The organism is Sphingopyxis sp. (assembly GCF_035998965.1).
Classification (GTDB): Bacteria; Pseudomonadota; Alphaproteobacteria; order Sphingomonadales; family Sphingomonadaceae; genus Sphingopyxis.
The window spans coordinates 1-46,238 of record NZ_DASYHE010000024.1 but is presented as its reverse complement, the minus strand read 5'-3'; the positions used below and the strand labels follow the sequence as shown (position 1 = coordinate 46,238).

Genomic DNA, 46,238 nt, shown 5'->3' with positions numbered 1-46,238 from the left:
GTGGTTCGGCGGCGACAATGGCGACCGTATGGACGTGATCGCCGAAAAGCCGCGCTACGCCGCGGGCGACACCGCCAGCTTCCAGGTCCGCATGCCGTTCCGCGAAGCGACCGCGCTGGTCACCGTCGAACGCGAAGGCGTACTCTCCAGCTTCGTCGTGCCGCTCAAGGGCACCAACCCTGTCGTCAAGGTCAAGCTGCCCGCGACCTATGCCCCCGACGTTTATGTCTCGGTGATGGCGGTGCGCGGCCGCGTGACCGGAGACGAAAGCTGGTTCCGCAAGATGAAGCGCGCGGTCGGTTTCAAGATCGAGAATAGCGAAGGCGCTCCCCCGACGGCGCTGGTCGACCTCGCCAAGCCCGCCTATCGCATGGGCATCGCGCGGATCAAGGTTGGCTGGGAAGGCCATCAACTCGGCGTCAAGGTGAAGGCCGACAAGGAAAAATATGCAGTCCGCGAAACCGCCAAGGTGAACATCGAGGTCAAGACCCCGGGCGGCAAGGCGCCGAAAAACGCCGACGTCGCCTTCGCCGCGGTCGACGAAGCCTTGCTCCAGCTCGCGCCCAACGAAAGCTGGGAAGTGATCGACGCGATGATGGGCGAACGCACCCTCGACGTGCTCACCTCGACCGCGCAGATGCAGGTTGTCGGCAAGCGGCATTATGGCCGCAAGGCGCTCGAACCCGGCGGCGGTGGCGGCGGCGACCTCTCGGGCCTGACCCGCGAGGATTTCCGCCCGGTCCTGCTGTGGAAGGGCAATGTCCCGCTCGATGCCAAGGGCCGCGCCACGGTCGACGTGCCGCTGTCGGACAATCTCTCGGGCTTCCGGCTCGTCGCGATCGCGACCGACGGATCGCAATTTTTCGGCACCGGCGAAACCAGCGTCCGCACCGTGCAGGATCTCGGCATCTTTGCCGGGATGCCCGAACTGGTGCGCACCGGCGACACCTATGACGCACGCTTCACGCTGCGCAACGGCACCGATCAGCCGATGGAGGTCACCGCGACCCCGACCTTGTCGCCCGCCGTCGCGACCGCGCCGCCGCTGACCGTCACCATTCCGGCGGGCGGCGCGGTGCCGATCAGCTGGTCGATGACCGCGCCCGAAGCGACCGGCCCGATCGAATGGACGGTCGAAGCGGTGGCAAAGGGCGGCAAACAGCGCGACCGGCTGGTCTTTGCGCAGCAGGTCGAACCCGCGGTACCGGTCGAAACCTGGGCCGCCAGCCTGTTCCGCGTCGGCCCCGGCACGACGCTGCCGATCGGCGTCCCCGCGGGCGCGCTACCCGGCGGCTATGTCGACGTTGCGCTGGCGGGCACGCTCGCACCGCCGCTGGCCGGGGTGCGCGATTATATGAGCGCCTATCCCTACACCTGCTTCGAACAGGAAACGTCGCGCGCGATCGCACTCGGCGATCTTGGCCGCTGGCAGACGCTGGCCGGGGCGCTCCCGACCTATCTCGATAACGACGGCCTGCTCCGCTACTGGCCCAACGAGCGGATGGAAGGCTCGATCGAGCTCACCGCCTATGTGCTCAGCATCAGCGCCGCCAACGGCTTTGCGATCCCCGAGGCGCCCAAGGCGCGGATGATCAAGGCGTTGCAGGCGGTGGTCGAGGGACGGCTGACCCGCAAGGGTTACGGCCCCTATGACATCCGCCCGGTCCGTATCGCGGCGCTCGCGGCGCTCGCGCGCAACAATGCGTCGAGCGCGCAACTGGTCGCCGCGAACGACGTCGCGCCGATCGACATGACCACTGGCACGCTCTCCGACTGGCTGGTGGCGATCGAGCACACGCCGGGGGTCCGCGGTGCGCCCGCGCTGCGCACCGCCGCCGAAGCCGAGCTGCGCGAGCGGCTTGTCTATGAAGGCACCCGCCTCGACCTCGTCGACGACGCCCGCGCCCCCTGGTGGATGATGACCAGCGGCGACGAAATGGCGATCAAGGCGCTCGAAGCCGTCCTCGGCCGCAAGGGTTGGGAGGATGACGCGGGCAAACTGATGGTCGGCGTCGCCCAGCGTCAGCGCAAGGGCCATTGGGACACCACCCCCGCCAACGCGTGGGGCGCGGTCACCGTCCGCCGCTTTGCCGAGCTGTATCCGGCGAGCGCGATCACTGGCGTCACCAACATCGGCCTTGCGGGCGCCACCGCCTCGCAAAGCTGGCCGCTGCCCGCCGAAGCGCCGTCGCCGCTCCGCGTCGCGCTCAACGCCGCGACGATGAGCCTCCAACATCAGGGTAGCGGCGCACCATGGGCAACGGTCAGCGTCAAGGCCGCCGTGCCCTTGAAGGAACCGCTCAACGCGGGTTACCGGATCAAGCGCTCGGTCAGCATCGTCAAGGCGGCTAACAAGGATCGTCTGACCCGCGGCGACGTGATCAAGATCCGGATCGAGGTCGTTGCGGCCGCGGGCCGCACCTGGGTCGTGATCAACGATCCGATCGCGCCGGGCGCGACGATCGTCGGCAACCTCGGCGGCCAGTCCGAAATGCTCGCCGACCAAGCGGGCGGATCGGGCGCGCAGCCGAGCTATGTCGAACGCGGCCGCGACAGCTGGCGCGGCTATTTCGGTTGGATGCCCGCGGGCACCCACGCGGTCGAATATGTCGTGCGTTTGAACGGCTCGGGCCGCTTCTCGCTCCCCCCGACGCGGGTCGAGGCGATGTACTCCCCCGCGATCCGCGGCCAGTGGCCGAACGGCACGCTGACCGTGGCGAGTGTGGGACAGTGACGCCCGCACGCCTTCCCTTTCTCCGTTCGTGTCGAGCGAAGTCGAGACACCCTGAAGGCATGCATGACCGATGGGCATCTCGACTTCGCTCGATGCGAACGGGAGAGAAGTACGGGGCATTTCGGCCATGAACACCTCTATCGGGATCGTCATCCCGGCGAAGGCCGGGATCTCGACGGCGCGCTTCAACGCCACGGTGAGATCCCGGCCTTCGCCGGGATGACGGAACGTGGATAGTCAAACTCCAGTGCGCCGCACTTGGCCCCACGCCCTCGCCTGGCTGGCCCTCGCCGCACTCATCCTCGCCACCGCCGCGCACCTCGCCACCAAACCGCCCCCCATGCCCACCTACGCCGCCGTCCGCGCCGACTGGCAGCCCAGCGAAGCCTGGCTCTACGACCGCGACGGCCAGTTGCTGGACAGCGAACGCGTCAATTTCGAACGCCGCCGCCTCGCGTGGGTGCCGCTGAAGGACATCAGCCCCGCGGTCCGCGATGCGGTGGTGCGAAGCGAAGACCAGCGTTTCTGGTCGCACGGCGGCGTCGACTGGCTCGCAGTCGCCAGTGCCGTCCGGGCGCGCTGGACGGGAGACCGCTCACGCGGCGCCTCGACGCTGCCGATGCAGCTCGCTGCCTTCCTCGACCCCAGCCTCGCCCAGCCGGGCAAGCGCGACTGGCGTACCAAGCTACGCCAGATGCGTGCCGCACAAGCGCTCGCCGCGCAATGGTCACACGCGCAGATGCTTGAAGCCTATTTTAACCTCGTCCCGCTGCGCGGCGAGGCGCAGGGCATCGGCGCCGGGTCGCGCGCGCTGTTCGGCAAGCGCCCCACCGACTTGACCCGCACCGACGCCGCCTTGTTCGCCGGCCTGCTCCCCAATCCCACCGCGGGCGCCGAGGCGCTCGGCCGCCGCGCCTGCCGCGTCGCCCAAACCCGCGACTGCACCGCGATCCGCGCCGCTGCCGCGACGCTCGTTTCAGGCGACCGCGCCGCACAGCTCGACCCTGCGCTCGCGCCGCATCTCGCCGTCCGCCTGCTCGACAAACCCGGCAAGCGCGTCACCACCACCATCGACCGCCGCATCCAGACCGCCGCGATCGTCGCGCTGCGCCGTCAGCTCGCCGGGCTCGGCTCCGACCGCGTTCGCGACGGCGCGGTCGTCGTGCTCGACAATGCGACCGGCGAAGTCCTCGCTTACGTCGGCGGCGTCGGCCTCAAATCGACCGCCGCGTCGGTCGATGGTGCCAATGCGCGGCGACAGGCGGGATCGACGTTGAAGCCGCATCTCTATGCGCAGGTCATCGAACATGGCTGGCTCACCGCCGCCTCAATCCTCGACGACAGCCCGGTCCAGCTCGACACCGCCTCGGGGCTCTATGTCCCCAAAAACTACGACCGCAGCTTCAAAGGCCCGGTCAGCGTCCGCAACGCGCTCGCCTCGTCGCTCAACGTCCCCGCCGTCCGCGCCCTCGTCATCGACGACGTCCAGCAATTCCGCGACCGCCTCTGGGCGCTCGGCTACCACGGCCTCGTCGAGGACGGCGAATACTACGGCTTCAGTCTGGCGCTCGGATCGGCCGAAGTTTCGCTGGTCGAACAAGCCAACGCCTTCAGAACATTCGCAAATTCCGGAAAGTGGTCGCCGGTCAGTTTCGACGCTGCGCAGCACCTTCGCCAACTTCCGCCCCGCCAGATCGTCAACCCCGCCGCCGCCTTCATCGTCGGCGACATCCTCGCCGACGCCGCCGCCCGCACCGACGCCTTCGGCGCCGACAGTGCGCTCCGTCTCCCGTTCTGGGCCGCCGCCAAGACCGGCACCTCGAAAGGCATGCGCGACAATTGGTGCATCGGCTGGTCCGATCGCTTCACCGTGGCGGTGTGGGTCGGCAATCTGGAGGGCGATTCGATGCGCGCCGTCTCAGGCACCTCGGGCGCCGCGCCCGTCTGGCGCGACGTGATGCTCGCGCTCCACGCCGGCAGCCCCGGCAAGCCCCCGGCGATGCCGGCGGGCATCGAAGCGCGCCAGATCGCGCTCCCCGGCACCCGCGAACCGCCACGCCGCGAATACTTCCTCCGCGGCACCGCGCAAACCGAAATGGTGGCCGCGCCGCAAGCCGCACGCCGCCCCCGCATCACCAGCCCGGTCAGCGGCAGCGTCTATGCGCTCGACCCCGACATCCCGATCGACCGCCAGCGGCTGGCGGTTACGGTCAGCGGCTCGGTCGCCGGATATCGCCTGATCCTCGACAAAAAACCATTGGGCGACGCCGATGCCGGCCAGCAGATCCTGCCGCGCCCGGGCAGCCATATGCTCGCGCTGGTCGATCCCGGCGGGCGCATGATCGATCGGGTCCGCTTTACGGTGCGGTAAGCCGTGGCCCCGGTCGGGAAATTAAGTTGCGCTGCCGCACGGAGCGGCTAGTCTGCGCAGCTTGGAGACGGACGGCATCAGCCGCCACAAGGGGACAATTTATGCTACTTGACCGGGTAAAACCGTTAGATGCCATTTTAGCGACAGCCCAAAAGAAATCGTTGCACCGAACCTTGGGCGCATTTCAGCTCACACTGTTCGGCATCGGCTGCGTCATCGGAACCGGCATTTTTGTGCTGACCGCGGCTGGCGCGCAAAAGGCGGGACCGGGCCTGATGCTGGCCTTTGCCATCGCTGGCTTGATCTGCATCGTCGCGGCACTCTGTTACGCCGAAATTGCCGCAATGATCCCCGTCGCCGGCTCTGCTTATACCTACACTTATGCGACGATGGGCGAAATTCTGGCTTGGACTGTCGGCTGGGCGCTCGTCCTTGAATATGCGGTGGCGGCGTCCGCCGTGTCGGTCGGCTGGTCGGGTTATCTCAACGGATTGCTGATGGAGTTTTTCGGCTTCCAGTTCCCGGCGTTCCTGTCCGGCGCACCGCTTGCGCTGGGCGGAGTCGAAGGCGGATTCATCAACCTCCCGGCCGTTGCCATTGCGTTGCTCATGACTTGGCTGTTGATGATCGGCACCACCGAAAGCGCGCGCGTCAACGCGGTGCTGGTCGCGATCAAGGTCTCCGCTCTCACTGCGTTTATCGCGTTGACCCTGCCAAGTGACCAGTTTTCGACCGAACAGTTCAATCCGTTCCTGCCCGCCGGGATTTTCGGCGGCTTTGGCTCAGGTATCGGCGCAGTCGGCGCAGCAGCGACGATCTTCTTCGCCTATGTCGGCTTCGACGCCGTTTCAACCGCCGCCGAAGAAACCAAGAACCCGCAGCGTAACGTCCCGATCGGCCTGATCGGTTCGCTGCTGTTCTGCACCGTTTTCTACATCCTCGTCGCAGCCGGTGCCGTCGGCACCGTCGGCGGTCAGCCGATCATGGGGCCGAACGGCATCCCCTTCCCCGCCGGGTCGGAAGAGCTGGCGCGCCAGTGCGCGACCTATGCCGCGAACGAACTGCCGCTGGTCTGCTCGAACGAAGCGCTCGCGCATGTGCTGCGCCAGATTGGCTGGTCGGGGGTCGGCAACATGCTCGGCATCGCCGCCTTCGTCGCGCTGCCTTCGGTCATCCTGATCCTGCTGTTCGGTCAGACCCGCGTCGCGTTCGTGATGAGCCGCGATGGCCTGCTCCCAGAATCGTGGAGCAAGGTGCATCCGAAGTGGAAAACCCCGCATGTGATCACCGCGATCACCGGCGTCGCCGTCGCCTTTGCGGCCGCTTTCCTGCCGGTCGGCAAGCTCGCCGACATCGCCAATGCCGGGACGCTTTATGCGTTCATGATGGTCGCCGTTGCGGTGATGATCCTGCGCAAGACTGCGCCCGATACACCGCGCGCATTCAAAACCCCTGCTTTGTGGCTGATCGGGCCGCTCACGATTGCAGGAACAATCTTCCTGTTCCTCAACCTGCCGTTCGAAGCGATGATCGTGCTTCCGGTGTGGGGCGCCGTCGGCCTCGTTTTCTATTTCCTCTATAGCCGCAGCCGCAGCCACCTCGGTCGCGGCATTGTCGAAGTGCATGAGGACGATCTGGAGCCGCACGCGCCGATCAACTGATCGTCAGGCGTCGGCGCCAATGAAACGGGCCGCCCCGGCATGACCGGGGCGGCCCTTTCGTTTGTCAGAACGGCGTTCTGGGCGCCGTCCCCGGCCGCGTGAACAGCATGCCGCGCTCGGCCCAGAATACAAGCACCAGCCCGACGACCGCGCTGATCAAAAAGGCGTAAGCGAGCGGCAGGGTCGTGCCGTCATATTGCTGCCCGATCAGCGCACCGACCACCGCCGCCAGCAGGGTCTTGGCAAAGCTCTGATACGAAGAAGCGACCCCGGCCATGTGGCCGAAATCTTCCATCGCGATCGAACCGAAATTGCTGCCGATAAAACCGATCAGCCCGACATTGACCATCATCAGGGCGGTGAACATCCACAGCGTCTCGGCGCCGCTCAGCGCCGCGATAATCTGCGCGATTGAGCTTGCCATGAAGGCGAACACCGCAGTCTGCGACACTCGCCGCGCGCCAAACCGCTCGACGATCGCAGCGTTCGAGAAATTGGCGATCGCAATGCCCACCGCGACGCAAGCAAAGATCAGCGGAAACCAACTCTGCGCGTTGAACACCTCGTCGATGATCTGTTCGCTGCTGTTGAGATAGCCATAGAGCGCGCCCTGCATCATGCCCGATGCGATCATATAACCCGCGGCGCGGCGATGCCGTGTCACGGTGGCCCAGCCGCTGACCATCGTCCGCCAGTCGAGCGGGCGGACGTCAGCGGGATCGAGCGTTTCGGGCAAGCGGCGGAGCCAAGCGATCATGACGAGGCCCATGACCGCGAGGACGATGAAGATCGCGCGCCAACCCGCCAGGGCCGCGACCCCGGCACCGATCGTGGGCGCGATGATCGGCACGATCATGAAGACGAGGAAAATCAGCGACAGCCGCTTTGCCATCGCATCGCCCGCGAACAGGTCGCGGATCACCGCGACGACAATCACGCCCAGCGCCGCGCTGACCAGCCCATGGCCAAAGCGCAGCGCGAGTAGCATCGGAAAGCTGGTCGCGAGTCCGCAGCCGATCGAAAAGGCAACATAGGCGAACAGCGCGGGGACAAGCACCCCTTTGCGCCCGAAACGGTCTGCAAGTGGGCCGTAGAGCAGCGAGCCGAACCCAATGCCGAGCAGATAGAGCGAAATGACATATTGGCGGTCGTTGGCGACGAGGACGCCGAGCCCTTTGCCGATCGCCGGCAGCGCGGGCAACATCGCGTCGATGGCGAGCGCGTTGAGCGCCATCACCATCGCCATCATGACCACCATTTCGCGTTCGCCCGGCAGGGTTCGCTTGGGGGGTGGGGCCGGGTTGTGCATCGCTGCAGCCTATGGTCCCAAGCCGGTGCTTTGACCACCCCCCAAGGCAACGAGCATTGCTATGCAACGCAAAAGGGCCGCTCCTCGCGGAACGGCCCTCAATGCATGTCGGTCGAGCCGCTTAGCCTTGCCGGGTGCCGGTCATCGCCATCGATCCGAACGCACCAGCCTTGATCGTACCGGTCAGCGCGTCGCCGTCGATCGTCGCTTCGCATTCGAGCGTCATCGGCATCGGCACCTTCATGTCCATGGTCCAGGTCAGCTTGTTGCCATCGACCTTGCCGTTCTGGACGTCGAGCGCACCCATTGCGCCGGCGTTCGAACCGGTGAAGCTGTCACCATCGCTCTTGACCGTGAACACCGACTTCTGATCGCCCATCGGCGATTTGGTAACGCAATCATAGCTGCCATCTACGGACATCGAAGCTCTCCTTACTGATATCAATGTTAGTTAATCGGTGTCGCTGTTTCCACCGGCAAACCCAATCCGTCAAGCTGTGGTTTGACCACCGCCGCATCGCCGACAACCACATAGACCAGATCGTCGGTGCTGAGCGCCTTGCGCGCCGCAGCGTCGATTTCGGCCGTCGTCATTGCTTCATAGGTGGCGGGCAGCGTTTCGTAATAATTGTCCGGGCGGCCGAATTTGACGATCTGCCGCAGTCCGGCCAGCACATCGGCCGACGTTTCAAAACTGCCGGGCAATTCGCGGACGCTGCCGTTGATGGTGCGCTCCAGCTCTTCCTTGGTCACACCCTTGTCGGCGAGGAAGCTTTTGAGGTCTTTCTGCAACTCCTTGATCGAATCGCCGGTACGGTCGGCCTGCACCGGCGCCACCGCCACCCAGCTCAGCCGGTCGGTCTCACCCGAAATCCGGCTGCGCACGCCATAGGACCAGCCTTTGGTTTCGCGTAAATTGGTGTTGAAGCGCGACAGGAAATTGCCTCCAAAAATGTCGTTGGCTGAGCGCAGCACCTCCAGATCGTCGCCGCCCTTGGCGTCGAGTACTTTGCCCGCGACGATCACCGATTGCGGCGATTTGGGGCGGTCGAACAGCACAATCCGCGGCTGCGGCGCCGGAATGGCGATATCGAAATTCTTGACCGGCTTGGCGGTTTTCGGCGCCTTCCAAGCCCCCAGCGTCGAATCGAGCTGCTTCTTCACCTCGGCCAGCGTCGTGTCGCCGACGACAAAGATCCGCGCATTGTCGGGGCGGATCCACGCGCTATGGAATGCTGCCAGCTGGTCACGCGTCGCCGTTTCGACCGCCTTGGCATCGCCCAGCCCCGACGGCGGAATGCCATAGGGATGATCGGCGCCATAGAGCATCGGCGCCATCAGGCGCGATGCGATCGCGTTGGGATTATTGAGTTCGGCCTTCAATCGGTTGAGCTGCTGCGCCCGAACCCGCTCCAGCTCCTTGGCATCGAACGCCGGGTTGCGAATATAGTCGGCGAGGAGCGATAGCGAGGCACCGAGATTGGGCTTCAGGGCAAACAGGCTGAACACCGTTTCGTCGGCGTTGGCGGTTGCATCAATCTGCGCACCAAGCCGTTCCTTAGCTTCGGCAAAGGCGATCGAATTGAGGTTGGTCGTGCCTTCGTCCATCAGGCTGAGCATCAGCGACTGGGTACCGAGCGCGCTGTGCGGATCGGCAGCATAGCCGGCGTCAAAGCTGACCGCGACATTGACCGTCGGCACCGTCGTGCGGCGGGCGAAGATGACCTCGACACCATTTTTGAGCTTGGTGCGTTCGATCGCCGGGAAATCGAGCGCGGTGAGATCGGCGACCGCGGGCAATTGCGAGCGGTCGGCGATCGATGCCGCCGCGCCGATGCCGGTGTCGGGTCCGACGTCGCCGAGCGCCGCATTCCAGTACCGATCGGGCGCCACGGCCTCGGTGATCTTGCCCGCCGTCACCGCGCCGCCGCGGTTCTCGCCGCCTTCGGTGCGCTCGCCGGGCGTGTAGGTGAGCGAAAAGGCCGGGCGCGACATCCATTTGCGCGCCACGGCGGCGACTTGTTCGGGCGTGGATTTCGCCATCCGGTCGAGTTCGACTTTGTAATAGGCCGGATCGTTCGAATAGAGCGCCCCCTCGGCCAGCGTTACCGCCTTGCCGCCAAAACCGCCGACCGACTCGAGCCCAGCGATGGTGCCACCGAGATAGCTTGCCGCGGCGCGTTGCAGCTCGTCAGCCGTCGGGCCGGTTGCAAGGAATTTCGCGATTTCGTCGTCGAGCTTCTTGCCGACCGCCGCAACATCGGTTCCCGGCTTCACATCGGCCTGGACGATCAGAATGCCCGCATCTTCAAACGACTGGGCAAATGCGGCAACGCTCACCGCGACCGGGTCGGTGCGGACCATCGCATTGTCGAGCCGCGACGACGACAGGCCGCCGAGTACGGCAGTTGCCATTTGCAGCGGCACGGCTTCGGCATCGTTGAGCCCGGGGATCGCCCACATGCGATAGATGCGCGGGGTCGGGATCAGGTCCTTGACCTCTTTCGCCAGCGGCGCGGGCAAGGTCGGCACGCTGGTTTGAGGTGCGGTAATTTCAGGACCACGCGGGATGTCCCCGAACCAGTTTTGTACCTTGGTCTTGGCGGTCGCGACATCGACGTCGCCCGCCAGCACCAGCACCGCATTGTTGGGACCATAATTGTCGGTGAACCACTTCTTCACATCGTCAAGGCTCGCCGAATTGAGGTCGGCCATCGAACCGATGGTGCTGTGGTGATAGGGATGGCCCTTCGGGAAGAGATTCTCGAAAATCTCGTAGCGCAGCAGGCCATAGGGATTGTTGTCGCCCTGGCGCTTTTCATTCTGGACGACGCCGCGCTGGTTATCGAGCTTTTCCTGCGTCACCGCGCCGAGCAAATGCCCCATGCGGTCGCTTTCGAGGAACAGCGCGCGGTCGAGGGCGCCGGTCGGCACGGTTTCAAAATAATTGGTGCGATCGACGTTCGTCGTCCCGTTGCTGTCGGTCGCGCCGACCTGTTGCAACGGTTCAAAGAAATCGCCGGGGGCGTTTTCCGACCCGTTGAACATCAGATGTTCGAACAGATGGGCAAAGCCCGTCTTGCCGTTGGGCTCATGCTTCGACCCGACCCGGTACCACACCGACACCGCGACGACGGGTGCTTTGCGATCCTCGTGCACGATCACGCGCAGGCCGTTGTCGAGCGTGAAGGCTTCGTAGGGAATGTCGACCGCCTTGACCAGGTCGGCGATTGGCGCCGGATCGGCGGCCTTGGCCTTGGCGAACGCAGGACCAGCAGCGACCAGCGAGGTGGTCACCGCAAGAGCAAGGGCAAAACGATGGAAACGGGGCATGGGCATCCTCTAGGATAATTGCGGCAGACGCGAGACGGCCTGCTTGCGACCGGGTGCCGGACGGCACTGTATCAACGGTCTAGGACAGGCTTTCGCCGCTTTCAAGGCCGATAGAAGCGCGCCCCGCTGGCTTTCAGCGCCGCCGGATCGAACAACACCGGTTTCAGCTGGTGGCGCACGAACAGCGGCGCCTGATCATTGTAATGCGGGCTTTCGGGACGCGTCGTGGCCGACCCGAAGGGCTGGATCGATTCCGAACGGACTCGGCCCTGCGCGTCCCAGGTCATGAACATGATGAAGCTGTCGCCGTGGCGCACCTTCAACCGCCCATCGGGTTCGGCATCCCACAAGGTCGAAGCCCGCACCGTGTCGTTGCCGCCGTCGAGCGGCAGGTCGATCCGCGACGCGCCTTCGCCATGGCGCAGCCGCAGCACCGTCCCGAGCCTGGGGTCGAGCCCGCCGAAATGCTGCTGTAAATGCGCCACTGTTTCGGCCAGCACGGTGCGCGGATCGGGACCGGCGCGGCGCTGATAATGGCTGCCGTTCGCGGGGCGCAGTACCATCAGCGCCAGCGCATCGCCCTTCCCCTTGCCGTCGAGGTTCCAGTCCCAGCGGCGGAGCAGGTTCTGCGCATCGATCAGCGCCGGATCGTCCTTGACGTTCAGCGCGAGCAGGCGGTCCATCCAAGCTTTGGCGTATCCTGATTTGGCATAAGCGGTGTCATATTTGATCGTCTTCAGCCGTGCTTCATCGATCTGGCCCGACGCTTCGAACAGGTCGATCAGCCGCGTCGCACGGTTGGTCATGTCGTCCTCGACCCCGAGCAGCGGCGAGAAGGCCGCGGCGTCGAGTTCGTCGCCCGGACCCGCCGCGACCCACGGGGTGTTGTTGGCGTTCATCACATAACCCGAGCGCGGATTGACCAGCGCCGGGGCGCGGTCGAACGGCAGTGTCTGCGTCCACAGCGCCGCCGATGTGTCCCCCGGCAAAACGCCGCGCCAGTTGAAGCCATCGGGCCGGTCGGGGAACATCGCGTTGTAGAACAGCGCGATATTGCCCTTGGCATCCGCGTAGATAAAATTGGTCGCGGGCACGCCCTGCCCCGCCATCGCAGCGCGCCATTCGGCAAAATCCTTCGCCTTGTTCAGCCGGTAATATTGGGTGACCATCGCCGACTGGTCGATCCCGGCATAGCGGATGGCAAAGGCACCCTTCGCATTCTTGACCACCGGACCATGGACCGAGCGATAGATGGTGCGTGGGATCGGCAATACGAACGGGCCAAATTTTACCTTCAGCCAGACGCGCTTTTCTTCGAGTGGCCGCCACGCGCCGTCGTAGCGATATTGGTCGCCATTCTCATTCAGCACCAGCTTGTACACATCGATCAGGTCGGGGCGATTGACCGTGTTGGTCCAGCCCAGATATTTGTTGTGGCCAAGAAAGGGATAGGGCGAGCCGGGGAAATTGGCGCCCGCGAAATCCCAGCCTTCCTCGCTATGGACCACCAGTTCGTACCAGGCGACGCCGCCGGTCCATGGCTGGTGCGAGTTCGACACCAGCCGCGTCGCGCCGTCGGTGGAGCGCGCAGGCGCCACCGCCATCGCGTTCGATCCGTTCGACGCCGGGTCGCTGCCCAGCGGCGTGTCGGCGCGCGGGACGATCTTGCCTGTCGCATCGAGCGCGGGGCCGCCCTCGCGGTTCAGCGGCTTGCCTTCGACCAGCGATCCCAGCACCGAATCGAGTCCGAAAAAGAAGGGCGAGCGCAGCACGAAGCCCGCAACGACATCTTCACCGGTTACCGGGAACAGTCCCGGCAGCCGCACTTCGCCGGGATGCTTGTCAGCGTAGCGGTTGAGTCCCGCCGCATAGGCCGTGAACAGTGCCTTCACATCGGCGGGCAGCTGGGGCCAATCGCGCGCCGTCGTCGCACGTACATCGAGCAGGGCAGCGGCATAATCGATCTTCGCACCATCCTCGCCGAGCATCGCCCCGGCACGCCCGCGCGTCATCGCCAGCACTTCCTGCAAGGTGGCAAAATCATCCTCGGCGTGCGCGTAAGCGACCCCATAAGCGACGTCGGCGTCGGTCTTGCCAAAGATATGCGGCACCCCGAACTTGTCGCGCGCGATGCGGACATCCTGCGGCTTGAACGTCGGCGCGGTCGGCGCTTCGGCGGTTAGTGGCTCCCACAGCGCCAACGAGGCGGCGGTGACGACCAGAAACAGCAGAAAACCCAGCAAAATCCGTCGCAGCATCTCTGGTCCTCTTCATGCGCCCGATCCGCGCCTGTCTGACCGTCATGTCGTCCGATGGCAAGCGCCTGTCGTTCGTCGAGCCGAATTTGCGATTGGGCGCCACTTGACTATGCAGGGTGCCATAACTTCAAACGGGGAATTTCCATGAATCACAAAAGCCTGCTTCTTGCCGCGTGCCTGTCGTTCGCGTTCGTTCCGCCCGCCTTTGCCCAGACGGTGACGGGATCGGGCGTCATTCCGGCGACCGCGACCAACAGCGCCGAACGCGCGATCGGCTTCGCCGCCAGCGCCCCGGCGAGCGGCGCGCTTGTCATTATGATGAGTGACGCGACGCTGCCGCCGCTTGATGGCATCGCGCTGAGTGCTGCGGAACGTCAGGCGGTCACCGCCGCGGCCGCGGCGGCGACATTCGAGGGCAAACCCGAATCGACGCTGTCGCTGCGCGGGATCGGGGCGTATTCGCGCATCCTGCTCGTCGGCACCGGTGGCACCCCGACCTCACTCGCCCTGGCCGAAGCGGGCGGCAAGGCCGCGCAGGAGCTGAAAAGCGAAGCGCAGCCGGTGACGATCGCAGGCGCTTTCGGCGATGCGTCGGCCGCCGACGTCGCTTATGGCTTCGCGCTCGGCCAGTATCGCTTCGACCGGTACAAGACTGCCGACAAAAAGGCACCGCCGACCGGCGCCGTGACCGTCGTCGGCGCCAACCCCGCGGCCGCCGAAGCGGCGTTCAACGGGCGCTGGAAACCGCTGGTCGATGGCGTCCGCCTGTCGCGCGACCTCGCCAATGAACCCGCCAACGTCATCTATCCCGAAAGCTTCGTCGCCCGGGTACGCGAGGCCTTCGCCGGAACCGCCGGGGTCAGCATCGAGGTGCTCGACGAAGCCGCGATGCGGAAACTCGGCATGGGGACGCTCGTCGGGGTCGGTCAGGGCAGCCCGCGGGGATCGCGGCTGATGCTCGTGCGCTATCGCGGCGCCAACGCCCCCGCCGCGCCGATGGCCTTTGTCGGCAAGGGCATCACCTTTGATTCGGGCGGCATTTCGCTGAAACCCGGCGCGGGCATGTGGGACATGAAGGGCGACATGTCGGGCGCCGCGTCGGTCATGGGCGCCGTCCTCTCGCTCGCCAAATCGCGTGCATCGGCGCATGTCGTCGGGGTCGCGGCGCTTGCCGAGAATATGCCCGACGGCAATGCCCAGCGCCCCGGCGACATCACCCGCACGATGTCGGGCAAGACGATCGAAATGCTCAACAGCGATGCCGAAGGCCGCCTCGTCCTCGCCGACGCCAATGAATATGTCGCGCAGGCGTACAAGCCGCGCGCGATCGTCAATATCGCGACGCTGACCGGGTCGATCGTCGGCGCGCTCGACGATCAATATGCCGGACTGTTCGCGCGCGATGAGACGCTGGCCGCCAACCTGCTCGCCGCCGGCAAGGTCAGCGGAGAGGAATTGTGGCGGATGCCGCTGCACAAAAATTACGCCGAAAAGATCAAATCGGACATCGCCGACATCCGCAACATCGCGCCCAGTCAAGGCCCGGGCGCCAGCATCGGAGCGCATGTCATCGGCTATTTCGTCGACGAAACGACCCCTTGGGCGCACTTGGACATCGCCGGGGTAAACCAAGCGGACAAGGCGACATCGCTGGTGCCGAAGGGCATGACGGGCTTTGGCGTCCGCTTGCTCGATCAACTGGCGCGCAGCGGGGAATAGCGACCTCCAACCCCGTTCGTGTCGACCGACGTCGAGACCGTGAAGTCGTACGCGGCCGATGGACATCTCGACGTCGCTCGACGCGAACGGGAACTGGTAACAACCCCTTGTGTTGCCAAATAGCAACACTATCTTGCAAGACAAGAAAGGGGCTTATTTCCCATGAACCTCGAAAAATTCACCGACCGCGCCAAGGGCTTTCTGCAGGCTGCGCAGACGATCGCCATCCGCATGAACCATCAGCGGATTTCGCCCGAGCATATCGCCAAAGCACTGCTCGAAGACAGCGAAGGCATGGCCGCAGGGTTGATCGCCAAGAGCGGCGGCGATGCGCCGCGCGCCGTAGCGGGGATCGACGCTTTGCTCGCCAAGGTGCCAGCGGTTTCGGGTTCGGGCGCGCAAGCCACTCCCGGACTCGATAACGACGCGGTGCGCCTGCTCGATCAGGCCGAACAGGTCGCGACTAAGGCGGGCGACGGCTATGTCACCGTCGAGCGGCTGTTACTGGCGATGGTGCTGTCGTCCGCGACCCCCGTCGGCAAGGCGTTTGCCGACGCGGGGCTCAAGGCCGACGCACTCAATGCCGCGATCAACGACCTGCGCGGCGGCCGCGCCGCCGATACCGCAACCTCCGAAGACCGTTACGAAGCACTCAAGAAATTCGCCCGCGACCTCACCGAAGTCGCGCGCGAGGGCAAGCTCGACCCGGTGATCGGTCGCGACGAAGAAATCCGCCGCACCATCCAGATCCTCGCGCGCCGGACCAAGAACAACCCGGTGCTGATCGGCGAACCCGGCGTCGGCAAGACCGCGATCGCCGAAGGGTTGGCGCTGCGCATCGTCAATGGCGACGTCCCCGACAGCCTGAAAGACCGCCGCCTGCTGTCGCTCGATATGGGGTCGCTGATCGCCGGGGCCAAATATCGCGGCGAGTTCGAGGAGCGGCTGAAGGGCGTGCTTGACGATGTGAAGGCCGCCGAGGGCGAGATCATCCTGTTCATCGACGAGATGCACACGCTGGTCGGCGCGGGCAAGGGCGAGGGCGCGATGGATGCGTCGAATCTGCTCAAGCCCGCGCTCGCGCGCGGCGAGCTCCATTGCATCGGCGCGACGACGCTCGACGAATATCGCAAACATGTCGAAAAAGACCCGGCGCTCCAGCGGCGCTTCCAGCCGGTGTTCGTCGGCGAGCCGACCGTAGAGGATTCGATCTCGATCCTGCGCGGGCTCAAGGAAAAATATGAGCTCCACCACGGCGTCCGCATCACCGACGGCGCAATTGTCGCCGCGGCGACCTTGTCGAACCGCTACATCTCGGACCGTTTCCTGCCCGACAAGGCGATCGATCTGATGGACGAGGCGGCGAGCCGTATCCGCATGGAGGTCGAATCGAAGCCGGAAGAGATCGAGACGCTCGACCGCCGGATCATCCAGATGAAGATCGAAGAAGCAGCACTCTCGAAGGAGAGCGACGAGGCCTCGAAGGACCGGCTCGCCGCTCTCCGCGCCGAGCTCGCAAACCTCGAACAGCAGTCGGCCGAACTGACGCAAAAGTGGCAGGCCGAAAAGGAAAAGATCCACGCCGAGGCGAAGATCAAGGAAGAGCTCGACGCCGCGCGCTCCGCGCTCGAACAGGCACAGCGCGCCGGCGACCTCGCGAAAGCGGGCGAGCTCAGCTATGGCACAATCCCCGCGCTCGAAAAGCAGCTCGAAGAGGCGCAAGCCGTTTCAAGCAACGCCATGCTGCGCGAGGAAGTCACCGCCGACGACATCGCCGCGGTGGTCAGCAAATGGACCGGCATCCCCGTCGACCGAATGCTCGCAGGCGAACGCGAAAAACTGCTCGCGATGGAAAACACCATCGCCAAGCAGGTGATCGGACAGGATCATGCCGTCCATGCCGTCGCAACCGCGGTGCGCCGCTCGCGCGCTGGGCTGCAAGACCCCAACCGCCCGCTCGGCAGCTTCCTCTTTCTCGGCCCCACCGGGGTCGGCAAGACCGAGTTGACCAAGGCGCTCGCGCGTTTTCTGTTCGACGACGACAATGCGATGGTCCGCATCGACATGTCCGAATTCATGGAAAAGCATAGCGTCGCCCGGCTCGTCGGCGCGCCTCCGGGGTATGTCGGTTATGAAGAGGGCGGCACGCTCACCGAAGCGGTGCGCCGTCGCCCCTATCAGGTCGTGTTGTTCGACGAGGTCGAAAAGGCACATCCCGACGTCTTCAACCTGCTGCTCCAGGTGCTCGACGACGGGCGGCTGACCGATGGGCAGGGGCGCACGGTCGACTTCACCAACACGTTGATCATCCTGACCTCGAACCTCGGTAGTCAGGCGATCGCCGCGCTGCCCGACGACGCGCCGGTCGAACAGGCCGAACCCGCGGTGATGGAAGTCGTGCGCGCGCATTTCCGGCCCGAATTCCTCAACCGGCTGGACGAAATCGTGCTCTTCAACCGCCTCGCGCAGCAGCATATGGGCGGCATCGTCGATATTCAGGTCGCGCGGGTGCAGAAATTGCTCACCGACCGCAAGGTCACGCTGGACCTGACCGATGCGGCACGCGCGTGGCTTGGCCGCGTCGGCTACGACCCCGTCTATGGCGCGCGGCCGCTGAAGCGTGCGGTGCAGAAATATCTGCAGGATCCGCTTGCCGATCTGATCCTGAAAGGCGAAGTGAAGGACGGCTCGACGATCCGGGTCGACGAAGGCGACGGCGCGCTGAAGCTCGTTGCTGCTTGATTCTAAAGGGCGGCCGTGGCGCCGCCCTTACAGCTCAAACAAGCTGCTGCGCTGCCAGCGCCGCAAGCCATTCCGGCTCCGGCTGATCAGCGTCGTAATATTCGAAGATCAGATGGATGCGCGGGGTACTACCGCGATTTTCCACGGCATGGACCCCCATATTGTTGACCTCGGCCGCCTCACCCTCAGGCAGATGATAGCTTTGGCCGTCGATGTGAAACACGACCTGATCGTTTGTCTGGATTGGCACGTGAATCTTGTGGGGCCATTTGGCGGCGGGATTGGCATCGCGATGTGGTTGGATCACCCCGCCTGCGGGCATTCGCGCCAGCATGACGCGAGGAAATACGCCGTTCGTATAGCCATAGTCCGCGGTCGCTGCGGCCAGCACTGGCGCAAGCAACGACTGCCATTCGTCCCACAACGGACGGGCATAGCCACTCCGCCAATCGCGCATGTTGGCGACAAAACGGAAAACGATATGCGCTGTCGCGTCCAGCGCTTCGAAGCGGTTGGGCTTATCGGCGTTTTCAGCCTGCCACAAACTTTCCGGAATGGCTGATACCGCCGCCTTCAAAGCCGCGATATCGACCACACCCAGCCGCCGGATGCTCGTTGTTTTGCGGGGATTGGGATACATGGTTCTGCCTCGACGAATTAGGTCAGTAATCATAGCCGAATAGTTCGAGATCGCGGGCATAGATTTTGGCGACGCCGTCGATCAGTTCCTGATCGTAATAGTCACGATAATCACCGCGCCGCGACCGATTGGCGTGATCGAGAGGCGACGTTGCAATGCCGATTTGCGCACATATTCCGTCATAATCTGCCTGCATCGTCTCGACCTTACCCAACCGGTCGGCGAGCAGACGCCCGTCTATATCCGTCAGGAACAGGTGCTGCGGCCGAAAAATGACGTGCTGAAGCGGGGGCGCTGTGAACAGAAAATGGCGCATGACCCGTTTTGGGTCGCGCGCAAAACTGCCTTCACGGCTCGTTGCGAAAGCGCAGTAGGAGACGAAACGGTCAAATGGATTACGGACGAAGGCGAATTTGAAATAATCACGGAACGTCTCTTCGCCTAAAAACGGTCGAATTTCGGCAAAACTGATGTGTCCGTGGCCCATCCGCGCGATTTCGGGGATCGGAAATTGCTTTTCAACGAACAGCCGCGCCTGCTCCATGTCCCGCTCGCCCAGATGATCGCGCAAGCCCTGGCGAACCGAATGCGTCCCGGTCTTCGGGATCGCGACAAAAATGAAACGGTGTTGATGCGAAACGATCATCGACGTCAGGTCGTTGCGCGGGCGGGCGAATTGCCGGGCGCGGCGACCATGAAAATCAGTTCGGCGAGCGCCCGGTCCAGAGGTACGTCATTGCCTTCCAGCAGAAGGCGTTGCGCCTCCAGCCGCTGCAAATCACGCTGGACCTGTTCAATCAGATGACGGTAGGCGGTCAGCCCTGCGACAGCGGTGCCATATTGAGCCCACAGCGCGCCCCACGCGTTTGCGAATTGCTCCATTCGCGCGGCGATCGCATCGCGCGCCGGCGTCGCGGCGCATTGTTGCAACAGATAATCGATGTGGCAGCGAATTTCCCATACCGACATGATCGTCGGCAGATTGACCTGTTCGTAGGCCAACGGTCGCTCGCCGACGGACCCTGGCGCAACGGTCTGGGCGGGTTGGCCATCGCGGCCGAAACGCTTCGCATCGGCGATCATCGCCCATAATTTTTCGCCGCCGACCGTATCGAGCACCAGATGCACCCGCTTGGCGTCGCCATCGTTGCGGACATTGTGGATACAAAAGCTGTCGAACAGCCAGCATTCGCCCGGCGCCATATACACCGTTTCCGCATCGCAACTGAATGCGACCTTCGGGTTGGTGACGATCGGGATATGAATGCGGATGTGTGTGCGCCAGTAATAGCCGACGTCGACGTGCTCGGGAACGACCGCGCCCGGCGCGAGACCCATCAACCGGCTGCGTCCCCAAACAGCACCCAGATCAGCAAGGATTTCCATGATATAGGGGCATTGGCGCAGCGCGTCAGTCGGTGCCATTGGGCCGCTGAACCCGTCGGACACTTCGCCGGCGGGAGTGATCAGAGGGACAGCGCTGTTGCCGGGCAACTTGCCTGGATGCGGCAGCCACGCAGCGAGCGGCAACGCGGCGACCTCGGCCGCCAGCGTCTGCGGACAATATTGCCGCGGGAGCTTAACCAGCGGCGTCCCCAATTTCATTGCGTCAGTTGCCCTTTTCGATACTGATGACTGGTCGGTTGATCATTTCCCCTGCATCACGCTCATGCTGTTCCGTCAAGGCCTTCCACGCTGCGGCGGTCTTGCAAATCTTCGACTCGAAACGCGTTCCCGTCCGCTTCGCTCGCTTACAGACCAACCGTTCCTTTTCATCGGTCGCGGTCGCGTCACTGGGAGGCTCCGACATATGGGCCCCCGCTGGCGCCCCCATCAGCAGCGCGGCCGAAGCCAGCAAAGCGAGCGATGAACTTTGGCGCATGATGGAAACCTCCGCAGCATTGAATTTTTGCCAAACTTGCATATTCCCTCGGCCCTGCCAGTGTCAATTTGGACCGCGGCCCGGTACATTCTACAAAGGACATCTTGCCGTCCATGGACGCCGACTACCGCCTCGCAGACAATCTGGATTGGGAACGGCTGGCGGCAGCGTTTGCTGCTCGTGGCCGGGTCGAGGTGGCCGACCTTCTGGCGCCCGGTCAGGCGGCGGCGCTCGCGGCCCATCTGCGCGCGCGAACCGACTGGCATCTGGTCCTGAATGCCGGCGACAAGGTTTATGAACTGTCGCGTGCGGGCTTTGCCGACCTTAGTGACGTGCAGCGATGCGAACTTGAGCGCCGCGTTGTTGCAGCGGGGCGAACCGGGTTTCAATATCGCTACGAAGCAATCCGCGTGCCCGATGCCGCCGCCGAGCGCGGCGATGACCCGTTGTCCCGCTTCGTCGCGTTTTTGTCGGCGGCACCGATCCGTGAAGCGCTAGGCAAGTTGATGCAGATCGACGACATCGCCTTCGCGGACGGGCAAGCCACACGATATGATCACGGCCATTTTCTGACCAGTCACGACGATGCGGTCGCCGGAAAGAACCGGCGCGCCGCCTATGTGTTTTCGCTGACTCCGGCGTGGCGGCCAGAGTGGGGCGGATTGCTGATGTTCCACGGCGCCGACGGCAACATAGAAGAGGCATTTGCGCCGCAAATAGGCGCCTTGCGCCTGTTTCGCGTACCACAACTACATAGTGTCAGCTATGTTACACCTTTCGCGGCCGAACCGCGGCTGTCGGTCACCGGATGGTTACGCGCCGCCGATTAGAGGGTGTAGCCATAACGTTTTACCCAAGGTTCGAGTATGGGCAGCACCTCGCGCATTTGCGCCGCGTAACGTTTCCACCGACCGCTGGCCGAGGCGTAAATCGGCTCCATGACCTGCGCATAGCTGGGGGTCCGGATGAAACCTCTCTCAACCGCCGTCTTTTGGTGGTCGAGCAACGAATCCTGCCATTTCAGGCCAAGAAAGTCGATCAGCGGCTTGGTCGCCGCCGCAACGTCGGAAACCATGGCTTCATAACGCAGCATGTGGACGTCGAGCGGAAAGATTGTTCGGCAATTTTCCCAATAGGCGAAGATACGGTCGTAGGTGCGGCTGGCGTTGGCCAGGTCGAGGAAGCTGGCCATCGCCTCGGTCGGTTTGAAGTTCTGGATATAACAGCTGAGAACGACGTCGCAGGGATGCCGCATCGCAAGAATGATCTTTGCGTCGGGAAAAAGGCGATGGATCAGCGGTATACGGATCATCGACAACGGATTTTTGTCGATAACCAGAGCGCCCGGCGGCGGCGGCGATCTTTTGTCGAGTTCGGCGAAATACTGCTGGCGCAGATTCGCAACCGCCGCGCCATCAAGAGTTCGGATCGTATCCAACTCGCCAAGTGATTTGGCGAGATTTTCGATGATCGGCAGTTCTTCGAGCACATGGGTATTGCTATGCCCCATCAGGATCGTGTCGAGCAGCGTTGTACCCGAACGCGGAAATCCGACAAGAAAAGCCGGGGCAGGTCGGTCGGTGGCAAGGGGCGGCGCCTGCCAATCGGCAAACCATGCTGCCGTCGTCTGCCCATCCAGCGTCGCAATCGCCCGTTGATAGGCGCTGCGATCAACGCCGACGCCCATCGGGCTTTGCGCCTGCGCCGCATTCATATCCTCGTAAAAGCGGATCGCATCGTCGGTCAGTCCAAGACGGTCGGCCAGTTGCCCCGCAAACTGCGCCTTGATCGATGGATTGATCGCCGGCGAATAAACGTCACGCACAAGGTCGAGCGCCGCGGCGCGGTCGCCGTCCCGGCTAAGCAAGAGCGCGCGAAGATAGTCGATTTCATCGCCCGCCAGGCCCGCGGCCTCGGCAGCCTGGATCAGGGCGCGGAGTTCGTCGGTACGGTTGGCTTTTTCGAGCAATATGCCAAGGTTGAGATAGCCGGGAATGAAGCGCGGATCGGCCTTTATGGCAAAGCGCAGCGACTTTTCGGCCTGCGCGTTGTTTTCCAGATCCATGAATGCCACGGCGATCGCCAGAAAAATCTTTGGGTCGGAAGGATCCAGCCGCGCAGCTTCGCCAAGCGCGCGAAGGCCGCCTTCGACATGATTGATGCTGGTCAGCGTGCGGCCAAGTTCCAGCAGCAACGCAGGATCCTTTGGCGACAACAGCACCGCCTTTTCAAAAAGGAGGCACGCCTCTTCATAGCGATCTTTCGACACCATGACGCGCCCCATATTGGTATGCACAAGCGACGATTTCGGATCGATCTGGCGCGCCCGATCAAACGCCTGCAATGCGCCTTCCAGATCCCCCGATTCGTGCCGCGCATTACCAAGATTGTTCCAGGCGATGAAATCGTCGGGATTTTCGGACACGAGCCTTTCATAGGTCCAGCTCGCTTCGGTCGTGCGGCCCTGTGCTTTGAGGATTTGCGCCTGCATCGCCTGAAGCTCGGTCGATTGGGTCAGATTTCCCTCGGCGCAGACACGTGCCGCATCGTCCAGGTCGCCCAGATCGAGCAGCGCCCGAGCGAGATTGATCCGATTGTCACTCGTATCGCCGCCATTGGCGATGGCGCGGCGCAGGAAATCGGCACCGACACGCAAATTACCTGTCTGGCAGGATAGCACGCCAAGGAGTTGCAGGACGGACGCGTTAGCAGGCTGGGCGCGCAACGCCGCTTCACCTTGCATCTGGGCCGTCGCAAAATCGCCTTTTGCATATGCGGCGTAAGCGGCGCGCACTCGATCAGTTAGGGTCATGGATTCCGTCTATAAAAAAAGAGGGCGGGACACCAGTCCCGCCCTCTCTTTAAGTCCAATGCCGAAGCTTAGAACTTCAGACGTGCCGACACATAAGCACGGCGTCCGATCACGTCGTACAGCGACGGGTCGGTGCCCGACTGCACGTTCGGCGAGTAGGTTTCCGGCTTGCGGTCGAACGCGTTGTTCAGACCGATGCGGAAGGTCATCGCATCGACTTCCGCCTGCATCGCGAAGTCGAAATAGAAGGTGCTGCCCGGGCCGGTGAACTCTTCACCGACATACTGACGTGCCGCACGGTTTTCCATCGAGTCGATGAAGCGGACGCGGGTGTCGAAGCTCAGCTCACGCGTGATGTTAAGCTTGGTGTTGAGCGTCGCCTTCCAGCGCGGGAAGCTGGTCCCGAGACCGGCACCGAAGTAGGATGCCGTACCCGCATAATCGGTCTTCACGCCGCCAAGGCCAACGTTCTTGAAGTCGATCAGATAGTTGACCAGCAGGTTGAAATTCAGCCCGCTGTCTTCGTTAATGAACGGCGTCGGCAGACGATAGCCGAGCTGAACATCGACACCCGACGTCTTCACCGAACCGGCATTGACGAACTGGAAGTACCCATTGGCGTCGCCGCCCAGCGAAGCCGGCAGATAGATGCCGGTCATCGCATCACCCGAACGACCGATACCCTGACAGAAGGGATTGGTCGGATCCAGGTTGGGATTGACGTCGTTGTAGCCATAGCAGGACGCGATGATTTCGTTGACGTCGGGATTGAGGATCGTGTCCTTGATCTTGATATTGTAATAATCGATCGACCCCGTGAAACCAGCGGCCTGGAACACCGCACCAACGGTGAAGGCGTCCGATTTTTCTGGCTTCAGATTGGCGTTGCCGGTCGTGGTGATGAATGCCTGCGCGCCCGGCGAGGGAACGAAGGTGTTGATGTTGCCATCACTTACGCCACCACCCAGCGGGGTGTTGCGGCAAAGATCCGCAGCAGCCGTACCACCGCTCTGGCGGAAGTTGCTGTTGATCGAGCACGGATCGAAGATCTGCGGGAAGCTGCCGCCACCCGAGAACAGTTCGTTGAAGTTCGGTGCACGAACCGAGCGCTGATAGCTGGCGCGCAGACGAACTTCGTCAATCGGGCTCCACGTGATCGTACCGCCATAGCTCCAGTCCTTCGACGGCGCACCATCGATACCATTGGCGATATCGTTGAAGTCGCTCTTCGAATGGCGCGCGGTCAGCGACAATTCCAGCGTGTCCATGATCGGCGCACGAAGTTCACCGAAGAAGTCGAGGAACTTGTTGGTGCCAAGATCGGGGGTGCTGGTATTGAAACCGGCGATCGGACCGAACAGCGAACCCGGGTCGAATTCGTAGCGGAATTTGCGCTGCTCGACACCGAACACGACGCCAAGCGGACCACCCGGCAAATCAGCCAATTCACCCGAAACATAGGCCTGGGCGACCTTCTGCGTGAAGACCGTCTGGGTCACGCCCACTTCGTCAACATAGTCAACGCAGTCTTGCGAGAAGGGCTGGATGCCGAACGGATTAAAGCCGCCATCGCACAGGCTGACGCCGCCGTCGGGCGCTTCGAGCAGTTCCTGGACGCGCTGGACGTTGACGTTGCCCGTCGCACGCTGGTCGATCGTGGTTTCGCCCCAGCTGTAATAGGCTTCGTAGCGCCAACCGGGAGCGAACTCGCCGCGCAGACCAACCAGGCCTTGCAGGACTTCATTCTCAAGCTGCTGTTCGCGCAGGCCGGTGCCAAGGAAACGGTAACCGATGCGGACGCCTTCAGCCGCACCAACGCCGGTCAGGTTGGGATCGTCGCCCACGCGCGTATTGAGCAACGAGCGCAAATCAGCCGAAACGAACGGGTTGGTGACCGGTACGACAAAACCGGTGATGCGACCGCCAGGGGCGACCAGCGGCGAGCGCGCGTTAAGAACGGAAGCCGTCGTGTTGCCGGTGTTGACGATGCCCGTGCTGACCGGGGTCGGCGCCAATGCGGTCGCCGAATTATAGTTGGTGTAGCCACCCTGGACGAATACATCGAACGCCGGATTGATCTCGTAATTCGCCGTCACGAACGCCGACTTGCGTTCCAGCGGGAGGACGAGAATGTTCACGATGTCGAAATTGTAGCTGTAGAAGTCCGGGAAGAAAAGGAGGTTCGGGTTCGCCGGCGAATCGAGTTCGTAGCGGAAGTTCGCGACATCGACCGGGCTGTTAAAGCTGCCACGACCGAATAGCGAACCGTCCGAGTTGAAACCGAGCTGCCCGGTGCTGGGGATCTGGCCCGCAGCGACGCCATAGCTGGCGAACAGAGTATTCACTGCCGCCTGGCTGATCGGGTTGGTCGCGCTGTTGACGAACGTACCGGTCGGGAACGAGCCGGTGGTCGAGGTCGCCTGCGATGCGAAGTCGCGCTGCGCCTTGATCAACCCTTGACGCTTGGAATACTCAGCCGAAAGCGCGATGTTACCGCGACCATCGGCAAAATTGCCGCCGATGATGCCGCTGATCTGATATTCACGCGCATCGGTTTCGGGAATCGAGTTCGAATAGCTCGCCCGCAGGTCGATACCTTCGAAATCGTCCTTGAGGATCAGGTTGACCACGCCCGCGACCGCGTCCGCACCATAAGCCGCGCCAGCGCCGCCGGTCACGATTTCGATACGCTCGATCAGGCCCTGCGGAATGGTGTTCAAATCGACCGTCTGGTCAGAAGCCGACACCATCGGGCGGCGGCCGTTGATCAGGACGAGGTTGCGGTTCGAGCCGAGACCGCGGAGGTTGATGTTCGACTGACCGCCGTTGCCGGGGTTGTTCGACGTCGTCGTGCCGGCCGGATTCACCTGCGGCAGCGTGTTGAGGAAGGTGTCGAGCGTGACGTCGGCGTTTTCGACCGTCGCATCACCGCTGACCACGGCCACCGGGCTGTTCGAATCAAGGTTCGGACGCGCGATACGCGAACCGGTCACGATAATCGTGGCTTCACCGCCATCACTGGCGCCGGTATCCTGCGCATGGGCAGGAGCCGAAGCTAGGGCGACGCTCAGTACGAGCGGCGCAGCGCCTAGCTTCAGCTTGGAAAATTGGGTTTTCTTCACAGTGCAGTCCCTTGCTACTGGTGGATTGAACTACCCGAGCCCCTGATGCGACGGCATATTGCCGACGCACAAACACCCCGATAGCGTGCGGAATGATCCTTCCCTCTTGTCGAGTAAAGGAAATTTCCCACTTTATCCGCCGTTTCGGAACGCATTGTGACGTATTTGCAACAGCCGTGACATTTGGCGACATACAATATGTCGAAGCGCAAGATCAGCGACATATTGTTTCGCTGGAAACCAGCCCGCTTTGGATTTCGTCGTTTCTAAGCGCCGACGGGACCGGCCTAACCGCCGATGGGACCGGCAATTTTGCTGGGGTCGAGGCGGGCATCGCGCCACTTCAGGCCCCAGTGCAGGTGCGGCCCCGTCGCCCGCCCGGTTCGCCCAACGGTTCCCAGCGCCTGTCCCTGAACAACAATATCGCCAACCTTTACATCGAGCCGCTGGCAATGGAGGAAGGCGCTGCTCAGCCCCATGCCATGATCAACGATCAACAGGTGGCCTTCCAATGTGAAGGGGGTGGTTGCAGCGAGGACCACCACGCCGTCCGCGGGGGCGACGAACGGCGTTCCCGCGGGGACGGCGATGTCGGTGCCGCTGTGATAGGCGCCGGGCCTGCCCTGATAGACACGCTGCGACCCGAAATGGCCCGATAGACGCCCGGTAACCGGCCAGCGGAAACGCTGTTTCCAGCCATCGGACTGGACCTGCATGGTTCGCGCCGCCGCAATCTGTGCCAGTTCGGCGGGGCGGCGGCGGGCGAAATCGGCGTCGCTTGCCGCGCTGCCGCGATACGGCGCGTTGACCTGTTCGATGCGCCACGTCCCGGGCGTCACGATGATCTCTTCGGCGACCTGCCGCCCATCACGAACCGTTGCGACAAGCCGCGCGCGGGGTCCCGCATCGCGGTCGAACGCGACCAGGAAACCGCCGTCGGTGTCTACCGGCACCGGCTGACCGTCGAGGGTCAGCGCGCGGGTATGGCTGGGCGCCACCCCCAGCAGCACCCCGCCCTGCTCGGCGCTTCGGCGCGAACCGCGAAAGACGAAGGGTTCCAGTATCGCGGCGGGGGGCGGCACCGTCAAAGATGCCAGCCCTGGCGACGGCTTCGCGGCGGGCGGCGGGGCTGCGACATCGCGCGCGGGATCGGGCGCGACGCAGCCCGCGGCAACAAGCAGCAGCGGCAACGCGGCGGCCAAGCGCGGCAAATACCTCGCAAGAGTCATGCCTTGCGCGCGGCGTCCAATTCGGCCTGTACCGAAATGGCGGCGCTCGCATAGGGCTCCTGCCGCGCCACCGACCAATAGCGCAGTTCATCAAGCCCGATCGGCGCGCCCGTCACCGCGCACAGCACATGATCGCCCGGCTCCAAGACGCGAAAACCATTCGGTCCATAGTGCAGGCGGGCAAGGCGGTTGCGGCTGGCGATCAACATAATCCTGGGTCCATATGAGGGTGTGTGGTTGCGGCGACTATAGCAGGCGCGCGCGGCGGGGCCACCCCCGGGGCGTCAGAACAGCTCACCCTGCCCTTTTTTGGCGGGTTCCGGCGGAGGCTTTCGGGCTGGTCGTGGCGACGATGCGCCGTCCCCCGCTGGCTGCACCGCAACCTCGCCATCGGCAAATTGCAGCCGCAACTCGCCGGCGGCGCGCGCCTTGGCGGCGGTGGTGACGATCGCCCCGCCCGCGTCGCGCACCATCGCATAGCCGCGCGACAGCAGCGCGCGTGGGTCGAGGCTGTCGAGCAACCGTCCCAGCCCCTCCAGCCGCGCGCGATCGCGGTCCCAGCGCCGCGCGAGCAATGATGGCCGCAGCGAGGCCCCCCGGGTGGCCAGTCGATCGGCGACCACCGCCAGCCGCTGGCGTTGACTCCGGTCGAGCCGGTCGCCGCTGTCGTCGAGCCGCTGACGCTGCGGCGCATAGAGCGCCTCGCGCCGCGGCAGATGGCGCGCCAATGCGGTCAGCCGTTCGCTCCACAGCCCCTGTTGCCGGTTCGCGGCGCCGATCATCCGGCCGTTCCACGTCGCCAGCAATTCCTGCAACTCGGCGCGCACCGGCACCGCCATTTCGGCCGCTGCGGTCGGCGTCGGGGCGCGGCGATCGGCGGCATAGTCGGCCAGCGTCGTGTCGGTTTCGTGGCCGACGGCGCTGATCGTCGGGATGCGGCAGTCGGCGAGCGCGCGCACCACCACCTCTTCGTTGAATGCCCACAGATCCTCGATCGACCCGCCGCCGCGCGCGACGATGACCAGATCAGGCCGCGGCACCGCGCCGCCGGGTTCGATCGCGTCGAAGCCGCGAATGGCAATCGCGACCTGCGCCGCCGCGCCATCGCCCTGCACCAGCACCGGCCAGACGATGACATGCATCGGAAACCGGTCGGCCAGCCGGTGCAAGATGTCGCGGATCACCGCGCCCGTCGGCGAGGTCACGACCCCGATCACGCGCGGCAGCCGCGGAATATCCTGTTTGCGCGCCGGATCGAACAACCCCTCGGCGCCCAGCCGCGCCTTCAGCTTTTCAAACAAGATCATCAGCGCGCCCTCGCCCGCGACCTCAAGCGTGTCGACGACGAGCTGATATTTCGAGCGCCCCGGATAGGTGGTTAGCTTGCCGGTCGCGATCACCTCGATCCCGTCCTCGGGCCGGAACGCCAGCCGCGCCGCCTGCCCCTTCCACATCACCATGTCGATCAGTGCATTATCGTCTTTCAGCGCCGCATAGAAATGCCCCGACGCCGCGCGCTTCGCGCCCGACAGCTCGCCGCGGACGCGGACGCGGGCAAAGCCGTCCTCGACCGTCCGCTTGATCGCCGCCGACAATTGGCTGACCGACAGAGCAGGCGCATTGTCCCCCGGCGCTGCCTCGGCTAACAGCCGCGCCGCGGGGTCGGTATCGGACGCCGGATCGGGAAAAGGGACTGCCATGAATATCCTGCTGGTCGGCTCGGGGGGCCGCGAACATGCGCTGAGCTGGCAGTTGGCGCAATCGCCGTCTTGCCGCAAGCTCTATGCCGCCCCCGGCAACCCGGGGATCGAGGCATTTGCCGAATGTCTGACGATCGCCGCCGACGATCTCGATGGCCTGGTCGCCGCCTGTACCGCGCATGGAATCGATTTTGTCGTCGTCGGCCCGGAAGCGCCGCTGGTTGCGGGGCTAGCCGACCGGCTACGCGCAAAGGGCATCGCGACCTTTGGCCCCGGCGCGGCGGCGGCGCAGATCGAAGGGTCAAAGGGTTTCACCAAGGATCTCTGCACCCGCGCCGATATTCCGACCGCGGCCTATGCCCGCTGCGCCAGCGCCGACGCGGCGCTGGCCGCTCTCGACAGCTTCACGATCCCCGTCGTCATCAAGGCCGACGGCCTTGCCGCGGGCAAGGGCGTCGTCATCGCCGAAACGCGCGATGAAGCCGAGGCCGCGATCGCCGACATGTTCGACGGCGCCTTCGGCAGCGCGGGCGCCGAGGTGGTGATCGAGGAATTCATGACCGGCGAGGAAGCGAGCTTCTTCGCGCTGTCCGACGGCACCGATGTGATGGCATTCGGCAGCGCGCAGGACCATAAGCGCGTCGGCGACGGCGATGTCGGACCGAACACCGGCGGCATGGGCGCCTACAGCCCCGCACCGGTGCTGACCCCCGATCTGGAAGCGCAGGTCATGGACCGTATCATCCGCCCGACCGTCGCCGCGCTCGCTGCCGAAGGCACGCCCTATATCGGGGTGCTGTTCGCTGGGCTGATGCTGACCGATACGGGGCCGAAACTCATCGAATATAATGCGCGCTTCGGCGATCCCGAATGCCAGGTGCTGATGATGCGCTACGCTGGCGACCTTGCCGCATTGCTCTACGCGGCCGCAACCGGCGCGCTGCCGACCGCATCTCCGCCCGCCTTTGCCAGCGACTATGCGCTCACCGTGGTCATGGCGGCGAACGGTTATCCGGCCGCCCCCGAAAAAGGCGGCGCGATCCACGGCATCGCCGATGCCGAAAGCGGCGGGGTGCGCGTCTTTCATGCCGGAACAGCGCGCGACGGCGATACGATCGTCGCTGCGGGCGGCCGCGTGCTCAACGTCACCGCGACCGGCCGCTCCGTGACCGAGGCGCAGGCGCGCGCCTATGCCGCAGTCGACAAGCTCGATTTCGCCACCGGATTCTGCCGCCGCGATATTGGCTGGCGCGAAGTCGCGCGCGAAGCAGGCTAATCCCTCGCCCGTCATCCCGGCGAAGGCTGGACGCGGCGAACCCTGCCGCTTAGGCTGACCGAAATCACCAGCGGAGAAGATCATGATTTGGCTTCAGGAAAATTGGATCATCGCGGTCGTCGGCCTGGTCGTCGCGGTCGTGTTGCTGTGGTGGCTGTTCGGACGCGGCAAGGCCGACGACATCGCGCCACCTGCCGCGGAACCCACGAAGCCCGCCAAGCCGCTCGAACCGGTGAAGCCACAGATCATCGCCGCCGAACCCGCGCGGTTCAAGCCGATCGAACCGGCACCGGCGCCGGTGCCCGCCCCGGTTACAGCACCCGCACCACCCGTGCCCGCTCCGCAACCTGCGCCAGCCGCTGCCCCAATCGCACCGGAGCCGATTGAACCGGGGGTCATCGACCCCGTCACCCCGACGGCAGCGCCCGAACCTGCACCCGAACCCGGGTCCGTCACAGCACCTGCGCCCCCCACCGGCGCGGCGGACAATCTGCAACTGCTGAAAGGTGTCGGACCAAAGATGGTCGGGCTGTTGAACGGCTTGGGTGTCACCAAATTCCAGCAGATCGCCGATTGGACCGACGCCGACGTCGCCGCCATCGACGCCCAGCTTGGCGCCTTTCAAGGCCGTATCGCGCGCGATAATCTCGTCGATCAAGCGAGCTATCTGGCGCGCGGTGACAAGGCCGGGTTTGAGGCGAAATATGGCGCGCTCGGCGGCGCGCTCTAGGCGCTCAGACGCTCGGGATCGGTCTCAGCCACCATCGCGGCAATGAACCGGTGGACTGCGGCCACGTCGATCGGCTGGCTCAGCAAATAACCTTGGATCTGGTGGCAACCTTCCTGCCGCAGGATCGCCGCTTGCGCCTCGTCCTCGACGCCTTCCGCCAGTGTTTCCATGCCGAGCGCATCGGCGAGGGTAGTGATCGCGCGGATCACGGCATTGGCGTTGCCGCCCAGCGTCAGATCACGCACAAAGCTCTGATCGATCTTGAGCTTATCGAACGGGAAAGAGCGCAGATAGCTGAGCGACGAATAGCCGGTCCCGAAATCGTCGAGCGCGATGCGGACGCCAAGCGCGCGCAGACTGTGGAGTGTTTCCAGCGTCTTTTCGACATTGGCGATGAAGATGCTTTCGGTGATTTCGAGCTCAAGCCGGTTCGCGGGCAACCCCGATGTCGCGAGCGCCGACAGGACGATGTTGGCAAGGCCGGGGGTCAGAAACTGCTTGGGCGAAATGTTGACCGCGACCGACAGGTCACCGGGCCAAGTCGCCGCCTGACGGCACGCCTCGCGGATCACCCATTCGCCGATCGCGATGATCAGTCCGGTTTCTTCGGCGAGCGGGATGAATTCGACGGGACTGATCATGCCCTTGTCGCTATGCGGCCAGCGGATGAGCGCCTCGAACGCCATCAGCCGTTCCTCGTGCATGCTGTAGAGCGGCTGATAATAGAGTTCGAACCCGCCGTCGCGGATCGCAAGTCGCAGGTCGAGCTCCATCTGCCGCCGATGCCGCGCCTGTTCGTCGAGCGACTGTTCAAAGAAATGATAGGTCGCCTTGCCGTCGCGCTTGGCGCGATAGAGCGCAAGATCGGCATTTTTCATCAAAGTGATGCCGTCGAGCCCGTCGTCGGGCGCGACCGCGATCCCCATGCTCGCCGACGCATCGGCCTGTTGCCCGTCAATCAGGATCGGACGATCGAAACAGCTTTGCAATTTGTCGGCCAGCGCGGCGAGATTTTCGGTCGCGGGCAGATCGCTGAGCAAGATCGCAAACTCGTCGCCGCCAAGCCGCGCGACGATTGCATCGCCGAGCACGGCTTGCAGATGTTTGGCAACATTGCGCAGCAGCGCGTCACCCGCCGGATGACCGAGGGTGTCGTTGACGACCTTGAAATCGTCGAGGTCGACATAGACGACCATCAGCCGCGCTTCGTCGCGACGCCGCGCAAGCGCCTGGTCGAGCTGCTCGACGAACAATTTGCGGTTGGGCAGGTTGGTCAGCCCGTCGTGCAGCGCGACATGGGTGATCTGACGCTCGCGCTCGGCAATCGCGGCGACCATCGTGTTAAAGCTGGCGCCGAGGCGGCCGATTTCGTCGTCCGAGGTCACGATAACCGCGGCATCCTTGCCTTCGCCCAGCCGCCGCGTTGCTTCGTCGAGTGCGCTCAGCGGGCGGGTGATCGTGCGCGCGATCCGCCAGCTGAGCACGATGACGAGGGAGAGCCCCGCTGCGGCGAGCGCGACGAGCAGCCATTGCAGCCCTGAATACTGGCCGAGTGCTTTGCTCAGCGAGTGGTCGAGCACCAGCCGCGGCCGGATGCCCGCCTGGAGGCTGGGCAGCGCGCTGACATGGTGGAGCATGCGGTCGCGATCGCCGCTTTCGACGACCTGCCCCGATGGCGCTGCGGCAAGCGCCGGGGTCAGCTGCGACGCTGGGAGGACCCGCGCGTCGATATCGACCGCGGCGAGTTTGGCGAGACCGCGCATTTCGGCGGCGTCGAGCGGCTGCGCCAGCACGAGCCAGCCAATCGTGTCGGGCACCTCAATCGGCGACGCCGCGGCAAGCGCGAGTTTGTCGCCGATCCGGATGATGCCATGGTCCTGCCCGCCGTCGAGCGCGTCCCAAAGATCGTCAGCGGTGGGCAATGCCGCGGTCGCCGATCCAGTCATCGTGCCGTCGAGCCCGACGACGAACGCTGCGTCGCTGCGTGAGCGTTCGCGCAGGCTGACGAGCGCGCTTTCGATCGTCGCCTGATCACCTGTGGCAACCGCTTCGCGGAAACCGAAGTCGCGCGACAACACGTCGGCCGAGCCCCGCATCTGCTGGGCGCGGAGGTCGATGATTTCGTCGAAAACACGCGCATTGGCAGCGAGGTCGCGTGATGCGCTGTCTTCGCCAAAACGCGCAATGCCATCGCCGGCCAGCAGCAGGATGGCGGCAAGGATAACGGTTGACAGCGCCGCATAGGCCACCGCGATGCGCAGCTTGAGCGAACGAAAGCGCAAACGCTGGGAAATGGCGGGGACCTTGATCATCGCAGCTTCAAGGCGATTTTCTGACTGGTGGGTCCAGCGCCGACCGCGAGCGTGCGCTTCAGTTCGCCCCCCGGCGTGCGCGCCCGGGCGTGCCAGACGGTCAGTTGGTACCCGCCCGCCGCCATGCCAGACAGGCGAACGATGCCATTCTGGTCGGTCTTGGCCGCAAAGGGCGTCTCGACGACGCGAATATAGCCGCGCATCTGATCGTGGATGTTGCAGCCAAGCGCGACGGTGCCGGCAATCGGAAACGCCTGCGAGCGCGTCTGGTCGCGGCCGTAGAGGTCGATTTCGAACCGCGCCGCTTTCGAGAAACTGTAAACGCTGTGGCGCACGCTATCGAGATTAGGAAAGGCGACACTGCTGCCGCGCGCCACGATCAACGTCCCGGGAACAAAAGCAACGCTTTTTTGCGCCATCGCCGGCTTCCACGCAAAGCGGATCGCGCCGCCGCGCCAGCCGCCATTGGGGGTCAGTTCGACCACCGCATCGCGCACCGGCAGGCCGCGCTCGTCAACCACCTGCACTTGCACAACAGCAGGCGCAGCCGCCCATGCCGCGGCCAGCGGCACGCTCAGCGCAAACGCCATCGATAGGAGAAGTGGTCCCTTCACGCCGCCCGGTTAGGCGGCAGAGCTTAACATTCTCTCAAATTATCAGAATCATAGTTAACGAAATTTTTGCCCTCTGATGCGATTGCGTTCCCATGGACCAATCGCTCTTTCGCTCGCTGGCACCGCTTTCGCTTGCGCTTTTTGGTGTCTCGGCTCCCGCCGCGGCGCAAGACCTGTCGCTCGTCGACGGCGGCAAACTGCTGCTCACCAATGGCGTCGCCACCATCGAGGGAACCAGCGGCGGCGGCCTTGCCACCTGGTCGACGATCGCCGGGCGCGAAACCGACCGCGGCATCGGCCTGTCGGGGCATGTCACGCTGATCGAACTGCCCGATTATAGTTGGCAGAGCCATGGCGTTGCCGTCGGCATCGCGAACCGCATCGAGCTGAGCTATGCGCGGCAGAATTTCGACACCCGCGACGTCGGCACCGCGCTCGGGCTCGGCCGCGGTTACACGTTGAACCAGGATATTTTCGCCGCCAAACTCCGCCTTGCGGGCGACGTCGTTTACGGCGAGCCGCTGCTCCCGCAGATCAGCCTGGGCGTCGAACACAAGCGCAATCGCGACGCCCCCGTCGCGCGCGCGGTCGGCGCCGCGCATGGCAGCGGCACCGACGTCACGCTCAGCGCGACCAAACTGCTGCTCAGCCACAGCGTGCTGGTCAATGCGACGGCGCGGCTCACCAAGGCGAACCAGGCCGGACTGCTCGGCTTTGGCAGCGCGGGCGACGACAATCACAAGCTCCAGTTCGAAGGATCGGTCGCCTATCAACTGTCGCGCCGCACAGTGATCGGCGCCGAATATCGCAGCAAGCCCGACAATCTGGCGATCGCGCGCGAGGATGACTGGTGGGACCTGTTCGCCGCCTACCCCTGCTTGGCAATCGCATCGTGAAGCATCTCCGGATCGCCGACGTCGAGCAGATGCAATCCGACGTAAAGAACGGGAAGACGGCCAAACCCCGAACGGGAGGGCGAGGCGGCATGGCAACGGGCGGGCCCGGCGTGGCGGGCCGCTGCCTCGGCACGCTTCAGGCGATCATCGGTCACGCGAAGCACAAGGGTCTGCTCGAAGTACACCCGACCCTCGGGGCCAAGAAGCTCGCGAGCAAAAAGAAGACGCGGCGCCTCAGCGTCGCTGAAATCGAGATGATGGGGAAGGCCATCGCTCATGCCGAGGCGAGCGGCGAGAATCCGGTCGCTCTCGGCGTCCTGCGCACCTTGCTGCTGACGGGCTATCGCCGGGAAGAAGGGCAAGCGATGCGCCGCAGCTGGCTTCATCCCGATGCCGGCTATGTTGCTTTTCCCGACACGAAGGGCGGCGCACAGATTCGAGCGATCGGTCCGGCCGCGGTGCGGGTTCTGCAAGACCAGGCAGAGATTGCGGGCAATCCGCACCTGTTTCCCTCGACCATCGGCGACGGTCCCTTCACGGCGGTTAGCGAGTGCCTCCGGCGCGTGTGCGTTTTGGCAGGTATAGAGGGTGTGACGCCCCATACGCTTCGCCACACCTTCGGAAGCGTCGCGGGAGATTTGGGATTCTCGGAACTCACGATCCGTGCAATGCTCGGACATGCTTCGCAGAATGTGACCCAGGATTATGTCCACATCGATGAAGCGCTGAAACTCGCTGTCCGGCGGACCTCGGACGAAATCGAGCGGCTGCTGGCGAGCGGCGCGGCCAAGCTCGGGACCATGCGACACGCCGCTTGACGGGACGGAACAGGATACGAGCTCTGCTAGGCGATGCGCCGCATCGTCGGACGCACCGTCGCGCACGCGGGCGTGCCATCCTTACCCGTGCCAATGATCGCAATCTCGATGGGCCGCATATCCTTCGCGGCCGCGTCGAGCAGCTCCTGATCGATATCATGTATGTCGATCTTCATCCGCCGCGACCAAGGCGAAGCCGCGTCACCCGCCATTTGCCCGACACGAATATAGACGAACCGGCGCTCCGGCCCCTCGCGCCGCACCTGGTCGCCGAAGAATTTGGGACCCGGGCCGACGCGCACGGAGAAATCGAAGGCCAAGGCTTCACCCATGCGGGACGCTTTGGGATCGAGCGGCCCGTCGTCCTTGCCTTGCAAGCTGTGAAGCACGCCAGGCACCGGCTGTTCGATGACGATCCGAAAGGCGATCTCGCTCTGCTGTTCGCGACCCATGACGAGGCTATAGCCCGATCGCGCAAGCGGACCAACTAATCGGATATTCCCGATTGGAATTGACGGATGCGATTCCATCGGATAATTCCGATGCATGCAAACCGATTCCGCCTTGTCCATTCTCGCCGCGCTGGGACACCCGACACGCCTCGATGCCTTTCGCCTGCTCGTCAAACATGAGCCCGACGGCCTGTCGACGGGTCAACTTGTCGAAGCGTCGGGACTCACCCAGAGTACCTTCTCCACCCATCTCGCGGTGCTCGCCAAAGCCGGCCTCGTGATATCCGAGAAGCGCGGGCGTCAAATTATCCAGCGCGCGGATATCGACGCGCTTCGCGGCCTGATGCTCTTCCTGGCGAAGGACTGCTGCCAAGGCCGGGCGGAGCTGTGCGAGCCGCTGCTCGCAGAACTCGCCTGCTGCTGAAGGAACGCGCGCTATGACCGACATCGTCATCTACCATAACCCCGCCTGCGGGACCTCCCGCAACACCCTCGCGATGATTCGCAATGCCGGGATCGAACCGCATGTCGTCGAGTATCTGAAGACGCCGCCGTCGCGTGCGCTGCTCGAACAGTTGATCGTCCGCGCCGGCATCACGGCTCGCGAACTCCTGCGAGAGAAAGGCACGCCCTATGCGGAGCTGGGGCTCGGAGACATGGCCCTTGGCGACGAAGCGCTGATCGACGCGATGATGGCGCATCCCGCCCTGATCAACCGCCCGTTGGTGGTCTCGCCGCTCGGCGTGAAGCTCTGCCGTCCCTCCGAAACGGTACTCGACCTCATCCCTGCGGGGCAACGCGGCGCCTTCGCCAAGGAAGACGGCGAACAGGTAATCGACGCCGCTGGCAACCGCGTCGGCGCCTGAGCCAAGCCGATGACAGAACCCAAGCGGGAACGGCTGTCGTTCCTCGATCGCTATCTCACCCTCTGGATCTTCCTCGCGATGGCGCTCGGCGTGTTGCTCGGTTCGGTGTTCACCGGCCTGCCCGCCGCGATCGATGCCCTCTCGTGGGGCTCGACCAACATCCCGATCGCGATCGGCCTTATCCTGATGATGTATCCGCCGCTCGCGCGCGTCCGCTACGAGGAATTGCCGCGCGTGTTCGAGGACAAAAGGGTGCTCGCCATCTCGCTCATCCAGAACTGGATCATCGGTCCCGTGCTGATGTTCGCGCTCGCGGTGATCTTCCTGTCAGACAAGCCCGAATATATGACCGGGCTGATCCTGATCGGCCTCGCGCGCTGCATCGCGATGGTGATCGTCTGGAACCAGCTCGCGAAGGGCGACAATCAATATGTCGCGGCACTGGTGGCGTTCAACTCGATCTTCCAGATCCTGTTCTTCAGCATCTATGCCTGGTTCTTCCTGACGATATTGCCGCCGCTGTTCGGTCTCGAAGGCAGCGTTATCGACGTAAGCTTCTGGACCGTCGCCGAAGCCGTCCTCATTTATCTCGGCGTTCCCTTTGCGGCGGGCTATCTCACTCGCAAGTGGCTCGCAGACGCCAAGGGCAACGAATGGTATGAGACGCGCTTCCTCCCGCGCATCGCGCCGATCACGCTTGTCGCGCTGCTCTTCACGATCGTCGCAATGTTCAGCCTCAAGGGCGGTGAGATCGTCACCATTCCCGGCGACGTCGTGCGCATCGCCGTCCCGCTGACCATCTATTTCGTCGTGCAGTTCGTCATCAGCTTCTGGATGGGCAAGCTGATCGAGGCCGATTATCCGCGCACGACCGCGGTCGCCTTCACCGCCGCCGGAAATAATTTCGAGCTTGCGATCGCGGTTGCGATTGCCGCCTTCGGGCTCGCCTCGCCGGTCGCCTTCGCCGCCGTCATCGGCCCGCTCGTCGAAGTTCCCGTGCTCATCCTGCTGGTGAGCGTCGCCTTCTGGTTCGGACGCCGCTGGTTCCCGGCATCCACCCCCGCGAAAGACTGATTGTCATGGCTTCCCCCACCTTTTCGCGCCTGCGCGCGCTCGCCGATCCCACCCATCTTCCGGCGCTCAGCGCGGAATATATCCGCTCGCAGCCCGCGCTCGGCCTCGGCCCGCTCGACCCAGCGCCGCGCATCCTGCTGCTCTACGGCAGCTTGCGCGAACGCTCCTATTCGCGGCTCGTCGTCGAAGAGACCGCGCGCCTGCTCCAGCTCTTCGGCTGCGAGACGCGCATCTTCGATCCGTCGGACCTGCCGCTGCCCGATTTGATCGCCGACGACGACCACCCGGCCGTCGAGGAACTGCGCCAGCATTCGCTCTGGTCCGAGGGCCAGGTCTGGTGCAGCCCCGAACGGCATGGCCAGATCACCGGCATCATGAAGGCGCAGGTCGATCACCTGCCGCTCGCATACAAAGGGCTACGCCCGACACAGGGCCGCACCCTCGCGGTGATGCAGGTGTCGGCGGGGTCGCAATCGTTCAACAGCGTCAATACGCTCCGCATCCTCGGCCGCTGGATGCGGATGATCACCATCCCCAACCAGTCGAGCGTCGCCAAGGCTTATGCCGAGTTCGACGAGGCGGGCCGGATGCTCCCGTCGAGCTATTACGACCGGATCGTCGACGTTGCGGAGGAACTTGTGTGCTTCACCGTGCTGACGCGCGGCCATGCCACGCAGCTTGTCGACCGCTATTCGGAACGCAAGGACCGCGCCGAACCCGTCGTGACGCCGGCGCGATTGGCGGGGCTGCCGGGAGCCTGAGCCCGGGACCACGTCCAGCCCAGGTCGGCACCGAAGCGATCTTGCTCCAGGGGCGCCTCCGATCTAGAGGCGGATTACCGGGGCCGCGCAACCTCCCGGTAAAGCGTCCCGGCGCTCAAGCGTTGCCTGTTCGTCCTCGATTTCGGGGATCAGGAGGTTTGCTTGAGGCTGTATCTTGCCGCGACTTTACTCGCCCTGCCCGCACCCGCTCTCGCCGAAGATGGCCTGACCATCACGGGCAGCATGCGCCTGCGCTATGAAATGATCCAAGGACAGGCGCGGACGGGATTCGACGAGAAGGACGACCTGCTCAATGTCCGCACGATCGTCGGCGGCGAATATCGCAGCGACGGATTTCGCTTGGGCGCCGAACTCTACGACAGCCGCGTCTATGGGAGCGAGGCGGGAACCCCGGTGACGACGGGCGAAGTCAACGCGTTCGAACTGGTCCAGGCCTATGTCGGCTATGAGGCGCGCGATGCCTTCGGTGCAGGCACGAAGCTCGATCTCCAGGCCGGCCGCTTCACGCTGAACCTGGGATCGCGGCGGCTGGTGGCCGCGGACGATTATCGCAATACGACCAGCGGCTATACGGGTCTCCGCGCCGACCTGGCGCTGCGCGGAGGTGTCGCGGCGACCTTTATCTATACGCTTCCGCAGGTGCGGCTGCCCGACGACCGCGCGTCGCTCGACGCCAACCGGGTCAAGTTCGACAAGGAGAGCTTTGACCTGCAACTCTGGGGCGGCCTCGCGACGAAGAAGCTCGGCGGGTCGCGCGGCTCGGTCGAGATTTCCTACTTCCATCTCGGCGAGCGCGACGCGCCGCAGCGGCCGACGCGCGACCGTTCGCTCGAAACGATCGGACTGCGCGCCTATCGCGATCCCGCGCCGGGCCGGTTCGATTATGAGAGCGAGACTTTCTACCAGTTCGGTACGATCAGCAGCAGCCTCGCTCCCTCGGCAGCCAAGTCCGATGTGTCGGCGTGGTTCACGCATCTCGAGGCGGGTTACAGCTTCCGCCACCCTTGGTCGCCGCGCCTATCGCTCGAATTCGACTATGCGAGCGGCGACGGCCGGGGAGGCGATTTCGGCCGCTTCGATACCTTGTTCGGCATGCGCCGCGCGGAACTCGCGCCAGCGGGCCTCTATAATGCGGTCGGACGGGCCAATCTTCTGTCCCCGGCGATCCGTATCGAAACAATACCGTCAAGGCGCCTCGATGCCTTTGCGGCCTACCGGCCGCTCTGGCTGGCCTCGCGGTTCGACAGTTTTTCGACGACCGGCGTTCGCGATCCATCCGGCGCCTCCGGCCGCTTCGCGGGACACCAGGTCGAAGCGCGCCTGCGCTACTGGCTCGTACCGAAGCGCCTCCGCCTCGAATGGAGCGGCCTGTTTCTCGGCAAGGGCCGGTTTCTCCGAAACGCGCCCAATGCACCGGCCGGGGGCAACACGCTGTATAATTCCTTCAATGCCACCATCAGCTTCTGAAACCGGCGCAGGTCGCAAACAGCATGCTTGGCTTCTGCGAGCAGCAACCTGTATAGACGGGTTATGGATGTTACCACTCGCACCCCCGGACGCGGATCAAAACTCTCGAATGGATCTGCGGCCGCCCGGCCCGGCAACTCCGATGACGAAAATGACAAGTCTCCGCCTCGCTATGCCGCCATCAAGCAGAGCATTTGCGATGCCGTTCGCGACGGACTTCTTAAGCCGGGCGACCGGGTTCCATCGGAAGCAGAGCTAGTCCAACAATTCGACGTGTCACGGATGACCGCCAATCGGGCGCTTCGCGAACTACAGGCGGCAGGCGTTCTTGTACGCCGCGCGGGTAGCGGATCGTTCATCGCCGAGCCCAAGCCGATCGGCCAGATGATCGAAATTCGCAATATCGCCGAAGAGATCCGCGAGCGCGGTCACATCTATCGGGCCCGCGTCGTGCAGAATGACGAGATACGCGCCAATGCGGACCTTGCGGCGCTACTGGAGGTTCCGGTCGGCACGAGGCTTTTCCACTCGATCATCGTTCATCACGAAGCCGAGTTCCCGATCCAGCTCGAGGAGCGTTTCGTGCTCGCGTCGGCGGCTCCCGATTATGGGAAGATCGACTTCACCCAGATGACGCCGAACGAATATCTGACGCGGACGGCGCCGCTCGAGCGCGTCGAACATCGGGTTCGCGCCGAGATGCCCGACGCGCACACCCACAGCATGCTGGGGCTCTCGGACGGCGAACCCGTGTTGCGGATGACGCGGCGGACGTGGAGCCATTCGCGCCTCGTCAGCCATGCCTGGCTGACGCATCCCGGATCGCGATTCGAGCTGTCGGCGGCCTTCTCGATCGACGATTGACGCCGCTCAGCTGGTGCGCGTGACGACCACCGGTTTGCGGCGCCGGCGCAGCCAGCGGAAATCGGCGCGGCTGAAGCTCTTGAACAGCAGATAGAAGCCGGTGCCCGAGAGCCAGAGCGCGCCAAAGGCGACGAAAATGATGAGCGGGTGGTTGAAGCTCTTCCGGTTGATGTAATCCATGTTGTGGAGCATCCAGAAGAAGTCCCACGTCCGCCAGGTGTCGCCGCGCATGACGAGGAAGCGCGCGGTGTCGAGCGAGACATAGGCGCTGCTGTTCTCGTCGTCCGCGAAATCGACGCGCCACATCGCCCCCTCATGATCGCGCGATTCGAGGTTCGGCTTGGCGATTACGCTCACCTCTCGGATCGGCGCCTCGTTCATCATGGAGGCGACTTCGCGCGCCATGGCCTCGTCGACCCGGATGTGCTCGCCGCTTGTCGCGTCGACGAGACGGACGCCTTTTGCGGAGCGCACTTCATAGACCGGCCGGGTTCCGAGATCGCGAAGGATCACGCCCGTGACAGGTTCGCCGCGCGGCAGGGCCGCCACGTCGAAATATTCCCCCGGTGGCAGTGGATGCGCATGCGACATCCCGCCGCCGTGCCCGCCGACCTTATCCTTGTCGAGCAGCGCCATCACCGATCCGCTGAGCGCCCAGAGCAGGAACTGGAGACCCAGGATCAGCCCGACCCATTTGTGGATGCGCCGGAAGAAGAGCGGCGTCAGTCGGATGCGTTTCATGCCTGCTTCCTCTTGCGGCGTTTGAAGGACCAGATCAGCAACCACGCCCCGCTGATCGCCATCGCGAAGACGCTCCAGGTCGCGACGCGGAGCAACGGGTTGTTGACGTCGGTCCGCTCATCATAGTCCATGATGTGGAGCATCCACGCGAAGTCGAACACGCGCCACAATGCGTGGCGGCGCGAGATAAGCTCACCGGTCGTCGGCGACAGATAGAGCGTCGGGCGGTTCCAGCCCTCGAACTCGACCTGCCAATAGGGCGGCTTGCGCGACTGCATTTCCTGTGGCGCTTCGGTCAACAGCCGCACCGACACGATCTTGCCGTCGCCGGTGTAGATGCGCCGCGCCTGCTCGCGGACCTGGGACTCGGTAAGCGCAGGCAGCGGCGCACCCGAGCGGGCATCGAACAGCCGCGCCCCTTCGGGAGTTTCAGCGCGCCAGACGGGGCGATCGAAGAACCGCTGCAAGCGAACCTCGGACGCACCGGGCGCGGCCGCAACGATCCGCGACGGCGGCGCGAGGCCCGCGAGGTCGAAGGGCTGAACCATCGGCGCGCGCACGAGATGGTCGCCATGGATGGTGTCGATATGCACGACCACCATGTAGAAGCCGGTCAGCGTCCAGAGCAGCGCCTGGACGCCGACCACCAAGGCCAGCCATTTATGCGTTCGCCGGACGAGCAGCGGCCAACGGATCGCCATATCGATTACCCTCAGAACGCGGTGCGGAAGCCGACGTAGAAACGCCGTCCGAGCAGGTCATAGGTCATCGTGTCGGTGTTCGCATCGGTGAAGCTCTGGATATAGGGCGCCTTGCGATCGAAAAGATTGTCGACACCGACCTGGAACCGGGTCTTCTCGTCGATTTCGAAAGCGACCTGGAGATTGTGGTAGAAGACATTCGGCGTGCTGTAGCCGATGTCGCCGGGGGCCGCATTGAAGTCGGTCGCCTTGCCGATCCACTGGGTCGACCAGGTCGCGCTGACCCCGTCCTTTTCAGCGGTCAGCACGCCATAGCCGCGCCATTTCGGATAGCCGCCATTGCCGCCGCCGATAAAGCCGTCGAAGTCGATCGGCGCGCCGCCGGGGAAAGGCAGGACCACATATTTGTTGAGATAGGTCACGTTGACGTCGAGCGAGACGTTCACGCTGCCGATGTCATTGTTGTAAACGAGACCCAGATCGAGGCCGTTCATTTCTTCGCGGCCCGTGTTGATCGGTTGCGCGGAGAGGAAGGTAACCTCGCCGGTCAACGGGCTGCGGGTAAAATCTTCGCAGAAGGGATGCGAAAGATTCTGGCTCGCATAACAAATGCTGAGCTTTGTCGAGCCCGGAATAGCACGGATCGCATCCTTGATCTTGATGTCGAACCAGTCGGCAGTGAGCGAGAGTCCCGGAACCAGTCCCTTCGGTGAAATCACCGTCCCGACGGTCCAGGTCGTCGAGCTTTCGGGTTTCAGATTCTCGTTGCCGCCGACCGTTGTCAGGATCGTTGTACCGAGCTGAACATAATTGGCCGGCACGCCCGACGCCTGACAATTGGCGATCAGTGTCGCATTGCCGCTGGTCGAATAGCGCGAGCAGGGGTCGGTGGTCGTCAGATTGCCCTCGGAGACGCCGCCGAACAATTCGGGGACGTTCGGAATGCGAAAGCCGGTGCCGTAGGTGCCGCGCAGGCGGAAGCTGTCATTGATGACCCAGTCGACGCTCCCCTTGTAGTTCCAGTCGCTGCCGAACAGGTCGTAGTTCGAGTAGCGAACCGCGCCGTCGAGGGTAAGCGACTGGAAGAAGGGTGTGTCGGCCAGAACGGGCACCGACAGTTCGAGATAGGCTTCCTTCGCCGTGCTCGTTCCGGAGATCGGATCCTGCTGGTTGGTGTTGGCAATACCGAGCACCGTCAGCGGATCGGGATCGCGCCAACCCTTTTCCTTGCGATAGACGACACCCGCCGCGAAGGAGACGGGGCCTGCGGGCAGCTTGAAGAGATCGCCGTTGATATCGGCGGTGACCGTCGCAAGCTCGTTGCCGCCGCGGTCGCGCGACGTGAACAGGATATAGTCGAGAACCTCCGGGGTCAGGTCGCCGAACCCGAGATAGTCGGCGCAGGGGATCGTGGCACCGGCAGCAAGACTGCACTTGGTCGTATCGAGGGAATTCGCCACTCGCTCGAGATTGGCGATGTTGGTCGAACCATCGACCGCGGTGTTGCGGCCGAAGGCGCCCGCGATTTCCCATCCCCAATCGTTCGAGAGCTTGCCGCGGAGGCCAAACGTACCCTGCCAGGTATCGGTTTCCTGGAAGAATTGGCGCGGGCCGGGCTCGGCGAGGCGGCGCTGGATGAGGACGATATTCTGCCCCGTCGGATTGGTGGGATTGCTCGCCGCGATCGAGAGGTTGCGCAGCGTTCCGGGCGTCGCGATCTGATTCGACTTGCGGAAGGTGTAAAGGAATTCGCCGAACGCCTCGATATTGTCAGTGATGTCATAGTCGGCGAAAAACGCCGTGCTCACGCGCTCGACCGGGCTCACCGCGTTGAGGAACGGGTTCGAGTTGAAGTTGTGCTTGGCAGCGCTGTACGGCTCGAAGAAGTTGCCGTTACCGCCCAGCACCTGATTGAAGTTGATCTGCTGGCCGTTCGGCAGCACCGCGCGGCCGCCGATCGTCGAGGCGCTGTTCACGCAGCTCAGCATGCCGGGCGTGGTTTCGGCAAGCGAGCAAGGCGCGCGCGTTGCCATATTGACGGCGCTCGTCTTCTGATAGGTGACCGCCGCCATGAAACCGCCGCGATCGTTGCGGACGCCCCACAGGAGGTCGGCGGTGAAGTCCGAGCCATCGCCCTTTTCGGTGATGCCTTGGCGCACGCTGAGGCCGAGGCCTTCATAGTCAGTGCGGGTCACGAGGTTGACCACGCCCGCCATCGCGTCGGCGCCATAGATCGCCGAGGCGCCGTCCTTGAGCACATCGGTGCGCGCGAGCGCCGCGACCGGGATCATGTTAAGATCGGGCGAGGAGTTCGCGCCGGTGCCGCCCGCGACGAGGCGGCGGCCGTTGAGCAGAACAAGCGTGCGCTTGATGCCGAGACCGCGCAGGTTCACCTGCGCCGTGCCATATCCATTGTTCGCCCAATAGGCGGAGGTCTGGTTGCCTGCGAAGCCGGCGTTGGCGGGAAGGCGCTGCAGCACCGTCTCGATATTGACGACGCCGGTGTTCTCGATCTGCTCGGCCGACACGACGGTCGCGGGGCCGACGCCCGCGAGATCCTGGCGACGAATGCGCGAGCCGGTCACGACGATGTCCGATCCGTTCGGAGCATCCTCCGCGGCGGGTGACTGCGTCGCAGCATCGCTCTGCGCGAGCGCTGGCGTTGCAAAGGTCGCGACCGCTGCGGCGCTGGCGAGCAAAATTGTCCTGGTCATCATAGCGAAACCCCCTGATGGTTGGCTGATTCCCCTCAGAGAGCATCAAATGTATATACAGGTCAATAGGAATTTATTGAATCATATCAATTGGTTATGAAGTAAATTCCGGGCGCACGATACTTACTAGATACGCACCCCAAAGCTCTACCCCTCATCAATTTTGAAATTTTTTCCGGCCTGAGCCTTTTCGCGCAAGGAGCCGGCGGGCCCCTCCCTCGGCTTGCTCATGAAATGACATGATTAAGTGGGTCGGCACAGCTTGGGGGCGCGACCGACTTGAGCCGCTCAATGCGAAAGTATCTGTTCGAGAAAGGTCCGTGCGCGCTCGCTTTTCGGCGCGGCGAAAAAATCTGCCGGCCTTGCGTCTTCGATGATCTGGCCCTGATCCATGAAAAGCATGCGATCGGCCGCCTCGC

General features: G+C 63.9%; 34 protein-coding genes and 1 pseudogene. 16 read left to right on the top strand and 19 right to left on the bottom strand.

The window, feature by feature from the left end; all coding sequences use genetic code 11:
* The 3 genes from VGN68_RS03005 to VGN68_RS02995 all read left to right on the top strand — a co-directional run.
* A partial coding sequence (locus VGN68_RS03005; protein WP_327473729.1) for an alpha-2-macroglobulin family protein occupies positions 1 to 2,734 on the top strand: 2,734 nt, incomplete at its 5' end.
* 340 nt (positions 2,735 to 3,074) lie between these two features.
* Positions 3,075 to 5,105 (top strand): penicillin-binding protein 1C, encoded by a 2,031-nt coding sequence (gene pbpC / locus VGN68_RS03000; RefSeq protein WP_327473731.1) that lies wholly within the window; start codon positions 3,075 to 3,077, stop codon positions 5,103 to 5,105.
* Positions 5,106 to 5,206: 101 nt separating this feature from the next.
* A complete protein-coding gene (locus VGN68_RS02995; RefSeq protein ID WP_293698082.1) occupies positions 5,207 to 6,766 on the top strand; it encodes an amino acid permease in 1,560 nt (519 codons plus the stop codon).
* 64 nt (positions 6,767 to 6,830) lie between these two features.
* On the opposite strand, the gene VGN68_RS02990 is transcribed toward VGN68_RS02995, so the two are convergent.
* The 4 genes from VGN68_RS02990 to VGN68_RS02975 form a co-directional block, all read right to left on the bottom strand.
* Entirely contained in the window at positions 6,831 to 8,075 is a 1,245-nt protein-coding gene (locus VGN68_RS02990) for a multidrug effflux MFS transporter (protein WP_327473724.1), read from the bottom strand.
* 121 nt (positions 8,076 to 8,196) lie between these two features.
* Entirely contained in the window at positions 8,197 to 8,496 is a 300-nt protein-coding gene (locus VGN68_RS02985) for a hypothetical protein (protein WP_088443263.1), read from the bottom strand.
* A 26-nt stretch (positions 8,497 to 8,522) separates the two neighbouring features.
* The gene (locus VGN68_RS02980) at positions 8,523 to 11,408 is read right to left on the bottom strand and encodes a pitrilysin family protein (RefSeq protein WP_327473717.1); all 2,886 of its coding nucleotides are present in this window, start codon (positions 11,406 to 11,408) and stop codon (positions 8,523 to 8,525) included.
* Between the two features lie 101 nt (positions 11,409 to 11,509).
* Positions 11,510 to 13,666, bottom strand: a complete 2,157-nt coding sequence (locus VGN68_RS02975) for an acylase (protein WP_327473715.1) — start codon at positions 13,664 to 13,666, stop codon at positions 11,510 to 11,512.
* Between the two features lie 144 nt (positions 13,667 to 13,810).
* Between VGN68_RS02975 and VGN68_RS02970 the strand changes: the two genes are divergently transcribed.
* Positions 13,811 to 15,385: a leucyl aminopeptidase gene (locus tag VGN68_RS02970; protein WP_327473713.1), complete on the top strand. Its 1,575-nt coding sequence runs from the start codon at positions 13,811 to 13,813 to the stop codon at positions 15,383 to 15,385.
* Between the two features lie 162 nt (positions 15,386 to 15,547).
* Positions 15,548 to 18,127 carry an ATP-dependent chaperone ClpB gene (clpB, locus tag VGN68_RS02965; RefSeq protein ID WP_327473710.1) on the top strand — a complete coding sequence of 860 codons (2,580 nt, stop codon included), beginning with the start codon at positions 15,548 to 15,550 and terminating at the stop codon, positions 18,125 to 18,127.
* A gap of 34 nt (positions 18,128 to 18,161) precedes the next feature.
* On the opposite strand, the gene VGN68_RS02960 is transcribed toward clpB, so the two are convergent.
* Genes VGN68_RS02960 through VGN68_RS02945 form a run of 4 tightly spaced genes read right to left on the bottom strand, consistent with a single transcriptional unit; the run spans position 18,162 to position 20,691 of the window.
* Complete coding sequence (locus VGN68_RS02960; RefSeq protein WP_327473708.1) at positions 18,162 to 18,827, bottom strand: aspartyl/asparaginyl beta-hydroxylase domain-containing protein; 666 nt, start codon at positions 18,825 to 18,827, stop codon at positions 18,162 to 18,164.
* Positions 18,790 to 19,413: a sulfotransferase family 2 domain-containing protein gene (locus VGN68_RS02955; RefSeq protein ID WP_327473706.1), complete on the bottom strand. Its 624-nt coding sequence runs from the start codon at positions 19,411 to 19,413 to the stop codon at positions 18,790 to 18,792. The genes VGN68_RS02960 and VGN68_RS02955 overlap by 38 nt, the downstream gene beginning before the upstream one ends.
* A gap of 5 nt (positions 19,414 to 19,418) precedes the next feature.
* The gene (locus VGN68_RS02950; RefSeq protein ID WP_327473704.1) at positions 19,419 to 20,372 is read right to left on the bottom strand and encodes an aspartyl/asparaginyl beta-hydroxylase domain-containing protein; all 954 of its coding nucleotides are present in this window, start codon (positions 20,370 to 20,372) and stop codon (positions 19,419 to 19,421) included.
* Positions 20,373 to 20,376: 4 nt separating this feature from the next.
* Complete coding sequence (locus VGN68_RS02945; protein ID WP_327473701.1) at positions 20,377 to 20,691, bottom strand: hypothetical protein; 315 nt, start codon at positions 20,689 to 20,691, stop codon at positions 20,377 to 20,379.
* Positions 20,692 to 20,762: 71 nt separating this feature from the next.
* On the opposite strand from VGN68_RS02945, the gene VGN68_RS02940 reads away from it, so the two are divergent.
* A complete protein-coding gene (locus VGN68_RS02940; RefSeq protein WP_327473699.1) occupies positions 20,763 to 21,479 on the top strand; it encodes a 2OG-Fe(II) oxygenase family protein in 717 nt (238 codons plus the stop codon).
* Here the strand turns inward: VGN68_RS02940 and VGN68_RS02935 are convergent.
* The 5 genes from VGN68_RS02935 to xseA form a co-directional block, all read right to left on the bottom strand.
* The gene (locus tag VGN68_RS02935) at positions 21,476 to 23,461 is read right to left on the bottom strand and encodes a tetratricopeptide repeat-containing sulfotransferase family protein (RefSeq protein ID WP_327473697.1); all 1,986 of its coding nucleotides are present in this window, start codon (positions 23,459 to 23,461) and stop codon (positions 21,476 to 21,478) included. The two genes, VGN68_RS02940 and VGN68_RS02935, sit on opposite strands and share 4 nt — an antisense overlap.
* A gap of 68 nt (positions 23,462 to 23,529) precedes the next feature.
* A complete protein-coding gene (locus VGN68_RS02930) occupies positions 23,530 to 26,583 on the bottom strand; it encodes a TonB-dependent receptor domain-containing protein (protein ID WP_327473695.1) in 3,054 nt (1,017 codons plus the stop codon).
* A gap of 287 nt (positions 26,584 to 26,870) precedes the next feature.
* Positions 26,871 to 27,812 (bottom strand): M23 family metallopeptidase, encoded by a 942-nt coding sequence (locus VGN68_RS02925; RefSeq protein WP_327473693.1) that lies wholly within the window; start codon positions 27,810 to 27,812, stop codon positions 26,871 to 26,873.
* Positions 27,809 to 28,021, bottom strand: a complete 213-nt coding sequence (locus VGN68_RS02920; protein WP_327473691.1) for a DUF2093 domain-containing protein — start codon at positions 28,019 to 28,021, stop codon at positions 27,809 to 27,811. The genes VGN68_RS02925 and VGN68_RS02920 overlap by 4 nt, the downstream gene beginning before the upstream one ends.
* 75 nt (positions 28,022 to 28,096) lie before the next feature.
* Entirely contained in the window at positions 28,097 to 29,512 is a 1,416-nt protein-coding gene (gene xseA / locus VGN68_RS02915) for an exodeoxyribonuclease VII large subunit (RefSeq protein ID WP_327473688.1), read from the bottom strand.
* Between xseA and purD the strand changes: the two genes are divergently transcribed.
* Positions 29,511 to 30,788: a phosphoribosylamine--glycine ligase gene (gene purD, locus VGN68_RS02910; RefSeq protein WP_327473686.1), complete on the top strand. Its 1,278-nt coding sequence runs from the start codon at positions 29,511 to 29,513 to the stop codon at positions 30,786 to 30,788. The two genes, xseA and purD, sit on opposite strands and share 2 nt — an antisense overlap.
* A gap of 82 nt (positions 30,789 to 30,870) precedes the next feature.
* Entirely contained in the window at positions 30,871 to 31,518 is a 648-nt protein-coding gene (locus tag VGN68_RS02905) for a hypothetical protein (protein ID WP_327473684.1), read from the top strand.
* On the opposite strand, the gene VGN68_RS02900 is transcribed toward VGN68_RS02905, so the two are convergent.
* Together VGN68_RS02900 and VGN68_RS02895 are read right to left on the bottom strand one after the other, a co-directional pair.
* The gene (locus VGN68_RS02900; RefSeq protein WP_327473683.1) at positions 31,515 to 33,830 is read right to left on the bottom strand and encodes a putative bifunctional diguanylate cyclase/phosphodiesterase; all 2,316 of its coding nucleotides are present in this window, start codon (positions 33,828 to 33,830) and stop codon (positions 31,515 to 31,517) included. The genes VGN68_RS02905 and VGN68_RS02900 overlap by 4 nt on opposite strands.
* Complete coding sequence (locus VGN68_RS02895) at positions 33,827 to 34,444, bottom strand: methylamine utilization protein (protein WP_327473682.1); 618 nt, start codon at positions 34,442 to 34,444, stop codon at positions 33,827 to 33,829. The genes VGN68_RS02900 and VGN68_RS02895 overlap by 4 nt, the downstream gene beginning before the upstream one ends.
* A gap of 92 nt (positions 34,445 to 34,536) precedes the next feature.
* Between VGN68_RS02895 and VGN68_RS02890 the strand changes: the two genes are divergently transcribed.
* Together VGN68_RS02890 and VGN68_RS02885 are read left to right on the top strand one after the other, a co-directional pair.
* Positions 34,537 to 35,340, top strand: a complete 804-nt coding sequence (locus VGN68_RS02890) for a DUF3034 family protein (protein ID WP_327473681.1) — start codon at positions 34,537 to 34,539, stop codon at positions 35,338 to 35,340.
* Positions 35,316 to 36,158 (top strand): annotated as a pseudogene (locus tag VGN68_RS02885) (tyrosine-type recombinase/integrase); the annotation flags it as partial. The gene VGN68_RS02890 and the pseudogene VGN68_RS02885, both read left to right, overlap by 25 nt.
* 26 nt (positions 36,159 to 36,184) lie before the next feature.
* Here the strand turns inward: VGN68_RS02885 and VGN68_RS02880 are convergent.
* The gene (locus VGN68_RS02880) at positions 36,185 to 36,610 is read right to left on the bottom strand and encodes a DUF5990 family protein (protein ID WP_011542684.1); all 426 of its coding nucleotides are present in this window, start codon (positions 36,608 to 36,610) and stop codon (positions 36,185 to 36,187) included.
* 94 nt (positions 36,611 to 36,704) lie between these two features.
* Here VGN68_RS02880 and VGN68_RS02875 point away from each other — a divergent pair, with 94 nt between their 5' ends.
* The 6 genes from VGN68_RS02875 (at position 36,705) to hutC (ending at position 41,663) form a co-directional block, all read left to right on the top strand.
* Complete coding sequence (locus VGN68_RS02875) at positions 36,705 to 37,034, top strand: ArsR/SmtB family transcription factor (protein ID WP_011542685.1); 330 nt, start codon at positions 36,705 to 36,707, stop codon at positions 37,032 to 37,034.
* Between the two features lie 13 nt (positions 37,035 to 37,047).
* Entirely contained in the window at positions 37,048 to 37,476 is a 429-nt protein-coding gene (gene arsC, locus VGN68_RS02870) for an arsenate reductase (glutaredoxin) (protein ID WP_011542686.1), read from the top strand.
* A gap of 9 nt (positions 37,477 to 37,485) precedes the next feature.
* Positions 37,486 to 38,550, top strand: a complete 1,065-nt coding sequence (gene arsB, locus VGN68_RS02865) for an ACR3 family arsenite efflux transporter (protein ID WP_011542687.1) — start codon at positions 37,486 to 37,488, stop codon at positions 38,548 to 38,550.
* A gap of 5 nt (positions 38,551 to 38,555) precedes the next feature.
* The gene (gene arsH, locus VGN68_RS02860; protein WP_011542688.1) at positions 38,556 to 39,311 is read left to right on the top strand and encodes an arsenical resistance protein ArsH; all 756 of its coding nucleotides are present in this window, start codon (positions 38,556 to 38,558) and stop codon (positions 39,309 to 39,311) included.
* Between the two features lie 162 nt (positions 39,312 to 39,473).
* Positions 39,474 to 40,799 carry an alginate export family protein gene (locus VGN68_RS02855; RefSeq protein WP_011542689.1) on the top strand — a complete coding sequence of 442 codons (1,326 nt, stop codon included), beginning with the start codon at positions 39,474 to 39,476 and terminating at the stop codon, positions 40,797 to 40,799.
* A 63-nt stretch (positions 40,800 to 40,862) separates the two neighbouring features.
* Complete coding sequence (hutC, locus tag VGN68_RS02850; RefSeq protein ID WP_011542690.1) at positions 40,863 to 41,663, top strand: histidine utilization repressor; 801 nt, start codon at positions 40,863 to 40,865, stop codon at positions 41,661 to 41,663.
* Between the two features lie 6 nt (positions 41,664 to 41,669).
* Here the strand turns inward: hutC and VGN68_RS02845 are convergent, their stop codons facing one another.
* From VGN68_RS02845 to VGN68_RS02835, 3 genes are read right to left on the bottom strand one after another with little or no spacing between them, the layout of a single operon-like run.
* The gene (locus tag VGN68_RS02845; RefSeq protein WP_011542691.1) at positions 41,670 to 42,404 is read right to left on the bottom strand and encodes a PepSY domain-containing protein; all 735 of its coding nucleotides are present in this window, start codon (positions 42,402 to 42,404) and stop codon (positions 41,670 to 41,672) included.
* Positions 42,401 to 43,105, bottom strand: coding sequence for a PepSY domain-containing protein (locus tag VGN68_RS02840; protein WP_011542692.1), 705 nt, complete (start codon positions 43,103 to 43,105; stop codon positions 42,401 to 42,403). Before VGN68_RS02840 ends, VGN68_RS02845 begins: the two co-directional genes overlap by 4 nt.
* 11 nt (positions 43,106 to 43,116) lie before the next feature.
* Positions 43,117 to 45,822, bottom strand: coding sequence for a TonB-dependent receptor domain-containing protein (locus VGN68_RS02835; RefSeq protein WP_037553305.1), 2,706 nt, complete (start codon positions 45,820 to 45,822; stop codon positions 43,117 to 43,119).
* Between the last annotated feature and the right edge of the window lie 416 nt (positions 45,823 to 46,238).

Coding starts and splice junctions, on each gene's coding strand:
- pbpC (WP_327473731.1), top strand. CDS start 3,075: ATGCCCACCTACGCCGCCGTCCGCGCCGACTGGCAGCCCAGCGAAGCC.
- VGN68_RS02995 (WP_293698082.1), top strand. CDS start 5,207: ATGCTACTTGACCGGGTAAAACCGTTAGATGCCATTTTAGCGACAGCC.
- VGN68_RS02990 (WP_327473724.1), bottom strand. CDS start 8,075: ATGCACAACCCGGCCCCACCCCCCAAGCGAACCCTGCCGGGCGAACGC.
- VGN68_RS02985 (WP_088443263.1), bottom strand. CDS start 8,496: ATGTCCGTAGATGGCAGCTATGATTGCGTTACCAAATCGCCGATGGGC.
- VGN68_RS02980 (WP_327473717.1), bottom strand. CDS start 11,408: ATGCCCCGTTTCCATCGTTTTGCCCTTGCTCTTGCGGTGACCACCTCG.
- VGN68_RS02975 (WP_327473715.1), bottom strand. CDS start 13,666: ATGCTGCGACGGATTTTGCTGGGTTTTCTGCTGTTTCTGGTCGTCACC.
- VGN68_RS02970 (WP_327473713.1), top strand. CDS start 13,811: ATGAATCACAAAAGCCTGCTTCTTGCCGCGTGCCTGTCGTTCGCGTTC.
- clpB (WP_327473710.1), top strand. CDS start 15,548: ATGAACCTCGAAAAATTCACCGACCGCGCCAAGGGCTTTCTGCAGGCT.
- VGN68_RS02960 (WP_327473708.1), bottom strand. CDS start 18,827: ATGCCCGCGATCTCGAACTATTCGGCTATGATTACTGACCTAATTCGT.
- VGN68_RS02955 (WP_327473706.1), bottom strand. CDS start 19,413: ATGATCGTTTCGCATCAACACCGTTTCATTTTTGTCGCGATCCCGAAG.
- VGN68_RS02950 (WP_327473704.1), bottom strand. CDS start 20,372: ATGAAATTGGGGACGCCGCTGGTTAAGCTCCCGCGGCAATATTGTCCG.
- VGN68_RS02945 (WP_327473701.1), bottom strand. CDS start 20,691: ATGCAAGTTTGGCAAAAATTCAATGCTGCGGAGGTTTCCATCATGCGC.
- VGN68_RS02940 (WP_327473699.1), top strand. CDS start 20,763: ATGGACGCCGACTACCGCCTCGCAGACAATCTGGATTGGGAACGGCTG.
- VGN68_RS02935 (WP_327473697.1), bottom strand. CDS start 23,461: ATGACCCTAACTGATCGAGTGCGCGCCGCTTACGCCGCATATGCAAAA.
- VGN68_RS02925 (WP_327473693.1), bottom strand. CDS start 27,812: ATGACTCTTGCGAGGTATTTGCCGCGCTTGGCCGCCGCGTTGCCGCTG.
- VGN68_RS02920 (WP_327473691.1), bottom strand. CDS start 28,021: ATGTTGATCGCCAGCCGCAACCGCCTTGCCCGCCTGCACTATGGACCG.
- purD (WP_327473686.1), top strand. CDS start 29,511: ATGAATATCCTGCTGGTCGGCTCGGGGGGCCGCGAACATGCGCTGAGC.
- xseA (WP_327473688.1), bottom strand. CDS start 29,512: ATGGCAGTCCCTTTTCCCGATCCGGCGTCCGATACCGACCCCGCGGCG.
- VGN68_RS02905 (WP_327473684.1), top strand. CDS start 30,871: ATGATTTGGCTTCAGGAAAATTGGATCATCGCGGTCGTCGGCCTGGTC.
- VGN68_RS02900 (WP_327473683.1), bottom strand. CDS start 33,830: ATGATCAAGGTCCCCGCCATTTCCCAGCGTTTGCGCTTTCGTTCGCTC.
- VGN68_RS02890 (WP_327473681.1), top strand. CDS start 34,537: ATGGACCAATCGCTCTTTCGCTCGCTGGCACCGCTTTCGCTTGCGCTT.
- VGN68_RS02880 (WP_011542684.1), bottom strand. CDS start 36,610: ATGGGTCGCGAACAGCAGAGCGAGATCGCCTTTCGGATCGTCATCGAA.
- VGN68_RS02875 (WP_011542685.1), top strand. CDS start 36,705: ATGCAAACCGATTCCGCCTTGTCCATTCTCGCCGCGCTGGGACACCCG.
- arsC (WP_011542686.1), top strand. CDS start 37,048: ATGACCGACATCGTCATCTACCATAACCCCGCCTGCGGGACCTCCCGC.
- arsB (WP_011542687.1), top strand. CDS start 37,486: ATGACAGAACCCAAGCGGGAACGGCTGTCGTTCCTCGATCGCTATCTC.
- arsH (WP_011542688.1), top strand. CDS start 38,556: ATGGCTTCCCCCACCTTTTCGCGCCTGCGCGCGCTCGCCGATCCCACC.
- hutC (WP_011542690.1), top strand. CDS start 40,863: ATGGATGTTACCACTCGCACCCCCGGACGCGGATCAAAACTCTCGAAT.
- VGN68_RS02845 (WP_011542691.1), bottom strand. CDS start 42,404: ATGAAACGCATCCGACTGACGCCGCTCTTCTTCCGGCGCATCCACAAA.
- VGN68_RS02840 (WP_011542692.1), bottom strand. CDS start 43,105: ATGGCGATCCGTTGGCCGCTGCTCGTCCGGCGAACGCATAAATGGCTG.
- VGN68_RS02835 (WP_037553305.1), bottom strand. CDS start 45,822: ATGATGACCAGGACAATTTTGCTCGCCAGCGCCGCAGCGGTCGCGACC.